We start from the raw sequence: 57,226 nt of genomic DNA, 5'->3' as shown, positions 1-57,226 counted from the left end.
TTAAAGCGCGAACGACCTTTATTGAGCGCTTTAGGTGAGGTGACTTCTACTGTGTTTTTATTTATCCAGGTTAAATTAGCCTGGCCAACACTCGATACATAACAAGCAAACTGACTCTTATGAAAATCCCCCATAGTAAACTCAATAGTGAGTTTGGGTGGGTTTTGCGCCGTTACACTGTCTTCATAAGTGAGCGCGGTTATATTAAATGCGCGAGAATTCAATTTAGTGATTAGCGTATCTAATTTACTATAAAAGCCCGAAGCCGGAAAACGCGGTAAGCGACTAAAGTTAGAATCTTTATTTACAGCGCCAGAATGCTGACCTATACCAATAAAACCAAGCTCGGTTACTAGGGCTTGTAACTTATTGTTAAACTCGCCATACGGATAAGCTAAATATTTATAATCATGGCCAATTTCTGTTTTTATACGCTGCTGTGAATGTAGGATGTCTTGTTTAATGCGGGCTTGCCATTGTGCATCGCTTTCGTTTGCAAGCATATGGTGTAAGTAATCGTGTTGGCCACTATGATTGGCAATAAGTGCGCCTTTTTTTGCTAGCTCTTGGAGTTTATCCCAGCCCATTACATAGCCTTTACCTTCGTCTATTAGCTTAGGATTGACAAAAATTGTGTACGGATAGCCAAACTTTTCTAAAATTGGCGCTGCTTGCTCGTAATTATTGTTGTAACCATCATCGAAAGTAATAGCGACGGTTTTATCTGGTAAAGTGTGTTTTTGCTGCAACGCAGTTATCAGCTCATCTAAAGGAATAACATTAAAGTTATGCTCTTTTAAATAACTTAAGTGCTCAGTAAAAGTGCTCGCGCTAACACTGGTTACCGCCGGAAGGGTTTCACTAACGTGATGATACTGTAAAATAACGGCTGCTTGAGCGCGCAGTGAAATACTAATAAGGATAAATAATACTAAATGAAACAATTTCTTATACATAATAAAGCACACCATAAAAGCTTGTTGTTGTTAGCGGGTCCGATGATATTATCAAATATTACCGTCCCACTGTTAGGAATTGTTGATACTGCAGTAATTGGCCACTTAGGGAGCGCTCATTATTTAGCCGGTATTGCGCTGGGATCTGCGGTTATATCAATATTATTTTGGCTCGCAGGCTTTTTAAGAATGAGCACCACAGGGTTAGTGGCACAAGCTTATGGGCAAAACGATTTAACCCAATTGGCGGCGTTATTAAAACGCAGCTTAGTGCTTTCTTGCTTTGTTGCCGTATTGCTTATCGCCTTATCGCCTTTAATAAAACACGCCATTGCATTTTTATCGGCGGCCAATAGCGACGTGCTTACGCAAGCGTATCAGTATTTTAGTATTCGTATTTTTAGTGCGCCTGCGGCCTTATGTAATTTAGTACTATTAGGTTGGATGCTAGGTATGCATTATGGCCGTGGGCCGTTTTATTTATTATTAGTGACTAATATTACCAATATAGTGCTCGACATATATTTTGTTGTATACCTAGATTGGGCAGTAGCAGGCGCTGCATGGGCGTCACTTATTGCCGATTACACCGCGTTAGTTTTTGCCGTGGTGTTAGTTATTAAATTAGCTAAAAAACGCGGCATAAAACTAAGCGTACCAGGTTGGTTTAGCATTACAAAAATAGCAAACCTACTAAGCTTAAACCGTGATATTTTTATTCGCTCATTTATTTTACAGCTCTGCTTTAGCTTTATGACCTTTTACGGCGCACGAATTGGCGAAACCACGCTAGCAGCAAATGCAGTATTACTTAACTTTTTAATGTTGGTAAGCTTTGCACTCGACGGCATTGCTTATGCCAGTGAGGCAAAAGTAGGGCATGCTAAAGGTCAACAAAGTGTAAAAAATATTGAGCTTTGGGTAAAAATAAGTGTGTTTTGGGGCGCGCTATTTGCTTTAGCATACAGTTTGTTTTTTGCTATATTTGGTCGCTATATTATTACGCTATTAACTAATGTGCCGGAAGTGATCACCACGGCTACGCTGTACTTGCCTTGGATTATAGCCTTGCCATTATTGGCAATGAGTTGCTTTTTATTTGATGGTGTATTTGTTGGACTTACCCGGGCAAAGGCAATGCGAAATAGTATGTTGCTCTCAGCAAGTGTTGGTTTTTTTGGTGTATTTGCAGTGTTTCATCAGTGGGAGAATAATGGTTTATGGTTAGCAATGAGCTGTTTTATGCTAATGCGAGGAGTAACATTAATAGTGAAATACCAAAAGTTAAAGGCAAATAATCAGTTATTAGATTAAGGTAATTTGGTGGCTTATTTCCATAGGTCGGGGTCGTGGTTTTTAGGCTCAATATTTTTAAGTACTTGTGAAAAGCGATTAGCAAAAATACCGCTGTAGCCCCAAGCAGCAAAAAACAAAGCTGGCACTAAAATAACAACGCCAATAATTTGCAAGCTGTAGTGACTGTAATAGCCTAAAAAAATAAATATCACGGCTAGCACAAACAGTGCTACGCCGCGAAAAAAACGCTTTAAGCTAAGCTTAGGGTTGCTCCCTAAGCTATATATAAGCGACTTTAGCATTAAAAATGCTTATTAATAGTAAGAATGATCGCCCGCTTGGTGCTCAGTAATATCGGCAACACCAGTGATCTCTTCAAACTTTTCGATCATCTCTTTTTCAATGCCTTCTTTTAATGTGACATCGATCATAGAACAACCATTACAACCACCGCCAAACTGTAATACAGCAATACCTGCAGCGGTAATTTCCACTAAGCTTACTTGGCCACCGTGGTTAGCAAGTTGTGGATTTACTTCGGTTTCTAGCATGTGTTGTACGCGTTCGTTTAGCGATGCATCACCGCTAATTTTACGCGCTTTAGCATTAGGTGCTTTTAGTGTTAACTGAGTACCCATTTTGTCGGTAACAAAATCAATTTCAGCGTCTTCTAAAAAGGGTGCACTTTCTGCATCTACAACGCCGTCAAAACCATTAAAGTTTAGGCGAATATCGCTGTCTTCTACAGCGTCTTCTGGACAATAAGAAACACCACATTCCGCTTGTGATGTACCAGGGTTTACAACAAAAACACGAATGTTGGTTTGTTGTGCTTGATCTGCTAATAGTTTAGCAAAATGCGCTTGTGCTGTTTCGGAAATTGAAATCATAAGACCGTCTATACTTGACTAAATTACTCGGATACTGCATATCATACCCCGCTCATCGTGTTGCGGCTAGTGTTGAGCGTAAAAAGTTGGCATCTATTTTAAGCAATGCTAGCGTGCAAACAACAAACATTTTATGAGTAAATTATATGCGTATAATAATAAAAATAACATTAATGATAATGGTGGCAATACTGAGTTTTTCAACTCAAGCTAAACCATTGTCTTACTACTTTGCAGAGGATGTTGAGTTTGATCCAAGTATACCCACTCCAGAGCAAGTGCTTGGTTATCAAGTAGGTGAGTGGCATGTAAGGCACGATCAGTTGGTGCGTTATATGGAAATACTAGCACAAAAAAGTGATCGAATTAATTTTGAAGTAATAGGGCGCACGCACGAACAGCGACCATTAGTGATGCTGACTATTACCGCCGCCAATAAATTAAAAAATATAGAGCAAATTCGCCAAGCCCATTTAGCGCGTTTAACGCCTAGCAACACGCAATCATCAGAGCAGCCTGGTGTTGTATGGATGGGGTACAGCGTACATGGCAATGAGTCGTCGGGCAGTAATTCTGCATTGCTGGTGGCGTATTACTTAGCCGCAGCGCAAGGTAATGAAATAAATGAGCTATTAAATAATACCGTTATTTTACTCGACCCTTCACTTAATCCCGATGGTTTAGCTCGTTTTGCTAATTGGGCTAATAGTAATCGTGGTATGAACTTATCGTCAGACCCCGTTACCCGGGAACACGTGGAAAGCTGGCCAAGTAGCCGTACTAATCATTACTGGTTTGACTTAAACCGCGACTGGTTATTACTACAACACCCAGAATCGCGTGCGCGTATTGCAAAGTTTCATCAGTGGAAACCAAATATTTTAACCGACTTTCATGAAATGGGGCCAAACAGCAGTTACTTTTTTCAGCCCGGTATTCCATCGCGCAAACACCCGATTACGCCTGATGAAAATGTCAGCTTAACTAAAGCAATTGCAAATTATCATGCTAAAACATTAGACGAAAATAATGCGCTATACTTCACCGAAGAAAGCTTTGATGACTTTTATTACGGTAAAGGCTCAACTTACCCAGACGTAAATGGTGGCGTAGGTATTTTATTTGAACAAGCCAGTTCGCGCGGGCATATTCAAGAAACCGTAAATGGGCCTCTCAGCTTTGCTTTTACTATTAAAAACCAGCTGCTTACTAGTTTATCAACATTTAAAGCTGCGATAGACAACCGCCAAGCCTTACTCGATTACCAAGCTAAGTTTTATAACCAGGCGATAGATTTAGCAGCCGATGAAAGCTTTCAAGGTTATGTAGTTGCAGGTGCAGCCGATAACACCCGAGTTAACGACTTTTTAAGCTTACTGCAACAGCACCAAATTAACGCTTACCCTTTAACAAAAGAGCTAAAAGCAGGTGGTGAAACTTATTCTAGCAATAGCTATTTTGTGCCTTTAGCACAGCCACAATACCGTTTAGTTAAAGCTATTTTTAGCGAACAAAAAAACTTTGCCGATAACACTTTTTACGATGTATCTGGCTGGACACTAGCGCATGCATTTAATTTACCCTTTGCTAAAGTAACCAGTAGTTGGGGATTAAAAGTTGCTGATAACGCATGGCAACAAGCCGCTACACCGCGCTTTGCACAACTTAATGAAGGGTATGCATTTGGCTTTTCGTGGGATGATACCTTGGCGCCAAAAATGCTCAATAGTTTACTGCAGCAAGGGGTAAAAGCCCGTGTTGCATTAAATTCATTAACGGCTAAGTCAGTAAACAGCGAAGAAGTAAATTTTGCAGCGGGGAGTATTATTATTCCTGCAGGGTTACAAACAAATAGTGATTGGATAGCACAGCTTAATCAGGCGCAAAATGAGTTTGGCATTGCTATTAAGCCAATAACGTCAGGATTAACCAGTAAAGGTGCCGATTTAGGGTCACGCTCAATGGCGGTGCTTAGCGCTCCCAAAGTGCTGCTGTTAGGCGGTAAAGGGGTAAGCCAATATGAAGCTGGAGAAGTGTGGTACTACCTAGACCGTTTTGTGGGTGTTGCTCCAACCATTATTGAGCTAGAGCGTTTGGGCTCAATTGAGCTAAGTAATTACAGCCATATTGTGCTGGCTCATGGTAACTACAGTGGTTTATCTGACGCTGATAAAGTGGCCATAAAAGGTTGGGTTAGAAAAGGCGGTGTTATTTGGGGTCACAAAGGCGGTGCTAAATTTTTAGCGGATCAGCAACTATTAAAAGCCAGCTACTTGTCTCGCAAAGAAGTAGCCAGTGCGTTTAAAACCGACGGTTTAAACTATGCTGATAAAGAGCATTTAGCTGGGCGTCAGCGTATTGCAGGCGCTATTTTTAATACCCATGTAGATTTAACTCACCCACTTACCTTTTCATTACCACGTAATACGCTACCTGTATTTAAAAATAGCACTTGGTTGCTGGAGACCTCAGAGGCACCGTTTGTTAATGTGCTTACCTATACTGAGCAGCCATTACTTGCGGGCTTTACCGATGCTGTAAATGTTACTCAAGTTGCCGGCGCAGCAGGCTTAATTGCGCACTCTTACGGGCGTGGAGCAGTAATTGGTATGACCGACGATCCGGTGTTTAGAGGTTATTGGTACGGTACAAGTAGGTTACTTAGTAACGCATTGTTTTTTGGCCACACGTTTCGGGTAAGTGGCGACTAACTATTAAAATTTTAAATAGGCGTTAAGCAAGTGGTAAAAGCCCACACTTGTTTAGCGCCTGCCTGTTTTAAAGCCTGGGTGGCTGCATTAAGTGTAGCGCCTGTGGTCATAATATCATCAACAATTGCCACCGTTTTACCACTCATATCTGCAGTACATATAAATGCGTCTTTTAAATTTTTAACCCGCTTAGCTTTAGTTAGCTTAGATTGTGCGTGCGTTTTTTTATTACGTAACAGCGAATCACTAAGTAAATTAAAAGATGATAAACACGGTTGCCATACTTGTGTTACTTGATTAAAACCGCGCTGAAAAAATCGACTTTTATGCAGTGGTAATATAATAAAGGTATCGGGCAGCGGGTAACCAGGAGTAAAAAAAGTACTCAATTGTTTAGTAATAACTTGTTGTAATGCATTTTTATAATGTATTTGATTATTAAACTTAAGTTGCTTCAGCCATTGCTCAAAAGGGGGCTGGTAAAACGCACAGGAAAATAACTTATCAAATTCGCAGTTAGGAAACATTTCAATAATATCAGGGCGATATAGCAAGTTTTTTTGCTCGCTTAAATCAAATAATGGTAAATCTTCTAAGCAATACTCACACAAGCCCAGCGCGGCTGGGACTGGGCCTTGGCAAAGTACGCAATGCGACTCAAACAGCCAATTTATAAATGCGTGCTTCATCGGATAAATATACTCATTACAATCGCCTAGTTAAACGCTATTATAAACTTCAGTTTGGTTAAGGTTTGGCAAATATGCAAAATGAATTAGTGTTACTACATGGTTGGGGTATGAACAAAGGTGTATGGCAATTAGTGCAGCCAGAGCTAGCATTTATTCATAATAACAACGTACGCAGTATTGATTTACCTGGCTACGGTAGTAGTAAAACATGCCCAAACCCTTATACCTTACACAGCGCTGCAGCACTTTTAAGTGAGCAGTTAAAACCACACTCTATTTTAATGGGTTGGTCTTTAGGTGGGTTATTTGCACTATATATTGCTAAACATTGGCCCGAAAAAGTAGCTAAAGTGATACTTGTTGCTGCTAGCCCCTTTTTTGCAGAGCAAGCGCCGTGGCCGGGTATAAAAGCACAGGTTTTAACGCAATTTAAAGAGCAGCTTGTTAATCATGGTGAAAAAACCATAGAGCGATTTTTAGCTATTCAGGCAATGGGCAGCGAATCGGCTCGTGATGACGTAAAACAACTTAAACAATTGCTAAATCAATATAAAGCCCCTGAAAATGAGGCTTTGACTGCGGGTTTAGATATTTTACAAAATGAAGATTTACGAGCGCTATTTACTCATTGCCCTGTGCCTATAAGCGCTATATTTGGTCGTTTAGATGCACTTGTTCCTTATAGAGCAATTGCCCAAATGGCAGCACTTAATACTGAGTTTGAGTATGAAGTATTAGATAAAGCGTCACATGCTCCTTTTATTTCTCATAAAAATGAATTTATATCTGCCGTTAAATCAATGCTTTAAAATAGAGCGACGAATAGCGCTGGTTAAAGCTTTATTTTGCGCATTAGTTGAGCGATAATTAAACAATATTTATTTTAATGGAGATTTAATATGCCAATAGGATCTGCATTTAATAGTGGCCTAGAAGGGTTTAACCGAGCTAGCCAAGGAATTGAAAGAGCCAGCGCAGAAATTAACCGTGCCAGTATTGAACAACAAGACGATGCGCAACTAGCACAGCAGCGCCAACTTACGGCTGCTCGCTCAGAAGAAGCGGTTACTGCGCCAGTAGCAAAACCTGCCCGTATTGATGAAGCTTTGGTAAACTTAAAAGTTGAAGAGTTTAACGCTAAAGCGAATACGCAATCGATTCAAACTGCCGATGATGTGCTCGGTACATTAATTGATATAAACGTTTAAATATTATGAATATTGTCACGCCATTCCCGTCTATTAATATAAACACCGCAAATGTTTATACCGAAACTGCACGGCGTGATAATCAGTTGCGAGAAGTTATTCCCCCGCCAGCATCAAGTACGGCTAGTAGCACCGAAAATAAAGCCCAAAGTGATGCCGAAAAAGCTAAATTACCGGGTAACAGTGACCCAGCTACTTACGACGCTAAAGGAAAGCTGATAGGTGAAAAGTCTGTTGAGGCACGTGACGAAAGTTCAGGCAATTCAGATAATGCTGAGCAAGAAAACGAGCAAGAAAAAAACCAAACAACAGAACAAGAAGCAGCAAAAGAAGAGCAGCAGTTAGCGCAACAAGCACTACAAATTAAAGAGCTTAAAGCGCGTGATACCGAAGTACGTGTGCACGAACAAGCGCATGCAGCAGTGGGTGGGCAACATGCGGGCTCGCCTAGTTATGAGTATCAGCGTGGCCCAGATGGCACTAATTACGCTGTGGGTGGCGAAGTGCAAATAGATGTGGGGGCTATAAATGGCGATCCACAAGCAACCATAGAAAAAATGCAAACAGTACGTGCAGCAGCACTTGCCCCTGCTCAGCCATCGGGCGCAGATAGAGCAATTGCTGCCGATGCCACGCAAAAAATAGCCACCGCACAGGCTGAACTTGCAAGCCCAAAAAGTAATGAAGACGAAAAAACAACAAGTAAAGCAGCCGCTTCACTTTCAAGTAATGATAGCAGTGAAGAAAAAACAGCAAAAAGTGCAGAGCAAACTCGCGATACACAAGTTGAAGCACGCGCTGGGCGCATTGCTAATTTTTATCAAATGGCGACATCGCCCGCAAGCAACAGCGGTTTTTCAGCGCAAATATAGTTAACCTGAACTCTGGTTAAGAGATTTACTAACGTATTGAATTTATAATTATATTTAACTTTATTTTCTCTAGCCAGAGATTTTCAGTGAAAATAAGGCGAGTTTACGCGTCAATAGCTGGCCTATTGCAAGTAAATTCAACGCAGTTAGCGCTGAAAATAGCTGCTTGAGATAGGTTTATTATCCGGAGATCAGGTTAGTTATGTAGCTTAAGCAATACTGAGCTTAAAGCTCTTATCAAAATACCCAAATAAAAAAACCGCTAACGCGGTTTTTTTATTTTTAGCTAGATTTATTCGGAGCTATATAAGTATTACTTTTTCAGTTTAGCGTTAGCAAATGCATCAGCAAACGCATTGCCCATTAGCGCATTACCATTATCACGCTTTGGCTTAGCAGCTCTTGGCTGTGAGTTGTTGTTAGCGCGTGGCTTTTGCGCAGCAGGAGCTGCTGGCTTATTACTGGTATCAATGTCGTCATCTAGGCGCATGGTAAAGCTAATGCGTTTACGTGCGGCATCAACTTCAACTACTTTAACTTTTACAATGTCACCGGCTTTAACAACTTCACGCGGATCAGAGATAAACTTATTAGTAATTGATGAAATATGTACTAAACCATCTTGATGTACACCTACATCAACAAAAGCACCAAAATTAGCAACGTTAGATACAACACCTTCTAAAATCATTCCTGGTTTTAGATCGCTTATTTTTTCTACGCCGGCTTTAAATTCAGCAGTTTTAAACTCAGGGCGAGGATCGCGCCCAGGCTTATCAAGCTCGCTAATAATATCGGTAACGGTAGGTAAACCAAATTTATCGTCAATGTAGTCGTTAGCGGCTAACTTATTTAAAAAGTCGCTGTTACCCATTAAGCTATTTACATCAATGCTATTGTGCTCACAAATACGCTTAACAACAGGGTAAGCCTCAGGGTGAACGGATGAGTTATCTAGCGGATCGCTGCCGTTGTTAATACGTAAAAACCCTGCGGCTTGTTCAAACGCTTTTGGCCCTAAACGCTCTACTTTTTTAAGCTCACTGCGTTTTGCAAACGAACCATTAGCATCGCGGTAGTTAACAATATTTTGCGCTAAGGTTTTGTTTAAACCAGAAACGCGGGTTAGTAATGGCACCGAGGCCATATTTAAATCTACGCCTACAGAGTTTACACAGTCTTCTACTACTGAGATCAGGCTTTGCCCTAATTGGCTTTGCGATACATCGTGCTGATATTGACCTACACCTATGGCTTTAGGCTCAATTTTAACCAGCTCAGCTAGAGGGTCTTGTAAACGACGGGCAATAGAAACCGCGCCTCTTAGAGAAACGTCTAAATTAGGAAATTCATTAGCAGCAAGTTCTGAGGCAGAATAGACCGATGCACCCGCTTCGCTAACCATAATTTTATTAAGTTTAAGCTCGGCATTAGCTTTCATTAGTTCAGCAATTAACTTATCAGACTCGCGAGACGCGGTGCCATTACCAATCGCAATAAGCTCAACCTTATGTTGACGACAAAGTAGCTCTAAGGTGCGTACAGATTTTTCCCAGTGATTTTGTGGTGCATGTGGGAAAATAGTTTGTGTGGTTAAAAGTTTGCCAGTGCTATCTACAATCGCAATTTTACAACCGGTACGTAGACCAGGATCGAGCCCTAGAGTAGTACGCGGGCCAGCTGGTGCGGCCATGAGTAGGTCTTTTAAGTTTTTAGCAAATACATCAATTGCACCGGTTTCGGCTTTTTCGCGCATAGCCGCTAAAAATTCATTTTCTAAGTGTAAGCCTAGTTTAATTTTCCACGCCCACTGCACCACAGTTAATAGCCAGCTGCTAGCTGCTTGGTTTTTAATATCTAAGCGATAATGATCAGCTATCATTTGAGCACAAAGTTGCGCTGAATTTTCTGAGCTTGGTTCAGGATTAATATTAAGCTGTAAAATGCCTTCATTACGGGCTCTAAGCATAGCAAGCGCACGGTGCGAAGGTACTTTTTTAAGAGCCTCTTGATGCTCAAAGTAGTCACGATATTTAGCGCCAGCTTGTTCTTGGCCTTTAATTAAGCTGCTTTCAATAACCCCATTTTGACTAATGTAGCTTCTGAACTTCGCGAGTAACTTGGCGTCTTCGGCAAAACGCTCCATTAAAATAAACTTAGCACCTTCAAGGGCTGATTTTGTATCAGCTATGCCTTTATCGGCACTTACAAACTGCTCAGCTTGCTGCTCTGGATCTAGGTTGGCATCATTAAATAGTGCATTGGCAAGCGGCTCTAATCCCGCCTCTATTGCTATTTGCCCTTTGGTACGACGCTTTGCTTTATAAGGCAGGTATAAATCTTCAAGCTCAGTTTTACTTTGTGCAGCATTAATATCGGCGCTTAGCGCTGCAGTTAGTTTTTTTTGTGACTCTATAGTTGATAAAATAAAGCTACGGCGCTCTTCAAGCTCTCGTAAATACGACAACCTTTGCTCTAACAACCGCAGTTGCGTGTCGTCTAGTCCGCCGGTTACTTCTTTTCTGTAACGGGCAATAAAAGGAACCGTTGCGCCTTCATCAAGTAACTTTGTTGCTGCAACAACTTGTTGCTGTTGTGCGTTTAACTCACTGGCTAAACGTGCAGAGATATCGCTCATGCAAAAACCTTATAAAACAAAAATAAGACCAGTTAAATTAACTTAACTGGCGGGTCAATTGCTTGAATAATATCACAGGGGAGGGTAATAAAAAGGTCTTAAAGCAAGCTATTTTGCTTGCTTTAAGATGTAACAATCAAAGCGATAACTTTAATTGTTGTAAAGCGCTTTAATGGGGGTGATCTACGCTCTCTAGTACTTCACTAAATGAGTTAGCAATAGGGGTTATGTGCACAGGTATTTGCAGTGTTTTGGCAATTTCGCGAGCTGAAATTAAGCCACATATTTCATTATTAGCAGTAGTCACTAATAAAAACATAGCGCCACGGTGCTCCATTGTTTGTAGTGCATCGCCAATACATGCGTAGCTTAAGCTTTGCATGCTTACACCGAGTAAATTAGTTAACGGGGTCATTAAGTGGTGTAAGTTAACTTCGCTGCGCGGCAAGCCTATACGCTGGGCTATTATCATTGTTTTTGAGCTTTGTAAGTCTGCACTCGAAACAATGCCTATTAGCTTATGCTGCTCGTCGGTGACTAAAATAAAGTTTGAAGGTTGCACACTAAGTTGTTTTAGCGCTTGCTCAATGGTTGTATCGAATGATGCACGCACTGGTATTTTATTCGTAAAGTTATTAATCATTTTAATAGCAGGAGAGGTTAAATCAATAAGCGGTTGTTCAACAGCAAACGTGTTAGCAATAACGCCATGAGAAATATCTTGAATACGAAGTTCTTTAAAGTTAGACATATTAGTCACCTTATTTAGTTATAAAATTTAATAGTTTGAAAAGTAAGTTATTAAATTAAATAGCTAGGTGGGCCTCGCTGATGCGCGCAGCTAAAAGGTTTGTCTAAAATAGTACTCTGGTAATAAGAGTAGGGTGCTTTAGGGAGTGGTTGCAGTACCCTAAGGCTAATAACATAGGCATGAGAATCAAAGTCTATGTCGGGATTTGTTTGATCAGGAGTGTCACAAGCAATAAAGTGGGGAGTAACTATACTTGAGTCTAGTTGTGTGTTTTTAGGGCTAGCATGCAAAGTCAAACTTACACTCATGAAGAGTGCAAACAATACGGCATTACTTAATATGCGCGATACTATGTTTGACATAAATACGACCTTAATTAACGAGTCTCAAATTAAAATTGTGTAACTTGAGTTAAATCAGTTATAGCTCATTGCATTAAGTTACACAATAAAAAGTTAATATGATCTGAATCAAAGCAGCTTAACTATTTTTTTGATAGCTAATGCTATTTACGTACCACTGTTTTTTGCCTTGAGGGGTGATAACGTCAAACTCGTCATCTACTTGTTTTTTTAACAACGCTCGCGCCATTGGTGAATCAATCGAAATATAGTCTTTACGCTCGTAAATTTCATCGGGACCGACAATTTTAAACTTTTTAGTCTCGCCTTGCTCATTTTCAATTTCAACCCAAGCACCAAAAAACACTTTGCCATCTTGCACAGGCGAATAATCAATAATTTTTAAGTCGGGTATGCGCTTACGTAAGTAGCGCACACGGCGGTCTATTTGCCGTAGAAGCCGTTTATTATATTGATAATCTGCATTTTCAGATCTATCTCCTAGGCTGGCCGCCCAGCTTACTATTTTGGTGATTTCAGGGCGTTTTACATTCCATAAATGGGTATGTTCTTGTTGTAATTGTAAGTAGCCTTCGCGGGTAATTAAGTTTGTTTTCACGCCATGTTCTTTTTTAATACTCATACAGAGCAAGGTATTAAAATAACCCAAACTTGTCGAGTGTATTATTAATAAAACACGCGCACAAATGAGTTTGAAATGTTCAGTAACAATCTAAGCGGCTAATAAATTGTTGCTTACAGGTTTTTTCATTTATATTAATGGGTAATAGATTATAAAAATAAGAAACACAATGGGACACGAAACGACAAAAGTATTGGTTGTAGATGATGACATGCGTTTACGCAGCTTACTGGAGCGCTATTTAGTAGAGCAAGGCTTTATTGTAAGAACAGCGGGTAATTCAGAGCAAATGGATCGGCTTATCGAACGTGAAAACTTTCATTTAATGGTGCTCGATTTAATGCTGCCGGGTGAAGATGGTTTGTCTATTTGTCGTCGTTTACGCCAAAAAGAAAACGACATTCCAATTGTTATGCTTACCGCTAAAGGTGATGAGGTTGACCGTATTATTGGCCTTGAATTGGGAGCAGACGACTACATTCCAAAACCATTTAATCCACGAGAGCTGTTAGCGCGAATAAAAGCTATTTTACGACGCCGTGCCAAAGAAGTGCCGGGCGCACCTGCTGCAGAAGAAAACTTGATTGAATTTGGGCGATTTTCGCTTAATTTAGCCACTCGCGAAATGAGCGAAGGCGATAAAACAATTTCCTTAACCAGTGGCGAGTTTGCAGTGCTTAAAGCGCTGGTCTTGCATCCACGTGAGCCGCTGAGCCGTGATAAATTGATGAACCTAGCGCGCGGGCGAGATTACAGCGCACTGGAGCGCAGTATTGATGTGCAAGTGTCGCGACTTCGCCGCATGATTGAGGTAGATGCCGCCAGCCCACGTTATATTCAAACCGTTTGGGGCTTAGGGTATGTATTTGTTCCCGATGGTGAAAAGTAATTTATATGGGACTATTTCCGCGTAGTGCATTTGGGCAAACCGTTTTTTTAGTGGCGGCTTTGCTGTTAATAAATCAAATAGTATCTTACGTAACGGTGAGCTTATACGTAGTAAAACCTACCATTGAGCAAGTTAATTTAATGCTGGCTAAGCAAATTAAAACCGTATTTATTGACTGGGAAGATGGTGTTGAAGTAACCAATGAAGTATCGGATAAGTTTTTTGAAATTACCGGTATTGAAGTCATGACTCAGCATGAAGCAATGCGCAGTGGTTTGGGGCAAAGTCGCGAATATTCGGTATTATCGCGTAGTATGTCTGAGCAGCTAAATGGTTCTGCGCGGGTGCGTATTAGCCAAACCGATCCACTCATATACTGGGTAGAAGCCCCGCAAGCATTAGGTTATTGGGTAAAAGTGCCGCTTAGTGGGTTTAAAGAAAATAACCTCGAGTTTTTAACCTTTTACTTATCAAGTATTGGTTTTTTAAGTGTATTAGGTGGTTGGTTATTTGCTAGGCACTTAAATAGGCCGCTAAAAGCATTGCAACAAGCGGCGGTTAAGGTAGGTAAAGGCGATTTTAGTACTAAGTTAGCCGAACAAGGATCGAGTGAAGTTATTGCTGTAACACGGGCATTTAATCAAATGTCGCGGGGTATTGCTGCGCTTGAAAATGATCGTCGGCTGTTAATGGCAGGGGTGTCTCATGATTTACGCACTCCACTAACCCGCATTCGTTTAGCCACCGAAATGATGGCAGATGAAGATGACTATTTGCGTGAAGGCATTATTTACGATATTGAAGACATGAACGGCATTATCGATCAGTTCATTGAATATTTACGCCATCACAAACGTGAAGAGCTAAGCTGTGAGGACATTAACGCGTTAGTGGCAGAGGTAGTGCACACTGAGCTTAAACACCAGCGAGTAATTACCTTTAAAGGTAATCCTAGTATTGGCAATATACCTATTAGTGCAGTGGCAATTAAGCGTGTAATAACCAATATGATTGAAAATGCGCTGCGTTACTCAGAAGGTGATATTGAAGTGCTCTGCTATTTTAATAGCAATAAAAAGTATGTTGTTATTGCGGTAAACGATAGTGGCCCGGGTATACCAGAGGGCGAACTGGAGTCGGTATTTGAGCCGTTTAAGCAAGGCGATACAGCACGTGGTAGCGAGGGCAGCGGTTTAGGGCTGGCTATTATTAAACGCATTATAGATATGCATGACGGTAAAGTTAAATTATCTAACCGGCCTGAGGGCGGGTTAAGTGCACAAATTTACTTACCAATTAAAGTATAATACCAACCCACTTTACTGCAGCGGGTTGGTATTAAGTTGTGCTGGCCAAAATTATAAATACGCAGTAAGCGATTAAAGTGCTTTAAAACGAATAGCCGTACCGCCACTGGTGGCCAGCTTAAGCGTTAATTTATCGCTTGCAGTAACAAGGCGTTTTTCGATAGTTAAATCGTACGGATTATTTTTCCATTCGGCATTCTTACCATCTTTATAAATATGTGCCTCAAACTGTTTGCCGTTATCTAAAAAGTCTAAACTAATCTCAATAGTACGCGCTTGCTCGTCAGTCACTGCGCCTAAATACCAGTCGTTGCCGGTATATTTGTCGCGCTTTCGCTCTTTTCGCGCAAATACAATAAAGTCACCTACTGCACCATCAAGGGCAATGCTTTGTTGCCAGTCGGTCGGTACGTCTTGAATAAATTGAAATGCATCGGGTTTAGCTAAATAATTTTTAGGTAGGTCGGCCGCCATTTGAATCGGACTATATAATACAACATACAATGCTAGTTGTTTAGCCAGCGTAGTTTGCGGGCGATTAGTATTAGCGCCTAAACCGTTAAAACTTAAATCGAAAATACCAGGAGTAAAATCCATAGGCCCAGCAAGCATGCGGGTAAATGCCAGCATAGCAATGTGCTCGGGTGGATTAGGAGGAGTACCCCATGCGTTAAACTCTTGTCCGCGTGCGCCTTCTCGAGTGATCCAGTTTGGATAAGTACGGCGCAGTCCGGTATCTTTAATCGGCTCGTGGGTGTTAATACTTATTTTATGTTTAGCAGCTAGCTTAACGTTATGTAAGTACTCGTTAACCATAAATTGGCCGTCGTGCCACTCATGGCGAGCTATACCGTTTTTGTCAATGCGCTTAATGTTTCCGCCATCGGCTACGTAACCGGTTTTAACTTGGCTAACGTTAGATTTTTCATACAATGCAAAGGCATCTGCCATTTGCTTGCGATAGTTACTGACGTTGCCGGATGTTTCGTGATGGCCAATGAGTTGCACGCCTGTTTGCTTAGAATATTTTGTTAGCGCTGCTATATCAAAATCATCGTAGGGCTGAGTAAAGCTAAACACATCACCATTAAAAAACCAGTCGCCATCCCAGCCTGTGTTCCAGCCTTCAACTAATACGCCATCAAAACCATATTTGGCGGCAAAGTCCATGTAGTATTTGGTATTTTTTGTAGTAGCGCCGTGCTTGTCGCCGCTGCCCCAAGTGTGTGTGTTTATATGCATACCCCACCAAATACCTATGTATTTACCAGGTTTTACCCACGACACGTCACCGAGTTTATTCGGCTCATTTAGATTTAAAATAATATCTGAGTTAACTAAATCAACGGCTTTTTCGCCAATTTGAATAGTGCGCCATGGGGTATTAAATGCGCCCTGTTTTTTAACGGCAACACCACTCGACCATGGCGTTAAATCGGCTTGAAAAACCCCAGGGCGGCGTTGATTAAGTACCATGGCGGCGTAATCAACAAGGGCGGCTTCATGAATACTAATATGCACACCATCTTGGTTTTTAAAGGTAAATGGCGTATGTACCAATGCGGCATCGTTTAATGGGCTGGTATTATATACATATTCGTAGCGATTCCAGCCGCGGGCAGGGATCCACCAAGCTGTCGCTGTGTGGCTGTTATTAACAGCAAACTCGGTAAGCTCTTTGGTTATTTCAATATTGTTAAGGCCTGCTTGTTTTGGTACTTCGTATCTAAAACCCACGCCACTATCAAACGCTTTAAAGCGCACGCTATAAGTACCACCTTGAGGTTGTGGCTTAGCAAAGGTTACAGTTACCTCGTTATGCTGATCTACAACCGTTTGTCGCTCGCCCCAAGGTTGTTGCCACTGAGTGTTGGTACTTTGTTGTTGAACTTTGGTTATTTTAAAGCTGTTACTAAACGGTGCATGTTGTTTAAATTCAAACCCGAGAGCAGAATTATTAATGACTGTTTTATTTTTAAAACTAATAGAATAACTAGGTGTACTCTGCTCGTCTGAGATGATTATTTTTATATTATCGTCAGGCGATTGTACGGTAGCTGTTTGAGCAACCGTGATACTTGAAAAAGCCATGAGTAGCAGTGCCAATGTGCGCATAATAGTTCCTTGGGTTAGCGACGTGTTTGGCTATCAAGCATAAAGCGAGAGGGTGGTGAATACGACAGGTTGCATACGTATTCAGGGTGATAAAAAGTGAGCAGTGAGGTTGCTTGTACGCTAAGCAATAAAAAAGGGCTCTGTTGAGCCCTTAATTTAGTATTGCTTAGATTGCGAGATTATTTTTTATCAAAAGCGCGTTGCATAAAGTTTGGCGTAGCTAATGCACCGTGATGAATGCCGTTGTTGTAGTATTCGCTGTTCTTTGCAATATCGGCTGCTGCATCTTCTCTAAAGCCATTAAAGGCTGCAGATTTACGCGCTAAAGTTACTGACCATAAACCACTTGGGTATATAGGTTGCGGGAATGGCAGTGTTTGTAAGTCGTTAAAACCTACCGTTAGCATAGCTTCGCGCATTTCAACTAATAACGGCATATGCATAAGCGGTGATTCGCTTTGTTGTACTAAAATGCCACCTGGGCGAAGTGCGTTTAAGCAGCTAGTGTAAAATGCATGATTAAATAAACCTTCACCTGGGCCTACTGGGTCGGTGCCATCAACAATAACAACATCGATTGATTCGCTTGCGGCTTCGCGCATGTATTTAATGCCGTCGTCAAACATAACTGTTGCACGAGGATCGTTGTTAGATTCACACAGCTCTGGGAAGTATTTTAACGACATTTGCGTTACTACTTCGTCTATATCTATTTGCGTAACGCTCTCTACACTAGGGTGCTTTAACACTTCGCGTAAGGTACCGCAGTCGCCGCCGCCAATAATAACTACATTTTTAGGTGCTGGGTGCGCTAAAAGTGCAGGGTGGCTGATCATCTCATGATAAAAAAAGTTTTCGCGGCTACTTACCATAGTGCAACCGTCGATGATCATTAAATTACCAAAGTCGGTGGTTTCGAACATTTCTACTTTTTGAAAAGGAGACTGTTTTTCATCTAACTTTTTGTTAATACGTAATGAAAATGCGCTGCCATCGCGGTCGCTAATTTCAGTAAACCACTTACTTTGATCTAAATTTGCCATAGTTACTATTACACTTTTTTAAGTTGAGGATGAAAAAGGGGGCAATTTTGCCAGTGCTTGACGTTTTGCTCAATGACATTTTAACTGATTTAACCAATAAAGTTAGTTAGGAATGAGGGAAAGTTCAATTTTTGTTAGCCTAGAGGATAGCGACGTATTAAAATGCGTCATTGTATTTAATTGATTAAAGAAGAGTTGCCATGACTTGGGGTTTAGAAACAGCACGTGCCACTTATAATGTTGCACATTGGAGTGAAGGCTATTTTGATATTAACGCACAAGGCGAGTTGGTGGCCTACCCAGATGGCGACCAAGCAAAGGCCGCAATTTCTTTAACGCAATTAACCGAACAATTTAAACAACAGGGTTTAACCTTACCAGTATTGGTGCGCTTTACCGATATATTACAAAACCGGGTAGATACGCTTACCAATGCCTTTACTCAAGCACGAGCAAATCGTGAGTATCAAGGCGAATATACCTGCGTTTATCCAATCAAAGTAAATCAGCAACGCTCTGTAGTGAGTAAACTTTTAGCTCACCCTAGCGGGCTGGTTGGCCTTGAAGCTGGCTCTAAACCAGAACTAATGGCTATTTTAGGGGTGGCAAAAGAGCCCATTACTATTGTGTGTAATGGCTATAAAGACAGTGAGTTTTTACGCTTAGCCTGTATTGGTCAGGCTATGGGTCACAAAGTTAAAATAGTGGTAGAGAAGCTCTCGGAGTTAACCACCTTACTGGAAGAAATTGATAATTTAGGCATTGAACCGGCTATTGGTATTCGTATTCGCCTAAACTCAGTGGGCAAAGGTAAATGGCAAAACACCGGTGGCGAAAAAGGTAAATTTGGTTTAACGGCAGGGCAAGTGCTTAGCGCTGTTGAAGTGTTAAAAAAACATAATAAATTGCACTTAATGCAAATGGTGCATTTTCATATTGGCTCTCAAATAGCCAATATTCGCGATATTCACCGCGCTTTGCGTGAATGTGCACGCCATTTTGCTGAACTTACTCAGTTAGGTGTACCACTTAATACCGTTGATGTAGGCGGTGGGTTAGGGGTTGATTACGAAGGTTCGGGTTCACGTAGTGCGTGTTCAATGAACTATACCGTTGCAGAATATGCCCGTAACGTAGTAAATGCGTTTTCTGAGGTGTGTGACCAACATCAATTAACTCATCCGGCCATTATTACTGAATCAGGGCGTGCGTTAACCGCGCACCACGCGGTATTAATTACCGATGTAATTGACGTTGAAAAAGCGCCTAATCACTTAAACCCAGAGGCGCCTGCGCAAAGCAGTACACTGGTATTAGATGAAATGTGGCAATGTTTACAGCGTTTAAGCCCGCGTATGGCGCTGGAAATTTATCACGACGCAATGCACTTATTTAGCGAAGCACACGATCAGTACGTACACGGTTTAGTGAGCATGCTAGAGTGGGCGAAAATAGAGCAACTTTACTTTACTATTTTACATCGGGTGCGCTCATCTTTGAGCAATAATGTGCGTGCGCATCGCGAAGTACTCGATGATTTAAACGAAAAATTAGCTGATAAATTATTTGTTAATTTTTCACTATTTCAATCGTTGCCAGATATATGGGGAATTGGCCAATTATTCCCAGTAATGCCTATTGAAAACCTCACTCAACCGCTTACCCAGCGCGCTATTATTCAAGATATAACGTGTGATTCTGATGGGCAAATTCGCGAATATGTAGAAGGTGCAGGTATAGAAACAAGCTTACCTATACCTGAATATACACAAGGGCAGCAGTATCATATTGCAATGTTTATGGTTGGCGCTTATCAAGAAATTTTAGGTGACTTACACAACCTATTTGGCGACACCGACTCAGTGCATGTGGAGTTAAACGATGATGGTTATGTACTTACTAACGCCATTAAAGGTGACAGCGTTAAGGATGTATTAAAGTGTGTTGACTATGATAGCGCCATTTTAGCAGACAACTTTGCAGAGCAAATTAATAAGCTCGATGTGTCTGAGCCATGTAAAGCAGGCTATTTAGCAGAGCTTAATGCGGGACTAGAAGGCTATACCTATTTTGAGGACTAACCTCAGCCATTATTAATTAAGTATAAAAAGCGCAGTAATTAGCTGCTGCGCGCTATTTAAAGGAATAGAAACAATGTCAGTTATCCGCAGTGTATTTAGTATTTTGTTGTACTTTATAAATACTCTTATTTGGTTTGTGCCAATTTTTATTTGTGGTGTTATTAAGCTTATACCAATTAAGCCGCTACAAAAGTTAATGAGTTGGGCCGCCAAACAATTTGCCACTATTTGGGTTACCTTTAACAGCTTAAATCAAAAATTATTTACGCCAACTAAAATTAACGTTACTGGGCTTGAAGATATAAAGCTAAAAGATTGGTATTTAGTTATAGCTAATCATCAAAGCTGGGTTGATATTTTAGTATTGCAACGCGTATTAAATCGCAAAATACCCTTTTTAAATTTCTTTTTGAAAAAAGAGCTTATTTACGTGCCTATATTAGGTTTGTGCTGGTGGGCGCTTGATTTTCCGTTCATGACTCGTACGAGTAAAAGTCAGCTTAAAAAGAACCCTAAATTACGCGGTAAAGATTTAGAAACCACGCGTAAGGCCTGCGAAAAATTTAAAGAAATGCCAGTAAGTGTGGTTAATTTTGTAGAAGGTACGCGCTATACGAAGCAAAAGCACGCTCGCCAAAACAGCCCTTTTCCACATTTGTTAAAACCCAAAGCAGGAGGCGTTGCCTTTGTAATGCAAGCTATGGGAGAGCAAATTACTAAAGTAGTTAATGTGACTATTCATTATCCTGAGGGCATTCCGACCTTTATGGATTTTGCCAGCGGTAAAGTAAAAAATATAAACGTACATGTTGAAGTAAGACCGGTCAGTGACGAGCTAATTGGTGACTACACTAACGATCCCGACTTTAGAGTGCGCTTTCAAAGTGAGCTTAATCGGTTATGGAAAGAAAAAAACCAAACATTAATAAACCTTGAACAAAAATAAATGCATAAAAATATGAGCCTACAGTTACGCTAAAAACACTTAGCTATTCACGGTCAATACAGATTAACTTAGGTAGTGTTTTTTAATGTCACTTTGCTTGGCTCTGTTAATTTTACAGCGGGTATTACCCGCTGTAGTTACTATAATTGGTTATGCTGCAATGGCGCTTTTTACTCTAGCTAGCACTGTAATTTTAAACCTAACTCCCGCAAGGAAATAAAAATACCATGACCGATACCCACTTACAGAAGTTAATAGCGCCTTGGTTTGAAAAAGTGCCCGACGCTTTTTTTCTAAGCACTATTACTGCCGTCGCCATTGGTATATTTTCATTATTATTTGTGTACTTATTTACTCGTCGCTTAATGTTTCCTGCGATCCAAAAAATTGTTACTAAAATCTCACCTGAACGCATTGGCTTACTTGCACCTATGCTAAACAAGCTCAATAAGCGCATAGCTTGCTTACTTTGCTGTGCATTGTTTCTAGCCACATTTGATAGTGTGTACCCGGTGAATGAGATTGCAGAGGAAATTTTAAAAACCTTAGGCCAAGCGCTGCTCATTATTTATGCGGGCTTTATTTTTAGTAGCATAGTGAGTATTGCGGGCGCTATTTATAATCAATTAGATTTTGCCCGCGAAGTACCCATTCAGGGATTAATTCAGGTTGTTAAATTAATTACCTTTATTGTCAGTGTTATTTTAATTGTTAGTATAGTGCTAGAAAAATCACCTACTTATATTCTCTCGGGTTTTGGTGCTATTGCCGCCGTCACTTTATTAGTATTTAAAGACACCATATTGGGGTTTGTCGCAAGCATTCAAATTGCAGCCAATAGACTCGTTACGTATGGCGACTGGATCCAGGTAGATAATTATGGGGCCGACGGAGAAGTAATTGATTTAGGGTTAAACACAGTAAGAGTGCGTAACTGGGATAATACTGTAACGACTATTCCTACTTACATGTTAGTAGCAGGTTCATTTAAAAACTGGCGTAGTATGCAAGAGTCTGCCGGGAGGCGCATGAAGCGCTCGCTTAATATTGATATGAATAGTATTTTTTTAGTTGAAGATGATTTTCGCCAGCAAATAGAAGCGGCTATACCTTTGGCCGACTACATTCGTACGTCTTCACTGCCTGATCCTGTGTCTAATTTAGGTTTGTTTCGCCGTTATGCCGAAGGTTACCTAAAGCAACATAAAAAAATCAATACTTCACTGACCTTGCTAGTACGTGAGTTACAGCCGACAAACCACGGCTTACCGATTGAGTTTTATTGCTTTAGTAGCGATAAACGTTGGATATCGTATGAGCATTTACAAGCCGAAATAATGGATCATTTATTGGCTGTGTTACCTATTTTTGGCCTGCGTCCGTATCAAAGTGTGAGTGGCCAATTTAGCCCACCCACAGCCGTGCCTACAAGCGAAAAACCTAAAATTAAAGTGCCCAATAATACTGAGCCAACCCCGTAGTAATAAAGAGTATTAACAGCCACCAAATAGGTGGCTTTTTTAATCTTAGCCAAGCGAATGCTGCAATAACTAGCGCAATGTGCCAAAAATTGTGCACCGCCGATGTCCAAATAGGTGAATACAGCGCCGCAGCTAAAAAACCCACTACAGAGGCATTAAGTGCGGCAATAACACTGGCAAAGCGAGGCTTGTTGGCTAAGTTTAACCAACTTTTTTGAAACGCAAGTATGAGTAAAAACCCGGGCATAAATATAAGTACAGTGGCTACGATAGCGCCAAATAAAGGTTGTTCGGTACTTAGTTGTGCACCTAAGTAAGTAGCAATGGTAAACATGGGTCCAGGCACAGCTTGCGCGCTTGCATAGGCGCTCAAAAACTGATCGCTGCTTAGTGCAGGTACGCTTGCTTGCAATACAGGTAATACTACATGGCCACCACCAAACACCATGGCACCTGCTTGATAAAAGGGGGCAAACAAAGCTAATTCAGTAGTCAAAGGAATGAAACTGAGCACTAGCAGCAGTGTAAATAACCCTAAAGCGAGCCAATTTATATTACTTTTTGACTTACTTTGCTGTGCGGGTTCCGGATTTAATTTTAATAATGGCCATATTGCACCCACAGCAGCCGCGGTAATTAAAATAGCTATTTGTGTGCCCAGCAGAGGAAAAAGTATTAAGGCTAACGTGCTTAGTACGGCTAATAGCTTTAGGGCTGCGCTAGTGCAAAAGCTCTTTGCCATACTTAATGTGGCATCGGCGACAATAACCACAGCAAACAGTTTTAACCCAGCAATAATGGCAAAATAAACAGCATCAAACTGATGCGCACTTATAGCCAATAGCAACATAATTAAAAATGATGGTAGGGTAAAACCAATAAAGGCAGCAATGCCACCAAGTACACCCGCGCGCTCTACCCCAATGGCAAAACTAACTTGACTAGAGCCAGGCCCAGGCAAGGCTTGGCTTAAGCTTATAAGCTGTGCATAACGGGTGTTAGTGAGCCAATTTAGGGTATCGACAAAATGGCGCTTAAAATAGCCTAAGTGAGCAGCAGGGCCGCCAAAACTCATGCAGCCAAGTAAAAAAAACTGTCTAAAAATAGCAATTAACATTACGCCCCAATCCTCGTTATAAATTATAAAATTATCATCCAGTAGTATGACATATTTATGAACTCAGCTATCGATAGTATTTTTGTTGTTATACAGCATAAAACGCTAATTATAATAGATTCTTCATGGCTTGTTCATTCATATATTTGCATAATAGCGCAAAATACTAAATGGATAGGGCATAACATGACTTTAACTAAATCACTTTTAAGCGTAACGGTAGTGGCTGTATTACTTAGCGGTTGTGAAATGAATAACACAGGTAAAGGAGCGGCAATTGGCGCTGCAGCTGGTGGTGTATTAGGTAAGGCTACTGGTAATCATAAAGATAAGCGTATCTTTATTGGTGCTGCAATTGGTGCATTAGCTGGTGCTGCAGTAGGCGATTACATGGACAAACAAGAAACCGCTTTTCGTGACGAATTAGCGGGTTCTGGTGTTGAAGTGGTACGTGAAGGCGATAACTTACGTTTAGTTATGCCGTCAAATATTACCTTTGCAACCGATCAGTCGTATATTTCGTCGGGCTTTCACAATACGCTAAGTGCGATTGCTAAAGTGATGAACAAATACGAAAAAACTTATTTAAGCGTAGAAGGGCATACCGATAGCACAGGTAAAGATAGCTATAATATGAGCCTTTCACAGCAACGCGCTCAAAGTGTTAAAAACTATTTAGTTAATCAGCAAATTATGGCTGAACGAATTAGCACTACAGGTTATGGTGAAACACGTCCAATTTCATCAAACGATAGCGCAAATGGCCGTGCACAAAATCGTCGTGTAGAAATTCAAATAGTGCCTAACACGCAATAAGCACATAAAAATCTAGTCTTTATTGAACTGTAGTTCACATAAGCGCTGGTACAACGGGGAGCTTTGCAGTAATTGCTGATGGCTCCCTGTTGCTATTATTTCTCCGTGTTCCATTACCACAATCATATCTGCATGTTTTACCGTTGCCAGACGATGCGCAATGATCAACGTTGTTCGGTTTTGCATTAAGTGCTCAAGTGCGGCTTGTACATGGTGCTCGCTTTGTGCATCGAGTGCGCTGGTGGCTTCATCGAGTAATAGTATTTCAGGGTCTTTTAAAATTGCTCGCGCGAGTACAATGCGTTGCTTTTGACCGCCCGATAGTCTCACGCCTTGTTCCCCTAAAAAGCTGTTATAGCCTTGTGGTAGCTGTTGAATAAACTCATCAGCATGGGCATGTTTAGCCGCCGCATAAACCTGCTCGTCGGTAGCATCTGGATTGCCGTAGCGAATGTTATGCATTACATCTGAGCTAAATAAAATAGGGTTTTGTGCCACCATGCCCATTTTATTACGCAGCGTATTGAGTGATAAATCTTTAATATTTACATCACGAAACTTAATAGCACCGCTAGCTGGATCGTAAAAGCGTTGTAGTAATTCAAATAAGGTGGTTTTCCCTGCACCAGAAGGACCCACAATTGCCACTGTTTGCCCTTGCTGTATGTTTAAACTCACATTATTAAGTGCGCTTACATCGGGACGAGATGGGTAATTAAAGCTAATGCTTTCAAGTGTAATGGCAGAGTGGTTAGTGCTACTTAGGAGCTTTTCGTCTTGTGGGGAAATAGGGTTTTCAATTTCGCTTTTTACAGCGAGTAATTCTAGTAGCCTTGCAGCAGCACCTGCTGCGCGCTGCAGCTCACCATAAACCTCTGCCACAGTTGCAACCGACATGGCCACCATAATAGCGTAAAACACAAAGGCACCTAGCTCACCTCCAGTCATAGTGCCGGCTAGTACATCGCTGCCGCCAACCCATAACATAGCGCTGATGGCACTAAAGGTTAAAAATATAACGGCGGCAATTAAAAACGAGCGTTGTTTTATACGGCTTTTAGCGACGTTAAAGGCTTTTTCGACCTCCAGAGCAAAAGCTTGCTGCTCTCGCTGTTCGTGGCTATAGCTTTGCACTACTTTAATATTTTGAATGATCTCACCGGCGTAAGTACTTATATCGGCAATAGCACTTTGGCTGCTACTGGCTAACTTTCTCACTTTGCGGCCAAATACCATCATGGGCACCAGTACTAAAGGTACACAAGCAACGACCACTAAGGTCAGTTTTAAATTGGTAAACAGCAGCATGGCTAAACCACCCACTAGCATTAATGCACTGCGTAGCGCCATTGAAAAAGAAGAGCCAATAATAGATTGCAGCAAAGTGGTGTCGGTGGTTAACCGCGACATTAACTCACCGCTGCGGTTTTCTTCAAAATAACTTGGGTGCAAAGTAACAATACGGTTAAACACCGCTTTACGAATATCGTTACTGACACGTTCACCAATCCACGACATTAAATAAAAACGACTAAAGGTGCCCACCGCTAATAAACTAATTAAGCCTATAAGTACCAGTACTGCTTGTTGCAACTGTGCTTGAGATCCTGCTATAAAACCATGGTCAATAACAAATTTAACGCCTTGGCCTAATGATAAATTAACCCCCGCCGTCACTAAAAGAGCAATAAGGGCGGCAATAACCATCAGTTTATACGGTTTAATAAACGCAAAAACAGGTAATAAACTACTAAACGCGGCTTTTTCTGCAGCAGGGGCTTGAGACATAGTGGGTTCTTTTTAATGATTGAGCTTTATATATGGCGTCTGTAAACTAAAATTCAATAGTGCTAAAAATAATCAGCAAGGATAAGTGATGACAAATAAAACGGATAATAAACAATGCAAAAAATAGTTGAATTTAAAAAGCGCGGCTTTTTTAGTCACGGCATAGATGTAGATGCATTGAACACGCGTATCTATCAATTAAACTAACAAGGCTGGCGAGTTATAAACGTTACCACGGCAACGGGCTTTCAAGGGCAGATAACGGCGTATGCGTTGTTAATAGAAAACAATGAATTAGAAGGGTAGTGAATGCTTTTATCGGTGTGGTTGAGTTTAGCAGTTGTGTGCATGATGGGCGCGATGTCGCCAGGGCCTAGTTTGGCGGTGGTATTAAAGCATACCTTAAGTGGTGGCATGAAAAATGGCATGCTGGCGGCATTGAGTCATGGCTTAGGCGTGGGATTGTATGCAGCGGCATCCTTACTTGGGTTAGGGGCGTTGATGCTGCAGTTTCCTACTGTTTATCAAATGTTGGTGTATTTAGGGGCTGCCTATTTAGCGTATTTAGGGATTAAAATTTTACTTGCTAAAGCGCACGGTAGTGAACTGCAAGTGCAGCACAGTGAGGTAAGTAGTAAAACAGCCTTGCAAGATGGTTTTGCTATTGCGTTTTTGAATCCTAAGTTGGCGATTTTCTTTTTAGCATTATTTTCGCAGTTTATTGACCCACAAAACCTAACCTTAAGCATAGGGATAATTATGTGCCTAACGGTGCTGGTTATTGATACCGGCTGGTACTTGCTGGTGGCATTACTTACCGAGATGTCTAAAAACCGCTTTGGTTTTAACCAGCAAAATGTCTGGCTTGATAAGCTGTTAGGGCTAGTGTTTATTGCGTTGGCTATTCGCGTGGTAGTGAGCTTGTAGTCATCGTTTTTACTCAGTGAGCATAACAAAAGCCGAACATTAACTGTGCGGCTTTTTTAATAATGCATACGCTAAAACTGATAGCTTACAGACAACATGGTGGTGGCAATATTATCGCTATCGACAATTGGTGAATCTTCAATATCAGCGTCTAGCTGAGTATATTTAACGAGGCCATTCAGGTGCCAATTTTTATTCAGTTGATAACGTAATGACAGCCCCGCATTATAATTCACGGTTGAACCGAGTTGGTAAGGCGCATAGCGGGTTGACTCGCCGGCGGCTACACCGTAATAATAATTCGATACATTACTGCTATTAATTACCACGCCTATAAACGGGGTAAGTATTAACTCTTTGCTGAAGATTATGCTGTAGTTGTAGTCACCATTAAACTTCAGGCCATCGCTGTGGCCTAGTATATCATGCGTTACACTTGCATTGAGGCGGCCAAAATTTGCGGCGTAACTCACTTTCGTTCCCGCGTATAATGACATCTTGCGCTCATTAAGTGCTTTTATGGCTGGATTGTCGGAGTCTGATGAGTCAAAAAATTGCCCCGGTGCTAACGTGGCAGACCAGCTAAAGCCGTGTTGTTGCAGTAATGTATAGTCGAGTGTGTAGCCACGTAGCGTTAGCTTTTCACCTTGGTAGTTGATCATAGGTAACGCCATCACTTTCGTGTCGGTATTGGCATAGGGCGAATCAACGGCGATCACGCCGCCAGCCACAGACCATGGCGAGTCAGCATAAGCAGCTGAGGTTGTAACAAGTAAGGTGCTGAGCAATATGGGTAATGGTTGTTGCATATTTTAGTAGCTATAAAGTTGCCTAGTAATTTAATAAGTAAGTTTAACGGCAATCGAAAGCCAGTGTTGTAAGTTACTGTATAAAAGTTTGTCGTAATGTAAAGATGGTAAGCGATTTGGTTACGTGTATGCCTGCGCTGATGCAATGCAGCAGCGATAGCTGCTTGGGTGTGGTTGCATTTAAGCCAAGCTCGGCGAGCGCGCGCTCACTGTTCACCGCCATTTTTTGAGCTAATTATATAAGGTCTAGCAAGACACCTTGATTGTAAGCATTTTTACACCATTGATATAGTAATGCTTTTCGCAAACTTGATTATCCCAGCCGCCACCACCAGAGCTGCCACCACCAGAGCTACCACCACCAGAGCTACCACCACCAGAGCTACCACCACCAGGGCTTGGCGAAGAAGTGTTTGATGGGAGTGTATGATCTAAAGCATCTTGAAGGCATTGATCTACAGTATTACTCGTTGTTTTTTGAAGCTGATTTAATGCAATTCCATCTAAATAAGTTAAAAAGGGATTCACTGATACGCTTAGTGCGCCAAACTCTCTTATCCACTTTATTGAGAAAACTACGTCGTACAGCCCTGTACTACCTGTAGGAATATCTTGGTTTTGATTAAAACGCACGCTTGTATTAAAGTTTTTACTTACTTTTTTCCAAGTGCCTTGATATGAAATTCCGCCCACACCAATTGAAAAACCTTCGCTACTATATTCCTTGGCATGAAAAAAGCGTTCTGGATCCTCAAAATCTGCTTTAGCTTTATTGTTTAACTTATGCTGTAGTTCGGATGCAGTTCGCCCTTCAAATACTGCTTTTACTGCATCTGTTATATGAGGGGGACAGCTGTTTTCAGTATTTGAATGAATCATATTGAGTGGGAGGTGCTGGCTTACTTGTAGTGGTGATACATTTAGCTCTGCCTGCATTTCTTTTATAAATTTAGAGAAATTTTTGTCAGTTGTTTTTAACCTAGATATTGCGGTTTCATCATTGTTGCTCAAAGACGTTGGTTCTGCATATTTATTGAGGAGAGGCATATTTGAGCCTTGATGATGATGCCCAACCATAAATGCAAAATGCCCATTACCAAGTACATCTGCAACTATAACCTTTTTAGGATTTGAGTAGCATGCCTGATTATCAATTGTGATAATTTCGTTTGGGTCTGATGAGTAGCATTGAGTTAATGGGGGGTTATCTTTTGCCAACTGATAGGCTTCATCGTAATTACAACCCTCGCACATAAATAAAGTAACGTTGTTATTATTTGCTTCTGCAGCATTTGCAAACACAAATAAAAAAGTCAGAAATATGATTATATATTTCATTTATTTCCCTTAAGTATTAATTTTTGTCCCTATTTTAGCTAATTTAAAATTAGCACACCAAATACCAACAGTCAACAATGGTAATAAACACTATTTTAACATCAAGAGAAATAAAGGTTGTAGCGTTAAGGTTGATTGATGGGGGGTTAATGTAGTAGTAAATCCTCTTTGCATTTTTATAAAAAAACAACTTGAAAAATATTATTAATAGGAAAAGCTGAAATAAAAGAAATAATGACGATTGGTAGATGCTTTTAAGTAAAATTTTTTAAACAAAGTTGAGGGCGATCATACCTGATCGCCTAGCTATTTTAACTCAAAACACCTCATGTACTTTTTCTGCTTTACAAGTAATAACTGTGACATTTTCGTAGCCAACCCGCGTAAGTGCTTCGGCGCCAAGAGTAGCGCGGGCTGCACTGGCGCAGTGTAAATAAATGGGCCGTGAGGCGTCTTTTTCTAGCTCCATTAACTTCATTTCGAGTAAGCCACGCGGAATGTTGATTGCTCCAGGCGCTGCTTTCGCGGCATGTTCAGCCGGTTCGCGTACATCAATGAGTAACCCTTTATTGCTTGCAAGCTCTTGCTTTGCTTGTTGGGCGTCAATACGGCGCTGGTTAGGGATAATTGTTTTTAATAAGTCGGGAATGGATGTAAGCATTTGTTATTCCTTAACGCCAAGTTTGCGTAATAGTGTGATCATTGGGCACCAGCAGGTAAAAGCTGATTGCATTAGATTTAGTGCTATAAATACAGTAAACCATATCCAGCGTGGGTCATGAAAGCTTTGTAATAAAACAGAGATAATAATCATGATGCCAGCAATTAAGCGCAGTGCATTATTAAGCTTCATTATAGTCGGTCATTTTAATGAGTATGTATAGCTACTATATTAGGTTTTTATACATTAGCAAGATCTAATGTTAGACATGGCTGTTCTAGCAACCTATACTTACTAACAAATTAAGTATAAGAGCACAGTATGAATATTGACTTTACTGCCATGGCTGCCAACGTAGAAAAAGCAGAGAAATTATTAAAAATCTTAGCCAATAAAAATCGCTTAATGATTTTATGCTCCTTACAAGACACCGAAATGAACGTGTCGCAGTTAAATGAAGCTGTACCTCTTGCACAATCGGCACTCTCTCAGCATTTAGCAGCACTGCGTAAAGCAAATATAGTGGCTACTCGACGCGAAAGCCAAACAATTTATTATCGTGTTATTGATAAAGATGCTGTAACACTGCTGGCAACTTTATATGGGTTGTTTTGTAAGGAATAACGCAATGAACGCTATAGATAGCGCTGTAAAAAGTAGTTTAAGTGGCCGCGTACCAATTATTATTTTTGTGTTGTCGGTATTGTGTGGGTTATTTGCTTTGCAACAAACTCCGCGAGAGGAAGAGCCACAAATAGTGGTGCCTATGCTCGACATTTATGTGTCGGCACCTAATGTAGAAGCTCCTGAAGTTGCAAGATTAGTCACCGAGCCATTAGAAAAGTTATTGGCGCAACTTAGTGGTGTAAAACATATATATTCAACTACGCAAAGTAGTCGTGCTGTGGTTACTTTGCGCTTTGAGGTAGGGCACGATCGCGAACAAGCCATACTCGATACCTACGCCAAGCTCTATAGCTATCAACATACTATGACTCCTATTATTAAAAGCTGGCAAATACGCCCAGTAGAAGTAAATGATGTGCCTATTGTTATGCTTGGGTTATATAGCAAGGATCCTAAGCTTTATAGTGATTATGAATTAACCCGCTTTGCAAACGAAATAGCCAATAATTTACAACGAATTGAACACACGAGCGAAGTAAAGGTAATTGCGGGGCGTAACCGCGCCATTACCGTTAATTTAAATGCCACCGCTTTGGCTGCCCACCAAACCACATTAAGTGATGTTTATTATGCGCTTAGTGTATCTAATCAACTCACCGAGGTAGGTAGCGTGGTAAATGCCCAGCAGCAAATAATTTTGCAAGCGGGCGATGTATTAAGAACTAAAACAGCGATAGAACAACTAGTCGTTAATGTTGTTAATGGTAAAAGTGTTTATTTAACCGATGTAGCCCAGGTTAGTGATGGCCCCGCTGAGGCGCAAAACTATCAATGGCTGGCGCAGTCAAATGAGCAACAGCATTACCCTATGGTAACGCTGAGTATTGCCAAACAAGCAGGCACTAATGCTGTAGCGGTGGCAAGCGATGTACATGCCATGATGGCAGAGCTAAAAACAAGGTTACTACCAGCAGAAATAACGTACTCAGTACTGCGAGATTACGGCCAAACCGCCGACGAAAAAGTAAATAATTTAGCCTCAAGCTTAGTGTTTGCAGTATTTACTGTGGTTATATTTGTGGGCGTATTTTTAGGTTGGCGCCCGGCAATAGTAGTTGGACTTGCTGTACCCATTTGTTATGGCATTACGCTCTCGCTTGATTTTGCCTTTGGTTACACAATTAACCGAGTGACCTTATTTGCGTTAATTTTATCTTTGGGGTTACTGGTTGACGATCCGATCACAGGTATAGATAACATCAGCCGTTTTATAAATAAAAAGGGTGATAAAAAACAGCAAATTGTGAATGCAATGAGCGAAATTCGCACCGCACTATTAATGTCGACCCTAACTATTATGGTGGCATTTATTCCACTGGCTTTTATTACTGGAATGATGGGGCCTTATATGGCGCCAATGGCATTTAACGTACCTGTGAGTGTTATGGTATCTACATTAGTGGCGTTTTTTGTAACCCCATGGCTTGCCATGAAATTACTAAAACCTAATAGTGAAGAGCCCGATCAAGCAAATAACAAAACGAGCCTTTACGAGCGCTTACTAACCCCCTTACTGGCCTCAAAACCACGTGCTAAATGGGTACTGTGGATCACGCTTGCGTTATTTATTATTAGCGCCATGTTACCTGTGATGCGATTAGTACCGCTGAAGTTATTACCGTTTGATAATAAAAATGAACTACAAGTACTTATTGATATGCCAGAGGGCACTAATTTAGAGCAAACAGCTGCTTTTACCCGACAAGTGCAAACGCTCACATGGCAATTAACCGAGGTAAGTGAAATAGCCACTTATGTAGGCCAGCCTTCAAGTATGGACTTTAATGGTATGGTACGCGGTTATTACCGACGAGAAGCACCGAACTTAGCTGAACTAAGAGTGCTACTACTAGATAAAACAGCGCGCGAGCATCAATCTCATGCGGTGGTAATGCGTTTGCGTAAACAGTTAGCACCATTAGTAAATAACGGCATAGTGATTAAAGTAGTTGAAGTGCCGCCAGGGCCGCCGGTGTTAAGTACTTTAGTGGCAGAGGTTTATCGAGATACATTTATTGATAGGCAAACGCATTATTTAGCCGCAGAGCAAGTTGCAACGCGCTTAAAACAAGAACCTCATGTGGTAGAGGTTGATACTTCAATGGTTGCAGCAGCCCCTTTGCAGCGTTTTATTACTGATAAAACGAAAGCGGCGCATAGTGCTATATCTACCGAAAATATCACGCAAACACTTAGCATAGCGTCACAAGGGCAAACGGTTGGGCAGCTTTATGTCAGCAACGAAACTCAGCCTGTGCCAATAAAACTGCAGCTATCTTATAGCGAACGCAATCAATTTGCACAATTGCTAGCATTACAACTAAGGGGCGACAGAGACATAGCTAAAAATGCGAGTAAATTTGGCTTAAGCAGTGCGCCGCGGCCTTTAGTTGCGCTTTCTGAGCTTGGAGAGTTTACTCAATTAAATGTAGCGCAAACTATTATGCGCAAAGATCAGCGCGAAGTTATTTATGTTATGGCAGAGCTAAATGGTAGAACTCCCGCAGCAATAATTGCCGATGTAACTGCTGATTTAAATATATCAACAGACGATTTTGTAAAAACGCCTTGGTTAGCGCGGCACTTTTTTAATAATGGTGGCACTGCACCTTGGCAATTACCGCCAGGTACGCAAGTAACATTTAGCGGTGAAGGAGAGTGGCGTATTACCATAGATGTATTTAGAGATATGGGGATTGCCTTTGCATTTGCACTTAGTGCCATTTTTATTATTTTACGCCTACAAACACGCACAGTAAGCTTGTCGCTTATTATTATGTCGGCAATACCACTCACTGTTATTGGCATTATGCCTGGTTTTTGGTTACTTAATCAGTTTGGTGAGCGCAGTATTGCATCAGCTCCCGAGCCGGTTTTATTTACCGCTACTGCGATGATAGGCATGATTGCCTTGGCGGGTATTGTGGTGCGTAATTCACTTATTTTAGTTGAGTTTATTAATCAAGCACGCGCCCAAGGTATGGCAATAAAAGCAGCGTTAATTGCAGCAGGAACAGTGCGCATGCGCCCCGTACTACTAACCGCAGGCACCACATTATTAGGTAACTTAGTGATTACACTAGATCCGGTATTTAGTGGCTTAGCAATTGCGATTATTTTTGGCATTGTGGCATCAACGTTGTTTTCGTTATTTGTAGTGCCGCTTGTTTATTACTTAGTATTTGCAAACACAGAAACCACTGCGGGAGAAACGCATGCAAGGTAAATCAAAACTAGTTGGCTCGTTACTCGCTTTATTAGTGGTAGTAGGCGCCGTATTGTATATGGCGGGCAGCTTTTCAAATAAGCAAGTTGCTGGTTTAAAAACGACCAACGCTAACAATTACCACGGTAAGCGGGAAACGGTTTTACTACAAAAAATATCCCGTAGTGAATGGGTACCAGGCAGTATTATTGCGAAACAAAATACCCAAATTTCATCGCGAGTTATGGCGCAAGTTGAGCGTTTAAGTGTACGCGCGGGCGATAAAGTAACCAAAGGTGATTTACTCATTACCTTACAACAAGATGACTTTAAAGCGCAATTAGCACAAAGTGAGGCGCAAATTAATGCTATTCAAGCCGCATTAACCCAAGCTACAAAGCAACTTAAGCGAATTGAAAGTGTGTATGCGCAAGGCTTAGTATCGTTAAGTGAGTTAGATAATGCGAAGGCAAATTTTGATAGTTTATCGGCCAATTTAATTGCCGCTAAGCAGCAGCAAACACAAGCCAAAGTTGCGCTGAGTTACACTCGTATTACAGCGCCTATTTCGGGGGTTGTAGTAGAGCGGTTAGTCGAACCTGGTGATACAGCTACGCCTGGGCAGGCTTTATTGGGATTATATAACCCGCAGCAGCTACAAGTTGAGTTTAGTGTGCGAGAAATGCAAGCGGTTAAATTGCAGTTAGGGCAAAGTTTAACCATAAAGCTGCCTGCGCTTAATTTAACCTTGCCAGCCACTGTGGCCGAAATAGTTCCGGTTGCCGATAGCGCCTCACGTAGTTTGTTAATTCGCTTAGACTTTGACTCTTCTGTAGGGGTAATGCCCGGCTTGTATGCGCAATTAGAGTTAGTATTACCCGATGAACAAGGAATATTGCTAGATAGTAGCTGGATACATGAGTTTGGCCAATTAACTATGCTGTATGTGATTAATAGTGACAATGAGCAAATAGAACGTCGGTTTGTACGCTTAGGTGAAATAATTGGCGCAAAGCAGCATATAGTTACTGGGCTTAACCCCGGCGATATTTTAGCGGTAGATTACTTACCTAAGTAAAGTGATAATTTAGGAGGTTGATTTTCATCAGTTGGTTATAGGTATTGTATTGTTGCTTACATAACTTGTTATTATTAGCCTTCTAAATATTGACTTCTTAGTCATTAGCTGCAATTGTTACTTATAAGTTAAATAAACAAATTTGATATTTATTGTACTATGCGTATAATCAGCAACCAATTTTATCAATCTCTAATGGATTAGATAAGGATCGATATATGCTTATTTTTGGAATGATTTTATTATCACTTTCTATTTTTATTTTTATTTTAGGCTTTAGAGTTTTTATCAAGCCTAAAAATGAATATATCCATAACCATAAAATTACAGGTAGTGTTAGCAATGCTCTACAAGGTGGTATTAATTATTCTTTAGCTAGTTCTCCTGAAGAAATATCTAAAGGTTTTACTGTAGATGTTAGAAACGGTGAATTAGTCTCTTGTAGTCAATTATCACGAGAAGCTATCAAATCTATTTAGATTTTTATATTCAATACATTAAATTAAGCCACATTTTGTGGCTTTTTTATTATCCTCAGGATTAATTCATGAAGTTTATTGGATGGATTCCCAACTTAAGAGGGCGTTTATCGTTTAATACGATAGGCTCTAGCACTAAGCCATATCCTTTTACAAAATTTACAGAAGCTAGTCATAATGTGGTTTCACAATCAAACCGGAAGTTAAATGATAGCGCGGTCCCTCGTAGTATTAGAAAGTTTTTTTTTGAGTTTAAATTTTCACCATTACGCTTATTATCAAAATTCAATAGTACAATTGAAAAACTGAGTTATCATTCAGGTGAATTTAAATTTTCTTTCTATTATCTCGATCCTAAAGAAACGGAATATCACAATCCAATTAAGGGTTATATAATTATAGAGCCCAATGCAAATTTACGCTCTCAAACTTGTGATATAGATATAACTAGTCATAAATTACTCCAAGATATGAATATTAATGGTCTGCAGCATATGCTTGATCGATCTCTAGTAGTCACAGAAGTGCAAATTGATAGGGATGGATTCTGTGAGTTAACAAGTCTATATGTTAGGAAAATAGAACGCAGTAAGCTTATGTGGACTTCTTCAGTTCAAGATGGATTTAATCAGTTTATTGAGGAAGCTATCCATCAAGCTTATTATTTTATAAAAGATGTTTGTCATCAGCATCAGCATCATGATTCAAAAACTGATAATTTATTACCTTTAGTGAAATTTAGAAACGGTAATATAAACCGAGCATATGAAGAACTCTCAATTAAAATTTTTAAGTCGTTATACCGTCTTGTACTTAAAAAACGAAGATCTGATAGAGTTAAAGACTATAATAGTATGAAAGGAATTCTTTGTTATTTGAAAAGCTTTAGGAGTATTGTTTCAAAAAGAAAAATATCAGTTGAAAACTTTCAAACTGAAGATGACTATTTCTTATCGGGTTCTATAGAAGCTAGAGGTAATTGTATTTCAGCTGATCGAGAGAGGAAGAAAAGCTTTATTGGAATGATTCCAAGTATTATTTCTCTATCTGTTTCTCTTTTGGCCTTACTATTTGCCTTTTCATCAATGGTCATTATTTATAGTAATAATATTACTATACGAGATGAAAAGTTAAGAGAAATATCAGAAAGTTCTTTGTCATCATATTACAATATAATACAAGTTGTTATGAGTTACCCATTAGAGTTTTTTTCAGGAATATTGGCTATATCTTTTGCTTTTTTCTTTGTCTGTAGTGATCTTTTCAAAGAGAGTCGTTTTTATAATGATTTTTGGCGGATAGTTTACGGTTTTGAAAGCCAAAAGACTGTAGGGCTATTAACTATGTTATGTGCAGTATTTTTAATGTATAAATCAACAGGAATGATTGAAAAGCAATTTCAAGTCTTTATCGTTGATATATTACAAAGTGGGCTTAATAGTATTAGTAAATATACATTGGGTATAACAGAGAGAATTTTTAAATAAATAAGTATTCTTTGGTAAGTTAGTTTATTTCTAATCATAATACTTTTTAAATTTCCAGTATCTAAAAAATTTGCCGTATTTACTACGGCTTTTTTGTGTTTCTAAATCGTATTAGCTCATTGGTTAGCCAGCTATTTGCGGTTAACTTAGCACCACTGCTTAAAATTACCGTGTAGGCTTTACCACTCCATGAACTTTTACTAGCGAGATTATTAATGAAGTCGTCGGCTGTTTTTGCATAACGTTTAGCTTTACGGTATTTCATGGCTAAATGCTCGGCGGCTTCTTTGCTAGTATGTTCATCGCCATTGCGGATAAAAGTGGCGTTGCTGTTGCTAATAAAGGTAATTAAATGCTGCACTTCTTGGTCGGGTTCTCGATCGGGTTCTCGATTGGGTTCTTGATTAGGTAATTGGTTGGGGTGTGCAGCTAGGCTTATTTGGCTAAAAAAGGTGAATAATATGGTCAGTAGCCAAGCAGAATAAATACGAGTTTTTTTCATGTTATACATCATCAACTTTTAAAGTGGCTAAAATAGGGTTGTGATCAGAGCTGTTATATTCGCTTACTAAAGTATCAGAAATAACAACACCACGAGCCCACACTTGATCCAGGGCTAAACCAAATGCTTTTGTACGCTTGTCATCTACGTATATAGCTTCTTTAAGGCCCAGTTTAGTCAGCGCGTCATTAACTAGCTTTTGGCGTGCATCGCTCCATGCGTTTAAATCGCCCGCAAAAAGAATTGGCCCTTTGTGTTGTTGCATTATTTTTATACTGGCTTGTAACTGTTGCGCGTAGGCTTTAGTACCAAATGTAAAGTTAATGCCGTGCAAATTAACGCTCAATAAGCGTTGTTGGTTAGCCATTGCATATTCAACAATGTTAGTTGCTTTTGGGCTTCGTAACCATGGCTCTTTATGAATAAAAGTACAATGTACAGTTGCAGGCCAGCGGCTAAGCGTCATTACACCAGATTGTACATTGCCACTTTTATAACCGGGCGAAAAACGCCAAAAAGGTTTAAGGCTAGTAAGGCGTGTATCTACAATAGCCTCTTGTAATAAAACAATATCAGCACTTTCATTAAGGTGAGTTAAATCTTTATATAGGCCTTGGTTTTGTGCCTTATAAATATTCCATGAGAGTAACCTAGCTTGTTGAGGAACAATAAACTTACGGCTGTATGTTTTTTGCCTACTTGCCTGTAGTTGCTGATTACAACGCAGAGGAGTATATGCGGTTTCGGTTATACCTTGCGCTTCATCTGATGGGTTTAGTTGTGCTAGCGCCAAGCTAGAGTTTATAGTTAAAAAAGAGCATGCAGCAATAATGCAACGTATTAGCTTTTTGTGCATTTAATACCTTATTTAAAATTAGCCGTGAGCAATATCAATAGTGTGTACTTTGGGTGGTTTAAGCGTTAAAAGTTCATTTTTTAAGTGGTGTTTAAGTAGGGTAATACTTTGTGCTTGAAGTTTAAAGAGAGTTTTAATCACTGTGTTAATTATGTACTAGGCTTACATCCTTGTAAGCAACTACAATGCTATTGTTACTCGTAACGCAGTGCATCTATAGGGTTGAGCCTGGCGGCTTTAATGGCTGGGGCTAAACCAAACACTATGCCAATTAATGAAGTAAAACCAAACGACAACATTACCGCCCATGCCGGAATATACGCATCTGGCATGCTAGGAACCATAAACGAAATAAGCCCCGCTGCGCCATAACCAATGGCAAGCCCAATCAACCCGCCAAATAGCGATAACACCACAGCCTCAACTAAAAACTGCAACATTATAAAGCCGGGTGTAGCGCCTAGCGCTTTAAGGGTGCCAATCACGCGGGTGCGCTCAGTTACCGACACTAACATAATATTCATTACACCTATGCCACCAACTAATAAGCTAATACCAACAATACCTGCGGTTATGGCAGTGGCACTACCGGTAAATTTATCTACTTGGGCGCGGGCTTTTTCAGCAGTTTCAAATTCAAAGTCATTGTCGTCGCCGTCTTTAAGTTTATGTAACTGGCGCAGTATACGAGTAATTTTTGCTAGTACCTGCTCTTCGTTAGCGTTGTCTTCAAGCCTAAACATAATTTGTACATTACTTTGCGTATTGCCTCCCTCTAACGCACTCATAGTGCTAATGGGAATATTAATATAATCGTCTTGATCAAAGCCCAAAAAGCTACCTTGTTTTTCGGCTACACCAATAATTCTAAACCATTCGCCACCTAGCTTTATGTATTCGCCTACCGGATTGTTGGGTAAGTTTAATTTTTCGATAATTGACGGCCCAATAAAAGCTACGCGGCGGCGTTTTTCGTCGTCTTCAGCGCGAATAAAACGGCCTAGATCGGGGTAGGTACGGTATGCTTTTTGATAGTCTTGCTCAGTACCCATAACCCGCGATGAATGACTTTTATTACCATACTCAGCTCCGCCCGAAAAACGCCAAGTAAACATTAGTGCGGTGAGTGTTTCTGCTTCTTTTACTCGTGCTTTTAAGGTTAAAAAATCGTCGTAGCTAAGTTTTGCATTTTTACCAACCATTTCTAGCTCAATACTGGTATACGCCTTAATAGTAGTTACATCGGGCGACATATCAGCGAACTGATCGTTTATTTGCTTGGTAAAGCCTTGCATTACAGCAACCACAGTTACTACTGCGGCCACGCCAATAATAATACCTAAACAGGTGAGGGCAGAGCGCATAGCATTTGCTTTAATTGCTGAAAATGCGGCTTTAGTGCCTTCCATAGTGGCCAGTGCAAGTTTAAACATGCTGCCTTGCTCCTTGGTTTTTAGTTACGTCACTCACTACTTTACCATCCACTAAGCGAATTACCCGCTGACAGTGGTCGGCAATTTCTTGCTCATGTGTAACCAAAATAATGGTATGCCCTTCGTTATGCAGCTCATCAAATAAGGCCATAATTTCGCGGGTGGTTTTACTGTCTAAGTTACCGGTTGGCTCATCACCTAATAATATATGCGGTTTAGTGACTAAAGCACGAGCAATAGCAACTCGTTGACGTTGCCCGCCCGACAGCTGGCTTGATAAGTGATTTACTTTGTCGGCTAAGCCCACGCGCTTTAGCGCCTCAAGGGCTTGCTGTTTGCGTTGTTTGCTAGGGGTAAAGCGGTAAACTAAAGGCTGCATTACATTTTCTAGCGCCGATGCGCGTGGTAATAAGTTAAAGCTTTGAAATATAAATCCGACGCTTTCGTTGCGTTGGTGCGCAAGCTCGGTTTCGGTCATACTTTTTACTAACTTATCTTTTAAATAATACTCGCCGCTGGTGGGGGTATCTAAGCAGCCTAACAAATTCATTAGGGTAGACTTGCCAGATCCTGAGGGGCCAATAATGGCCACATATTCATTGGGCATAATGCTAATGTTTACATCATCAAGTGCTTTAAATATCTCAGCGCCCATTTTGTATTGTTTATTAATATGCTCAAGCTTGATCACCGCAGTCATTAGTTGTTTTCCTTCGCAGCGGCTTTTACTTTTACTATGTCGCCTTCTTTTAAAGTACTAATAGGGCGAGCCGGGCCAATAACTATTTTGTCACCTTCATTGAGCCCCTCGGTAATTGCTTGTTCAATATCTGATGATATACCAACAGTTACGGTTACTTTACTAACGCTGTTGTCGTTATTTAGGCGCCAAACAAAGGTGCTGTCGTCTTGTTTTTGAATTGCTTCTATTGGTAACTTTAAACCATTTTCGGCAATGCTGGTGGCAATTTCTGCTCTACAGCTCATTCCGGCATATAGTTGGCGATCGGTAGCATCGAGTAATACTTTTACCTTAAATGATAACCCTTGTGAGCCAGGCTGATTTTTAGCCGAGGTACCAATGTTTATTACTGTGCCAGTAAAAGGATTATTAGGATAAGCAGCGGCATAAATATTTGCTTTTTGGTGGAGTTTAATACTGGCTATGTCGGTTTCATCAACCCGCAACTCAGCTAAAATAGCACTGGGGTCAGCAACCAGCATTAAATCAGAGCCTATTATATTGGTCGTTCCGGCAATAACCGTTTCGCCTTCTTTAATATTAACCGAAGCCAATAGGCCACTCATAGGCGCTTTAAAAACACTTTTATTTAACCGATCTTGGGCAATTTGCAACGACGCATGAGCTTGGTTAAACGACTCTTTACGAGATTCAATATCTATTTTAGCTAAGTCGCGGGCACTTGCTAGGTTTTCATAGGCTTCTTCATTGCCCAAACCGACATCGTAAAGCTCTTTTTGTCTTTTTAGTTGGCGCTCAAAGTTAACTAAGCGAATTTGGCTATGTTTAATTTCTATTTCGGTGGCACGTAGTAGCGCTTTATTGCGGGTTACTTCAGATTCAAATGCAGTGGTATCAAGGCGCATTAAAATATCGCCTTGTTTTACACTTTGGCCTTCTTCGACAAATACTTTATCTACTCGGCCGGTAACTTCAGAGCGCAGCTGAACTTGAGTATTAAATACTAAGTTACCAGACGCCATTATTGAGTCGGCAATATTGCCTAGTTCAACATGGGCGATATTTACCTCGGGCTGTTTTTTATCACCAGAAATTTGTTTTGATACAATTAACGCTATAAAAGCGGCAATAGCGAGTGTGATGATAATGGCTTTTTTCATTTTATCGGTCCGTGAGTGAAAATGTGCAGAGGCTAACTTGCCTCTGCATAATAATTAAAGTGCGGCTATAATTGCCCAAACACTAAAAATAATAATACTTGGTAAGGCTGCAAACAGCAGTGCTTTATTAGTTGAGAAATTAGTCCAGCATTTTAGCCCAACCATGCCCAGCGCAATGCTCCAAATAGTGAACAGGTTAATTGATTCTAGTAAGGTATAAAAAGTATGTGTGGCATCAAGCCCAACAATGAGCTGATTGATAGAAGCGTAACTAAACACCGCTTGTTGCGAAATTTGATCTGTGTTAGCCATTAATACTAAGGCGATAGTGCCAAGGCTTGAAATAACCGTAGGCATCATTGTCCATAATGAAAAGCCATACCAAGCACCGTAACTATGTTGTGAGTTAGGATCGAGTTTAGCTATCAGCATATAATAAAGTGCAACTAAAGCATTCATTATTACTATGCCAATAATACCGCCGATCATGCCAAACCACATTTGGTTTGGGGCATTTTGTTCAATCGCTTGACGAATCATTTTTTGCTCGCCAATAGTGGCATCAACACTTGAAACGGCTACTTGCTCATTAATTAAAAACTGTATATCAACACTATTATAAAAAACAAACATACTCGCGGCGGTGGCAACTGCTATACAAATAAGGGCCAACCATGACCAGCCTTTTGCTTGCTCTATACCATTAAACGCTTTACTTGGGCTGATATAAATATCGATTAGTGCGCTTAGCGCGTTAGGTGACTTCATTATTATTCCTTAATAACCTAATTTGGGGGGAATTACTGGCTATAGCATAAGGCAAAATGAGGATAAGGTGATTATTTTATTGTAACGGTTTGTTAACGTAGTTTGTTTAGTGGCCAGGTTATTTATGCTGCTAAAACTAAAAAAGAGCCTTTCGGCTCTTGGGTTGCAGCAATTACAGTGTAATTTTTAAAGTGTAAAGTCTACTGAATAAGCAACATAGGCTTTTACGTCAGAGCCATCTATATCGGTATCAGATAAACCAAAAGTGAAACCATCTTTAGATACTGCTATGCCATAATCAATAATATTGTCATCACCTATAAAATCACCAGAGTAGTGGCCTAAATGAAATGCTATTTCGGTGCCGTTATTGCCAACAGCAAAAGCATAATCTGCCTTTAGGTAAAGTGAGTCAGCAAAGTCTGTACCGTCACCACTTGCTGCAGAGGTTGCTAATACAGCAGCACCAAAGGTGAAGCCTTTTACACTTATACTGCCGTAAATCTCAGAAAAGTCAGCATCAGCCGTGGAAGCTGCATCTGGGTATGCATAATAAATGTAACCAACATCGTAGCTCACGCTTTCATTAATAGCGCCACCAAAGCCTGCATACAAGTCTAATTCATAGGTCATCTCATCGGCCCAAGAGGCATTTGATGCCCAAGCACCGGCATAAAAACCAGACTTGTTGGTGTAGTCAATGCCGCCTGAAATGGCTGCATCACCACTGGTTTGTTCTTGTCCGCGCCATAAATAGTTTGATGTTGCTGCCGCATTAGCGGTTACTTCAGCATAGGCTGCTGTTGATGCGACACTAACTAAAGAGAGTGCTGTTATTGTTATGACTTTTTGTAGTTTTAGCATGTTTTAGTTCCTGTTATATGATTGCATGCCAAAGCTTTAAGGCTTATAGCTTGGCAGCATTTTATTATTTAACAGAAAAGAAGATTGCACGGGGTATGCCAGCTTCACTTTATTGCAGTGAATATGGTTTTAGGTGTTTTAAAACAATAGCTTATAATTAGTAGAGGGAGAGGTGCAGAGATAAGATTTTAAGGGGTTTTACATTTGTGGTGCATAAATTAACCTAGCTGCACCAAATCGGCGCTGCTAGGTTAGTTATTAATAATTAACCAAAAATAGTACGCATTAAGCTAATTGTTTCGTTAACTCCACGACCTTTTTGTACTTCATTAATAATAGAATCACGTTTGCTACGAATATGCTCAGGAATATCGTCAGCTGCAAGTGCGCGGTCTACTAAAATTTCTGCAGATTCTTTACCTCTACGCTTAGTTTTACCTGTACCTGAAGTACTGCGCTTTGGCTTGCTTAGCAGCTTGATGTAATTAGAGCTATCGGCTGTTGTGGTGTCTGCATAGTAAAAAAAGCACGGAATAAGCGCTTTAATGCTTACCAGCTGCTCTTCTAATTCGTTGTCTGCTTTAGCCATTTTAAACCAAGACAGAGTTTGAATTTTCTGTACTATGTCTTGCCAGTAACGCTCAAAGTCAGTGTTTTTTAGCTTGCTAACACCCAGTGCGCCACATAAAGCATCTAATCTATTATTGCTAATAGGAGTAAATACGTCAGGACGACGCATCGCTAATAAGCGAGTTGCTGGAGCGAGCGTTGGCTTTTCGTTACCATCGCTAAAAGCTTTTAAGTAAGCAGCAACAAATTGCTGGTACTCATAATGAGTAATATTACCTTCCAACGGAATATTGCTAAGTGCATCATCAAACGCATCAGGCATATCAGCCAGTAGTTGATGAAACGCTTTAGCGCTTTTAGTTGATGCAAACCATTCAACATCAAAGTTGTAAGTGCTTGGATCAAGCGATGCCATGTGCTTACCACTAAACGCAAGTAAGTCTTCTGGGATCATATCTTTAAGTGATTGCGGGCGAATGCTTGCAATGTAGCTTGTTAAGCGAAGCTGCTCATCAAGTGCAATAAGATCTTTGTGCTGCTCAATAAATGTAGTTACTATAGGCCAAGGCGCTACACGTAACGTTTTAACTTGTAAAAAGCTAATAGCAGAAATAAGTTGGTCGTGCAGTTTTTTTAGTACTGGTAACTGTTGCGGCTCTAGCAAGTCGTAATTCATACGATCTTTGCTTGCGTTAAGCAGTTCATAGCACCAAAGTAAAAAATCATCTGGGTGGTTTTCTACTTTCACGGCCATTAGATTTAGGCTGAGTTCTGAGGATTGCTTCAGAATGTTTTGGTATATTTGGTTTTCTTGCTCGCCTAGCGACATTTGTGACGGTGAAATTAGCAGTTTTTTCATGCCTTGTAGAACCTCGAGTTAGATGCATTTTTTAGCTGGTCTATTTTAGCGCAAATCTTGCAATAACAACAGAGGCATATACAAGCCTTAAGAATACAACAGTTAAAGTGCTCATAATTATTAATTTATTAAAACAATAAAATAGTTAACTTAAGTGATGAAAACTCAATTAGTTTAGATTGTTTGAAAATCATACGGCAGTGTGTTTTTCATGTCTTACTTGTTGAAAAGTAATGATTTGTTGTTTTTTATAAAGCGATCATGTGTTGTTTGTTAATATTTAAATAGTGTTGATATTATTAGCGCGTAGATTCATCATTAAAAAATAAATTAGTTGAAAGTTATTTTTTTTAGTACTGACAATGATTTTAGTGATAACTCTCGCTATGATATGAGTATTATTTGCACATTTGAAAGGACGATCATGAAAACCTTATTTAAAATTATAGGTGTAATACTGCTGTTATGTATTGCACTTATCGTTGCAGCACCCTTTTTAATTCCTACTGATGCTATTTTTAATAAAGTCTCTGAGCAGGTAGAACAAACCACAGGACGTACATTAACTATTAAAGGCGATAAAACGCTGAGTGTATTTCCTGCATTAAAATTAGAACTTAATGATGTACATTTTGCCAACATGAAATCGGGCTCTCGCGCCGATATGGCAAGTATGCAGCAGCTTGCAGTACACATCCCTTGGCTATCGCTATTAGATGGTGAATTTAAACTCGATAAGTTTGTTATTAACGAGCCTGATATTTTATTAGAGACCGATAAAAACGGTAAAGCTAACTGGCAGCTATTTGATGCGGTAGCTGAGCAGCCTAAAGAGCAAACAGGATCTGCGGAAGCTATAAAATTACCTGAGAACTTTGACATTGAGCTAGGGGAGGTTGCCATTTATGGTGGTACCTTTACTTATTTAGATGGTAAAACCGGGGTTAAACAGCAAATAAGTGATTTAGAACTGGCTATTTTACTTCCATCACTGCGTAAAACATTAGAAGTAAAAGGCGCAATAACTTACATGCAAGAGCGCTTTGAGCTTGATGTAAAACTAGATACGCCAGCAAAAGCGATCGAAGGCACTACTTTTAATATTCAGCAGAGTTTAGATTCACGTTTAGTTGATTTAACCTTTGAGGGAACTATTGCTAAACAAGGCCAAGATATAAAAGGTCAGTTAGCGCTAAGTGGAGACTCGGTAAAAAATATAGCCAAATGGCAAGGTGTAGAGTTAAACGCCAAAGATAACGCCTTTAATGCTTTTAGTGTAAATGGCAAAATGCATTTAGCGGGTGAGCAATTTAAGCTTGAAGAGCTTATTGCCACATTAGATGCACTGCAAATAAAAGGTAAAAGTGAGCTTAATTTAGGTAAACGACTTGCTGTAATGGCAAACATTGACTTAGGTATGCTTGACTTAAACCCATACTTACCAGAAGCCGTAGCTAAAAAAGAGCAGCCAACTACAGACGAAACTAAACCAGCAGAGCCTATTGTATGGGACGACACTAAAATAGACTTAAGTGCCTTAAATACGCTTGATGCTAATGTAGTAATACGCTCAAGCGGTTTAAAAGCTAACGATATTAAACTCGGTGCAAACCAATTTACAGTAGCGTTAAAAAATAGTGTCGCTAAATTAAGCTTAGATAACTTTGCAGCCTATGAGGGAACAGGGAAAGGGGCAATTAATATTAATGCCCAGCAAATACCTTATAAAATAACCACTAATTTTGATTTGGCAGGTATTGATGCACAACCGTTATTAACCGATGCCGCAGGATTTGATAAATTAATGGGTAATGGCTCATTAAATTGGAACTTAACCACAAATGGGCAAAGCCAAAAAGAGTTTGTTAACGCACTTAATGGTGAGTTAGGGTTTGAGTTTGCTAATGGCGCAGTACAAGGCGCAAATATAGCTGAAATGATTCGCAAAGGTAAAGAGTTGCTTAAAGGTAATGTAGGGGCTGTATCAGAAGGACTAGATACTGGCTTTGATAAGTCACAGCAAACCGACTTCTCAGCATTAACGGGTAGCTTTAAGTTTACTAATGGGGTGGGCCATAATAACGACCTGTCGTTAATCAGCCCACTGATCCGTATTTCAGGCGAAGGTGATGTGGATTTACCTAATACTGTTATTAATTACCGACTAGTAACCGGTATAGTCGGTTCTATTGAGGGGCAGGGTACAACCGATGATAGTACCGGCTTTAAAATACCACTGCGTATTAAAGGGCCATTCCATGATGTAGGCATTAAGCTTGATTTTGGTAATGCGCTTAAAGAAGAAGCAAAAGAAAAGCTCAAAGAAAAAGCAAAAGACAAACTTAAAGATAAATTGAAAGGTTTGTTTGGCTAAAACCCTGATAAATAATCTACAAGGCACTAAGATAGTGCCTTGTTTGTTTTGTAACCATATGTAAAATAGCTAGATAGCCGTAATTACTCAATATTAATTAGCTTTCCCTCATAATTAATTAAAAAATAACCTACCGCTCCCCCCGTAATGCTGGTACAATTGCCCGCCCTTAAGAGACAACTAGCTTGTTTTTTGAGTGGATTTCAATCGAAATGTCTTGATTTTAAACGAATTTAAGACAAGTTGTAATTACTACACCGGAGGTCATTAACATGATCCAAATGCAAACTCAGCTGGAAGTTGCTGATAACAGCGGCGCTCGCAAAGTGCAGTGTATAAAAGTCCTTGGTGGTTCTCACCGTCGCTATGCAGCGATTGGCGACATCATTAAAGTTTCTGTAAAAGAAGCTATTCCTCGCGGTAAAGTGAAGAAAGGTGATGTTAAAAACGCGGTAGTTGTGCGCACCAAAAAAGGCGTTCGTCGTCCAGACGGTTCTTTGATCCGTTTCGATAGCAATGCAGCTGTTATCTTAAATGATAACTTGCAGCCTATTGGTACTCGTATCTTCGGCCCTGTGACTCGTGAACTTCGTAATGATAAGTTCATGAAAATCGTTTCACTAGCCCCAGAAGTACTGTAAGGAGTCTATCATGGCAGCAAAAATCCGTCGTGATGACGAAGTAATCGTTCTAGCAGGTAAAGACAAAGGTAAGCGCGGAAAAGTGCTTTCAGTTGTTACTGAATCTGGAAGATTATTTGTCGAAGGCATAAACTTGATCAAAAAGCACCAAAAGCCGGTTCCACAATTGAACCAGCCTGGCGGTATTGTTGAGAAAGAAGCGTCTATCGACGTATCAAACGTTGCGATCTACAACTCGGAAACGAGTAAAGCAGATCGTGTAGGTTTCAAGATTGAAGATGGTAAGAAATTACGTATCTTTAAATCTACTGGTAAAACTATTTAATAGTTGGAGTAGAATGATGGCGAAACTGCATGAAGTATATAAAGACAAAGTAGTAGCTGAACTTCAAGAGAAGTTTGGTTTCAGCTCTGTCATGCAAGTCCCTCTGATCGAAAAGATCACATTGAATATGGGCGTGGGCGAAGCCCTAGCTGACAAGAAAATTCTAGATAACGCTGTTGCGGATCTAGCTGCAATCTCTGGTCAGAAACCTCTAATCACTAAAGCACGCAAATCTGTTGCTGGCTTCAAAGTGCGTGAAGGTTACCCGATAGGTTGTAAAGTAACCCTACGTGGCGAACGTATGTGGGACTTTTTTGAGCGTTTGGTATCAATCGCTATCCCACGTATTCGCGACTTCCGTGGCGTAAGTGCTAAGTCTTTTGATGGACGTGGCAACTACAGCATGGGCGTACGTGAACAAATCATCTTCCCAGAAATCGATTACGATAAAGTAGACCGTGTACGCGGTATGGATATTACTATCACTACTTCTGCGAAATCTGATGAGGAAGGCCGTGCGTTGTTAGAAGCGTTTAACTTCCCATTCAAGAAATAAGGGTAGGGTTATGGCAAAGAATTCTATGAAAGCGCGCGAAGCAAAGCGCACAAAACTAGTTGCTCAGTTCGCTGAAAAGCGCACAGCACTAAAAGCTATCATCAGTGATGTTAATACATCTGAAGATGATCGTTGGGACGCGGTACTTAAGCTACAAGCTTTACCACGTGATTCTAGCCCTGTACGTCAGCGTAATCGTTGTAACATTACGGGCCGCCCACATGGTTTCCTTCGCAAATTCGGCATGAGCCGTATTAAAGTTCGCGAAGCAGCTATGCGCGGTGAAATTCCTGGCCTTAAAAAAGCTAGCTGGTAAAAGAATCACGGGAGTAAGACTATGAGCTTGCAAGATCCTATCGCGGATTTGTTTACACGAATCCGTAACGGTCAGTCAGCGAAGAAAGTATCTGTAACGATGCCTAATTCAAAACTGAAAGTAGCAGTAGCTAAAGTATTAAAAAATGAAGGTTACATCGCTGATTTCGCAATCAATGGCGACGTAAAACCTGAGCTTTCTATCGAATTGAAGTACTTCGAAGGCAAAGCTGTTATTGAAAATATCCAGCGTGTTAGCCGCCCTGGTTTACGTATCTATAAGAGACGTGACGAATTACCAAAGGTAATGGGTGGTCTAGGTATCGCTATCGTATCAACTTCTAAAGGCCTAATGACAGACCGCGCAGCACGTAGTGCAGGCGTTGGTGGTGAAATCATTGGTTTTGTAGCTTAATCGGAGGGGAACTATGTCTCGCATAGCAAAGGCACCAATTAGTGTTCCTGCCGGTGTAGAAGTTACATTAAAAGGCCAGGAAATCACAGTTAAAGGCAAAAACGGTGAATTAACTCGTACTATCAACAACGCTGTTGAAGTAAAAGTTGAAGAAAACGTTATTACAACTTTACCTCGTGAAGGCGTAACAGATGCATGGGCTCAAGCAGGTACTGCTCGCGCTCTAATCAACAATATGATTGTTGGTACGCATGAAGGTTACGAGAAGAAACTTCAGTTAGTAGGCGTTGGTTACCGTGCAGCAGCTAAGGGTAAAACATTAGATTTAACTCTTGGTTTCTCGCACCCAGTTCATTTCGCAGTTCCTGAAGGAATTACGATTGAAACTCCAAGCCAAACAGAAGTTCTAGTTAAGGGCGTAGATAAGCAGTTAGTTGGTCAAACAGCTGCTAACATTCGTGCATACCGTAAACCTGAGCCATATAAAGGCAAGGGTGTTCGTTATTCAGATGAGAATGTGCGCCGTAAAGAGGCTAAGAAGAAGTAAGGTAAGACGATGGATAAAAAAACAGCTCGTCTACGTCGTGCTAAACGCACTCGTAGAAATTATATTGAACAAGGCACAACGCGTCTTGTTATCCACCGCACGCCACGTCACATATACGCTCAAGTAGTTACTGCTGAGGGTACTGTACTGGCTGCTGCTTCTACTGTTGAAAAAGCTATTTGCGAAACAGTTAAAGGCACCGGCAACGTTGCAGCTGCGCAAGCAGTTGGTAAAGCGGTTGCTGAACGTGCGGCTGACAAAGGCATCGAAAAGATTGCTTTTGATCGTAGTGGCTTTAAATATCACGGCCGTGTGAAGGCGCTAGCTGATGCTGCGCGTGAAGCCGGTTTGCAATTCTAGGAGTAGACAATGGCTAACGTAGAAGCAAAGCAACAACAGCCTGATCTAGCTGAAAAGCTAATCGCGGTGAACCGTGTGTCTAAAGTAGTTAAAGGTGGTCGTATCTTTAGCTTTACAGCACTAACAGTAGTTGGTGATGGCGCAGGTAAAGTAGGTTTTGGTTATGGTAAAGCACGTGAAGTTCCAGCTGCTATTCAAAAAGCAATGGAAAAAGCACGTCGCAATATGATCAATGTAGACCTAAATGGCAACACATTACAGCATCCTGTTAAAGGACGTCATGCTGGCTCACAAGTGTTTATGAAACCAGCCTCTGAAGGTACTGGTATCATCGCTGGTGGTGCAATGCGTGCGGTACTAGAAGTGACTGGTGTGCAGAACGTACTTTCTAAATGTTACGGTTCTACTAACCCAATCAACGTAGTGCGTGCAACAATCTCTGCTCTTGAGAATATGAATTCTCCTCAGTCGATTGCTGCTAAACGTGGTCTTCGCATAGACGAGATACTGGGGTAACCATGGCAAATCAAACTGTAAAAGTAACACAAGTAAAAAGCTCTATCGGTCGTTTACCGAAACATAAAGCTACATTACGCGGTCTTGGTTTACGTCGTATCAACCACACTGTTGAGTTAGAAGACACAGCATGTGTACGTGGTATGATAAACCAGGTTTCTTACATGGTTAAGGTAGAGGGTTAATTTCATGCATTTGAATACACTTTCACCTGCTGCAGGTTCAAAAACTGCTCCAAAACGTGTTGGTCGTGGTATCGGTTCTGGTCTTGGTAAGACTGGTGGCCGTGGTCACAAAGGTCAAAAATCACGTTCTGGCGGTAAAGTACGCGTTGGTTTCGAAGGCGGTCAAATGCCTATGCAACGTCGTCTACCTAAGTTCGGTTTCACTTCTCGCAAATCATTAGTATCTGCAGAAATAAACCTATACGAAATCGCTAAAGTAGAAGGCGATGTGGTAGACCTAAGCGCGTTACAAGCAGCTGGTCTAGTTAAAAAGAACGTTTTGTTCGTTAAAGTTGTTAAATCTGGCGAAGTTTCACGCGCTGTTACCGTTAAGGGCCTTAGAGCCACTAAAGGTGCACGCGAAGCTATCGAAGCTGCCGGAGGCAAGGTAGAAGACTAAGGAAGTACTAATGGCTAAACCAGGTCAAGATATGCAAAGTGCACAAGGTGGACTTTCGGAATTGAAGCGCCGATTACTCTTCGTATTAGGTGCTATCATTATATACCGTCTAGGTTCATTTGTGCCGATCCCTGGGATTGACGCCGCTGTACTTGCCGATTTCTTCGAGCAACAAAAGGGCACCATTGTTGAGATGTTCAACATGTTTAGCGGTGGTGCGCTTGAGCGAGCTTCAGTGTTAGCACTGGGTATTATGCCGTATATCTCGGCTTCGATTATTACGCAACTATTAACGCATATGTATCCTCCGTTTATAGAGCTTAAGAAAGAAGGTGAGCAAGGGCGTAAAAAAATTAGCCAGTACACACGCTATGGCACGCTTGTGCTTGCTACTATCCAATCAATCGGTATTGCCACAAGCTTACCGGGCATGATGGAAGGGTTAGTTGTTAACCCTGGTATGGGTTTCTATTTCACCGCAGTGGTGAGTTTAGTGACTGGTACTATGTTCCTTATGTGGTTGGGCGAACAAATAACAGAACGTGGTATTGGTAACGGTATCTCTGTTTTAATATTTGTTGGTATTGTAGCTAACCTGCCGTCTGCTATTGGTTCGACAGCTGAAATGGCGCGCCAAGGTGATTTGAATGTTTTTGTACTGTTGATGGTTGCGGTAATCGTATTCGCTGTTACTTATCTTGTAGTGTTTTTTGAACGTGGCCAACGACGTATTGTTGTTAACTACGCTAAACGCCAACAAGGTCGTCAAGTATTTGCTGCCCAAAGCACGCATTTACCACTAAAAGTAAATATGGCGGGTGTTATTCCACCAATTTTCGCTAGCAGTATAATTCTGTTCCCTGGTACAATTGCCAGCTGGTTCGGCCAGGGTGAAGGTCCGGTCGCTGATGTGTTACAAGCTATAGCTACAACGTTGACCCCAGGTCAGCCATTGTATGCAATGGTTTTAGCAGCAGCTATCATCTTCTTCTGCTTTTTCTACACAGCGTTGGTGTTTAACCCACGTGAAACAGCAGATAACCTGAAGAAATCTGGCGCATTTATCCCAGGTATTCGTCCAGGTGAGCAGACATCTAAATACATTGATAAAGTGATGACACGCCTGACATTGGCAGGTGCTTTGTATATAACCTTTATCTGTCTGGTGCCTGAATTCATGACAATGGCATGGCAAACGCCATTCTACTTCGGCGGTACATCAATTTTGATTATCGTAGTTGTTATCATGGACTTTATGGCACAAGTACAGACTCACCTGATGTCTCATCAGTATGATTCTGTGCTGAAAAAAGCGAACCTTAAAGGCTATGGTCGATAAGGTCAGTTTACGGAGTTGAGCAATGAAAGTACGTGCTTCCGTTAAGAAAATATGCCGTAACTGTAAAGTTATTAAACGTGCTGGTGTAGTACGCGTAATTTGCAGTGAGCCTAAGCATAAGCAAAGGCAAGGTTAAGTAAACAGCGTGCAGGCTGAGTTTTCTCGGCCTGTGTTTTTAGTAGTGATTTGGTCTTCGTTTGAGTATCCTTACGGGCTCTTCAAACAGATGATTACCAAATTCGAATATAGGAGATGTGTTAGTGGCCCGTATTGCTGGCATTAACGTCCCTGATCATAAACATGCAGTTATTGGTTTAACAGCTATTTATGGCATAGGTAAGACTCGCTCTAAGGCTATCTTAGCAGCGACTGGTATCGCCGAGACCACAAAAATCGGTGAACTTTCAGACGAAACTCTTGACGTATTGCGTGATGCAGTTGGCAAGTACACCGTTGAAGGTGATCTTCGTCGTGAAGTTACTTTAAATATCAAGCGCCTAATGGACCTTGGTTGTTATCGTGGCCTACGTCACCGTCGCTCTTTACCACTACGTGGTCAAAGAACTAAGACTAACGCGCGTACCCGTAAGGGTCCTCGTAAGCCTATTAAGCGATAAGGGGATAGTATTATGGCTAAGACACCAATTCGTCGTAAAAAGGTTAAAAAACAAGTTGCTGATGGTATGGCTCATGTTCATGCTTCTTTCAACAACACTATTGTAACGATTACCGATCGTCAAGGTAATGCACTATCATGGGCTACTGCCGGTGGTTCAGGTTTCCGTGGTTCACGTAAATCTACTCCATTTGCTGCTCAGGTTGCTGCAGAGCGTGCAGGTACTGCTGCTCAAGAATACGGTTTAAAAAATCTAGAAGTTTTCATCAAAGGTCCAGGTCCAGGTCGTGAATCTGCTGTACGTGCTTTGAATGCTGCTGGCTACCGTATTACCAACATTACTGACGTGACGCCAATACCACATAATGGTTGTCGTCCACCGAAGAAACGTCGCGTTTAACAATAGGTTAGGAGAAATAACATGGCAAGATATTTGGGCCCTAAGCTCAAGCTGAGTCGTCGTGAAGGCACTGACCTGTTCCTTAAGAGCGGCGTAAGAGCTATCGACTCTAAGTGTAAACTTGAGACTGCACCTGGTCAGCATGGCGCTCGTAAAGGTCGCTTATCTGATTACGGTTTACAATTACGTGAAAAGCAAAAAGTACGTCGTATCTACGGTGTATTAGAAAAGCAATTCCGTAACTACTACAAAGAAGCTGCTCGCCTTAAAGGTAATACAGGTGAAAACTTGTTACAGCTATTAGAGCAACGTTTAGACAATGTTGTATATCGCATGGGTTTTGCTAGCACACGTGCAGAAGCACGTCAGTTAGTAAGCCATAAAGCGATTTTAGTTAATGGTCGTGTTGTGAATGTTCCTTCGTACGTAATTGCTCCAGAAGATACTGTTGTAATCCGTGAGAAGTCTAAAACACAAGCACGTATCATCGCTGCTCTAGAGTTGGCTGAGCAACGTGAAAAGCCGACTTGGGTTGAAGTTGACGGTAAGAAATTGGAAGGCAGCTTTAAGCGTCTACCTGAGCGTTCAGATCTGTCTGCGGACATTAATGAACAACTAATCGTCGAACTTTACTCTAAGTAAAGTTAAGAGTTAAGAGAGGATAAAATGCAGGGTTCTGTTACAGAATTTCTAAAACCAAGGTTAGTCGATATCGACGCTATCAACCCAACACGTTCTAAAATAGTTTTAGAACCACTTGAGCGTGGCTTCGGTCACACTTTGGGTAATGCCTTACGCCGTATACTGCTTTCATCTATGCCTGGATGTGCAGTAACTGAAGTTGAAATCGACGGTGTATTGCATGAGTACAGCGCGAAAGAAGGCGTTCAAGAAGACATCATTGAAATACTATTAAACCTAAAAGGTTTAGCAGTAACGTTAGAAGGCAAAGATGAAGTTTTTCTGACCCTGGCTAAATCTGGTGTAGGCCCTGTGACTGCGTCAGATATTCAGCACGATGGCGATGTAACAATTGCTAACCCAGATCATGTTATTTGTAATTTAACAACAAATAACAGCGAGATCAGCATGCGTATTCGTGTTGAACGTGGTCGTGGTTATGTGCCGGCATCTAGTCGTTTATCCTCTGATGACGATGAGCGTCCAATTGGTAGATTGTTGCTTGATGCATCATTTAGCCCAGTTGAACGTATTGCGTACTCGGTTGAATCAGCTCGAGTTGAGCAACGTACAGATTTAGACAAGTTAATCATTGATATGGAAACAAACGGCACTTTAGATCCAGAAGAAGCGATCCGCCGTGCGTCTACTATCTTAGCTGAGCAATTAGATGCATTCGTAGATTTACGTGATGTAACTGAGCCAGAAGAGAAAGAAGAGAAGCCAGAATTCGATCCTATTCTACTTCGTCCAGTTGATGATCTTGAACTAACAGTACGCTCAGCAAATTGTTTGAAAGCCGAGCAAATTCAATATATCGGTGATTTAGTTCAGCGCACTGAAGTTGAGCTTCTTAAAACGCCTAATTTAGGTAAGAAGTCTCTAACTGAAATTAAAGACGTGCTAGCTTCACGTGGACTTTCTCTAGGCATGCGCCTAGAAAATTGGCCACCTGCAAGTTTAGCTGAATAATCTAAATCACTATATTAGTTTAGTTAGAAGGATAGGGTCATGCGCCATCGTAAGAGTGGTCGTCAATTAAACCGTAACAGTAGCCATCGTAAAGCGATGTTTAGCAATATGGCAGGTTCTTTGGTGAAACATGAAATCATCAAAACTACTTTGCCTAAAGCGAAAGAGTTACGTCGTGTAATTGAACCTTTAATCACACTGGCTAAGACTGACAGTGTAGCAAATCGCCGTTTAGCGTTTGCTCGCACGCGTGATAATGAAGTTGTTGGTAAGTTATTCAGTGAAATCGGTCCACGTAACGCGGATCGTCCAGGTGGTTACACTCGTATTCTTAAGTGTGGCTTCCGTACTGGTGATAATGCACCAATGGCTTATATTGAACTAGTTGGTCGCCCAGCGACTAGCGAAGCAGTTCAAGAAGACGCACAGTCTGCAGAGTAAGTCTTAAAGAAACCTAAAAGCCGAGCCTATGCTCGGCTTTTTCTTGCCTAAAATTTGTTAATCTATATGAATCAGTGATTACCTTCTATTATGATCGTTTACGAGTACTGACTCATAGATTCTAAATTGATAAGTTGTTTTAAGACCTGCTTTAATACCCCTACCTAGTTACTCTTTACTTATTACTCATTCAAAATAGCCTATCTGATCATGGTTAAGGATTATCTTCATTATATATTGTTCGTTTAGAGCTATTATATAATACAACTCCAAAACTTAGATTATCCAGTAGAGCGGCCCACTACGAAGTTTATATTTATAAATCTGATTATAAGACATAACGTGTACTCATTTACCTATTTACCTATTTACCTATATACCTATATTAAGAATCTCATATCAAGGTTGAGTATTACGGCCTAAGTAAACTTACTTCTTAATATTATTAAATTATGATTAAACATAGCTCGATCAATTCAATTTTCGCCTTTTGATTACTTTAAATGATTTTAAGTAATACGAGTCTTCTCATATTGGTTAGTTATTTAGCATAGATGATCCAAATATGTCTTTATTCATTAGTAGTTGTCATAACTTTAATTTCAAATAGCGCTATAAATTTCTTAACGATAGTAGTTTAGTTGTGTTTTTAAGCGTTTAGCTCAAATACTCAGCGAACAGCAGTTTATTTCAAGTTTTCTTTAAAAAACAGTTGATCTGTTTTCGGATTTCCCTATAATGCGACCCCACTGAGAAGGGAAACGCCGAAGCATAGCAAGGCAGCAACTACTCAGAGAGTTAAATAAAACTTCGGTTTTAAATCTTCCAAAAAGAAAGTTTAAAACTAAGTGTTGACTCGAAAAATAAAGGATGTATTATACGCATCCCTTGAGACGCTAAAGCGACTCAAAACGTTCTTTAACAATATAAAGCAATCATCTGTGTGGGCACTCGTACAGATTGAGTTCTAACAGCCAACCTACTTAGGTAGCGAGGCAAACAAATTAGAGTCTCAATTGAAAACTGAGTGACCAACAGAAGTAACTTATTTATAAGTTACTTCGGCACAGTCAATTCAATATCGAAAGATATTAAAATAAATTCAGAATTCATTGAGCTGTCGAAAGACATAAAACT

General features: G+C 40.6%; 59 protein-coding genes (1 of these 59 cut by a window edge). 35 read left to right on the top strand and 24 right to left on the bottom strand.

The window, feature by feature from the left end; translation table 11 throughout:
- Window positions 1-956: the 5' portion of a polysaccharide deacetylase family protein gene (locus J5X91_RS11045; RefSeq protein WP_011329491.1), read on the bottom strand. The gene continues 70 nt to the left of window position 1, outside the view; only the first 956 of its 1,026 coding nucleotides appear in the window; it begins with the start codon at window positions 954-956; the stop codon falls past the left edge of the window.
- 42 nt (window positions 957-998) lie between these two features.
- On the opposite strand from J5X91_RS11045, the gene J5X91_RS11040 reads away from it, so the two are divergent.
- Entirely contained in the window at window positions 999-2,270 is a 1,272-nt protein-coding gene (locus J5X91_RS11040) for an MATE family efflux transporter (RefSeq protein ID WP_244363839.1), read from the top strand.
- Between the two features lie 14 nt (window positions 2,271-2,284).
- Here the strand turns inward: J5X91_RS11040 and J5X91_RS11035 are convergent, their stop codons facing one another.
- A complete protein-coding gene (locus J5X91_RS11035) occupies window positions 2,285-2,554 on the bottom strand; it encodes a hypothetical protein (RefSeq protein WP_011329489.1) in 270 nt (89 codons plus the stop codon).
- A gap of 12 nt (window positions 2,555-2,566) precedes the next feature.
- A complete protein-coding gene (nfuA, locus tag J5X91_RS11030) occupies window positions 2,567-3,142 on the bottom strand; it encodes a Fe-S biogenesis protein NfuA (protein WP_011329488.1) in 576 nt (191 codons plus the stop codon).
- 179 nt (window positions 3,143-3,321) lie between these two features.
- On the opposite strand from nfuA, the gene J5X91_RS11025 reads away from it, so the two are divergent.
- Window positions 3,322-5,853: a M14 metallopeptidase family protein gene (locus tag J5X91_RS11025; RefSeq protein WP_208834857.1), complete on the top strand. Its 2,532-nt coding sequence runs from the start codon at window positions 3,322-3,324 to the stop codon at window positions 5,851-5,853.
- Between the two features lie 11 nt (window positions 5,854-5,864).
- Here J5X91_RS11025 and J5X91_RS11020 read toward each other — a convergent pair whose 3' ends face one another.
- The gene (locus J5X91_RS11020) at window positions 5,865-6,542 is read right to left on the bottom strand and encodes a ComF family protein (protein WP_208834849.1); all 678 of its coding nucleotides are present in this window, start codon (window positions 6,540-6,542) and stop codon (window positions 5,865-5,867) included.
- Window positions 6,543-6,616: 74 nt separating this feature from the next.
- On the opposite strand from J5X91_RS11020, the gene bioH reads away from it, so the two are divergent.
- The 3 genes from bioH (at window position 6,617) to J5X91_RS11005 (ending at window position 8,625) form a co-directional block, all read left to right on the top strand.
- Window positions 6,617-7,354: a pimeloyl-ACP methyl ester esterase BioH gene (gene bioH / locus J5X91_RS11015; RefSeq protein WP_011329485.1), complete on the top strand. Its 738-nt coding sequence runs from the start codon at window positions 6,617-6,619 to the stop codon at window positions 7,352-7,354.
- Between the two features lie 90 nt (window positions 7,355-7,444).
- Window positions 7,445-7,753, top strand: a complete 309-nt coding sequence (locus tag J5X91_RS11010) for a hypothetical protein (RefSeq protein ID WP_011329484.1) — start codon at window positions 7,445-7,447, stop codon at window positions 7,751-7,753.
- Between the two features lie 5 nt (window positions 7,754-7,758).
- Window positions 7,759-8,625 (top strand): putative metalloprotease CJM1_0395 family protein, encoded by an 867-nt coding sequence (locus J5X91_RS11005; RefSeq protein WP_208834848.1) that lies wholly within the window; start codon window positions 7,759-7,761, stop codon window positions 8,623-8,625.
- Between the two features lie 313 nt (window positions 8,626-8,938).
- Here the strand turns inward: J5X91_RS11005 and J5X91_RS11000 are convergent, their stop codons facing one another.
- The 4 genes from J5X91_RS11000 to greB all read right to left on the bottom strand — a co-directional run bounded on the left by J5X91_RS11000 (window position 8,939) and on the right by greB (window position 12,974).
- Entirely contained in the window at window positions 8,939-11,263 is a 2,325-nt protein-coding gene (locus J5X91_RS11000; protein WP_011329482.1) for a Tex family protein, read from the bottom strand.
- A 169-nt stretch (window positions 11,264-11,432) separates the two neighbouring features.
- Complete coding sequence (locus J5X91_RS10995; RefSeq protein WP_086998923.1) at window positions 11,433-12,014, bottom strand: CBS domain-containing protein; 582 nt, start codon at window positions 12,012-12,014, stop codon at window positions 11,433-11,435.
- Between the two features lie 50 nt (window positions 12,015-12,064).
- Window positions 12,065-12,376, bottom strand: coding sequence for a hypothetical protein (locus J5X91_RS10990; protein ID WP_011329480.1), 312 nt, complete (start codon window positions 12,374-12,376; stop codon window positions 12,065-12,067).
- 118 nt (window positions 12,377-12,494) lie between these two features.
- Window positions 12,495-12,974 carry a transcription elongation factor GreB gene (greB, locus tag J5X91_RS10985; protein WP_011329479.1) on the bottom strand — a complete coding sequence of 160 codons (480 nt, stop codon included), beginning with the start codon at window positions 12,972-12,974 and terminating at the stop codon, window positions 12,495-12,497.
- 193 nt (window positions 12,975-13,167) lie between these two features.
- On the opposite strand from greB, the gene ompR reads away from it, so the two are divergent.
- Window positions 13,168-13,887 carry a two-component system response regulator OmpR gene (gene ompR, locus J5X91_RS10980; protein ID WP_058374346.1) on the top strand — a complete coding sequence of 240 codons (720 nt, stop codon included), beginning with the start codon at window positions 13,168-13,170 and terminating at the stop codon, window positions 13,885-13,887.
- 5 nt (window positions 13,888-13,892) lie between these two features.
- On the top strand, window positions 13,893-15,194 hold the full coding sequence (gene envZ, locus J5X91_RS10975; RefSeq protein ID WP_086998926.1) for a two-component system sensor histidine kinase EnvZ: 1,302 nt from the start codon (window positions 13,893-13,895) through the stop codon (window positions 15,192-15,194).
- Window positions 15,195-15,266: 72 nt separating this feature from the next.
- On the opposite strand, the gene J5X91_RS10970 is transcribed toward envZ, so the two are convergent.
- Together J5X91_RS10970 and speE are read right to left on the bottom strand one after the other, a co-directional pair.
- Window positions 15,267-17,309, bottom strand: a complete 2,043-nt coding sequence (locus J5X91_RS10970) for a glycoside hydrolase family 97 protein (RefSeq protein ID WP_208834847.1) — start codon at window positions 17,307-17,309, stop codon at window positions 15,267-15,269.
- Between the two features lie 179 nt (window positions 17,310-17,488).
- Window positions 17,489-18,352 (bottom strand): polyamine aminopropyltransferase, encoded by an 864-nt coding sequence (gene speE / locus J5X91_RS10965; RefSeq protein WP_208834846.1) that lies wholly within the window; start codon window positions 18,350-18,352, stop codon window positions 17,489-17,491.
- 200 nt (window positions 18,353-18,552) lie between these two features.
- Here speE and speA point away from each other — a divergent pair, with 200 nt between their 5' ends.
- From speA to J5X91_RS10950, 3 genes are all read left to right on the top strand, one after another.
- Window positions 18,553-20,433, top strand: a complete 1,881-nt coding sequence (gene speA, locus J5X91_RS10960; RefSeq protein ID WP_179807481.1) for a biosynthetic arginine decarboxylase — start codon at window positions 18,553-18,555, stop codon at window positions 20,431-20,433.
- 73 nt (window positions 20,434-20,506) lie between these two features.
- Window positions 20,507-21,379 carry an acyltransferase gene (locus tag J5X91_RS10955; protein WP_011329473.1) on the top strand — a complete coding sequence of 291 codons (873 nt, stop codon included), beginning with the start codon at window positions 20,507-20,509 and terminating at the stop codon, window positions 21,377-21,379.
- Between the two features lie 227 nt (window positions 21,380-21,606).
- Entirely contained in the window at window positions 21,607-22,860 is a 1,254-nt protein-coding gene (locus J5X91_RS10950; protein ID WP_011329472.1) for a mechanosensitive ion channel family protein, read from the top strand.
- On the opposite strand, the gene chrA is transcribed toward J5X91_RS10950, so the two are convergent.
- Entirely contained in the window at window positions 22,826-23,977 is a 1,152-nt protein-coding gene (chrA, locus tag J5X91_RS10945) for a chromate efflux transporter (protein ID WP_208834845.1), read from the bottom strand. The genes J5X91_RS10950 and chrA overlap by 35 nt on opposite strands.
- 186 nt (window positions 23,978-24,163) lie before the next feature.
- On the opposite strand from chrA, the gene J5X91_RS10940 reads away from it, so the two are divergent.
- A complete protein-coding gene (locus J5X91_RS10940; RefSeq protein ID WP_011329470.1) occupies window positions 24,164-24,793 on the top strand; it encodes an OmpA family protein in 630 nt (209 codons plus the stop codon).
- 12 nt (window positions 24,794-24,805) lie between these two features.
- Here the strand turns inward: J5X91_RS10940 and J5X91_RS10935 are convergent, their stop codons facing one another.
- Complete coding sequence (locus tag J5X91_RS10935) at window positions 24,806-26,581, bottom strand: ABC transporter transmembrane domain-containing protein (RefSeq protein WP_011329469.1); 1,776 nt, start codon at window positions 26,579-26,581, stop codon at window positions 24,806-24,808.
- A gap of 309 nt (window positions 26,582-26,890) precedes the next feature.
- On the opposite strand from J5X91_RS10935, the gene J5X91_RS10925 reads away from it, so the two are divergent.
- Window positions 26,891-27,508 carry a LysE family translocator gene (locus J5X91_RS10925; protein WP_179807485.1) on the top strand — a complete coding sequence of 206 codons (618 nt, stop codon included), beginning with the start codon at window positions 26,891-26,893 and terminating at the stop codon, window positions 27,506-27,508.
- A gap of 71 nt (window positions 27,509-27,579) precedes the next feature.
- Here J5X91_RS10925 and J5X91_RS10920 read toward each other — a convergent pair whose 3' ends face one another.
- The 4 genes from J5X91_RS10920 to J5X91_RS10905 form a co-directional block, all read right to left on the bottom strand.
- Window positions 27,580-28,317 carry a MipA/OmpV family protein gene (locus tag J5X91_RS10920; protein WP_179807486.1) on the bottom strand — a complete coding sequence of 246 codons (738 nt, stop codon included), beginning with the start codon at window positions 28,315-28,317 and terminating at the stop codon, window positions 27,580-27,582.
- 246 nt (window positions 28,318-28,563) lie between these two features.
- Window positions 28,564-29,655: a hypothetical protein gene (locus tag J5X91_RS10915; protein ID WP_208834844.1), complete on the bottom strand. Its 1,092-nt coding sequence runs from the start codon at window positions 29,653-29,655 to the stop codon at window positions 28,564-28,566.
- 316 nt (window positions 29,656-29,971) lie between these two features.
- Window positions 29,972-30,316, bottom strand: a complete 345-nt coding sequence (locus tag J5X91_RS10910; RefSeq protein WP_192531955.1) for a rhodanese-like domain-containing protein — start codon at window positions 30,314-30,316, stop codon at window positions 29,972-29,974.
- Between the two features lie 3 nt (window positions 30,317-30,319).
- Window positions 30,320-30,508, bottom strand: a complete 189-nt coding sequence (locus tag J5X91_RS10905; RefSeq protein WP_086998941.1) for a DUF2892 domain-containing protein — start codon at window positions 30,506-30,508, stop codon at window positions 30,320-30,322.
- Between the two features lie 129 nt (window positions 30,509-30,637).
- Between J5X91_RS10905 and J5X91_RS10900 the strand changes: the two genes are divergently transcribed.
- From J5X91_RS10900 to J5X91_RS10880, 5 genes are all read left to right on the top strand, one after another.
- The gene (locus J5X91_RS10900) at window positions 30,638-30,940 is read left to right on the top strand and encodes a metalloregulator ArsR/SmtB family transcription factor (protein WP_011329463.1); all 303 of its coding nucleotides are present in this window, start codon (window positions 30,638-30,640) and stop codon (window positions 30,938-30,940) included.
- Between the two features lie 4 nt (window positions 30,941-30,944).
- Window positions 30,945-34,229: an efflux RND transporter permease subunit gene (locus tag J5X91_RS10895; RefSeq protein WP_208834843.1), complete on the top strand. Its 3,285-nt coding sequence runs from the start codon at window positions 30,945-30,947 to the stop codon at window positions 34,227-34,229.
- Entirely contained in the window at window positions 34,219-35,286 is a 1,068-nt protein-coding gene (locus J5X91_RS10890) for a sporulation protein YqfD (RefSeq protein ID WP_208834842.1), read from the top strand. Before J5X91_RS10895 ends, J5X91_RS10890 begins: the two co-directional genes overlap by 11 nt.
- 218 nt (window positions 35,287-35,504) lie before the next feature.
- Complete coding sequence (locus tag J5X91_RS10885; protein ID WP_208834841.1) at window positions 35,505-35,765, top strand: hypothetical protein; 261 nt, start codon at window positions 35,505-35,507, stop codon at window positions 35,763-35,765.
- Between the two features lie 68 nt (window positions 35,766-35,833).
- Entirely contained in the window at window positions 35,834-37,252 is a 1,419-nt protein-coding gene (locus J5X91_RS10880) for a hypothetical protein (RefSeq protein ID WP_208834840.1), read from the top strand.
- 82 nt (window positions 37,253-37,334) lie between these two features.
- On the opposite strand, the gene J5X91_RS10875 is transcribed toward J5X91_RS10880, so the two are convergent.
- The 8 genes from J5X91_RS10875 to J5X91_RS10840 form a co-directional block, all read right to left on the bottom strand.
- Window positions 37,335-37,754 carry a YfeK family protein gene (locus J5X91_RS10875; RefSeq protein ID WP_157863184.1) on the bottom strand — a complete coding sequence of 140 codons (420 nt, stop codon included), beginning with the start codon at window positions 37,752-37,754 and terminating at the stop codon, window positions 37,335-37,337.
- Between the two features lies 1 nt (window position 37,755).
- Window positions 37,756-38,610 (bottom strand): endonuclease/exonuclease/phosphatase family protein, encoded by an 855-nt coding sequence (locus tag J5X91_RS10870; protein WP_011329459.1) that lies wholly within the window; start codon window positions 38,608-38,610, stop codon window positions 37,756-37,758.
- A gap of 194 nt (window positions 38,611-38,804) precedes the next feature.
- Window positions 38,805-40,043: an ABC transporter permease gene (locus tag J5X91_RS10865; protein ID WP_182678963.1), complete on the bottom strand. Its 1,239-nt coding sequence runs from the start codon at window positions 40,041-40,043 to the stop codon at window positions 38,805-38,807.
- Window positions 40,036-40,743, bottom strand: a complete 708-nt coding sequence (locus J5X91_RS10860; RefSeq protein WP_011329456.1) for an ABC transporter ATP-binding protein — start codon at window positions 40,741-40,743, stop codon at window positions 40,036-40,038. The genes J5X91_RS10865 and J5X91_RS10860 overlap by 8 nt, the downstream gene beginning before the upstream one ends.
- Entirely contained in the window at window positions 40,743-41,906 is a 1,164-nt protein-coding gene (locus tag J5X91_RS10855) for an efflux RND transporter periplasmic adaptor subunit (protein ID WP_208834839.1), read from the bottom strand. The genes J5X91_RS10860 and J5X91_RS10855 overlap by 1 nt, the downstream gene beginning before the upstream one ends.
- Window positions 41,907-41,960: 54 nt before the next feature.
- Window positions 41,961-42,674, bottom strand: coding sequence for a YIP1 family protein (locus J5X91_RS10850; RefSeq protein ID WP_011329454.1), 714 nt, complete (start codon window positions 42,672-42,674; stop codon window positions 41,961-41,963).
- A gap of 186 nt (window positions 42,675-42,860) precedes the next feature.
- Window positions 42,861-43,538, bottom strand: a complete 678-nt coding sequence (locus J5X91_RS10845) for a TorF family putative porin (RefSeq protein ID WP_197182280.1) — start codon at window positions 43,536-43,538, stop codon at window positions 42,861-42,863.
- 265 nt (window positions 43,539-43,803) lie between these two features.
- Window positions 43,804-44,967 (bottom strand): hypothetical protein, encoded by a 1,164-nt coding sequence (locus J5X91_RS10840; protein WP_208834838.1) that lies wholly within the window; start codon window positions 44,965-44,967, stop codon window positions 43,804-43,806.
- Between the two features lie 424 nt (window positions 44,968-45,391).
- Between J5X91_RS10840 and J5X91_RS10835 the strand changes: the two genes are divergently transcribed.
- The 18 genes from J5X91_RS10835 (at window position 45,392) to rplQ (ending at window position 56,089) form a co-directional block, all read left to right on the top strand.
- Window positions 45,392-47,341: an AsmA family protein gene (locus tag J5X91_RS10835; protein WP_208834837.1), complete on the top strand. Its 1,950-nt coding sequence runs from the start codon at window positions 45,392-45,394 to the stop codon at window positions 47,339-47,341.
- 272 nt (window positions 47,342-47,613) lie between these two features.
- Entirely contained in the window at window positions 47,614-47,982 is a 369-nt protein-coding gene (gene rplN / locus J5X91_RS10830; RefSeq protein WP_011329449.1) for a 50S ribosomal protein L14, read from the top strand.
- A 10-nt stretch (window positions 47,983-47,992) separates the two neighbouring features.
- On the top strand, window positions 47,993-48,307 hold the full coding sequence (gene rplX, locus J5X91_RS10825; protein ID WP_011329448.1) for a 50S ribosomal protein L24: 315 nt from the start codon (window positions 47,993-47,995) through the stop codon (window positions 48,305-48,307).
- Window positions 48,308-48,323: 16 nt separating this feature from the next.
- Window positions 48,324-48,863, top strand: coding sequence for a 50S ribosomal protein L5 (rplE, locus tag J5X91_RS10820; protein ID WP_011329447.1), 540 nt, complete (start codon window positions 48,324-48,326; stop codon window positions 48,861-48,863).
- Between the two features lie 10 nt (window positions 48,864-48,873).
- Window positions 48,874-49,179 (top strand): 30S ribosomal protein S14, encoded by a 306-nt coding sequence (rpsN, locus tag J5X91_RS10815; RefSeq protein ID WP_011329446.1) that lies wholly within the window; start codon window positions 48,874-48,876, stop codon window positions 49,177-49,179.
- Window positions 49,180-49,200: 21 nt separating this feature from the next.
- Window positions 49,201-49,593: a 30S ribosomal protein S8 gene (gene rpsH / locus J5X91_RS10810; protein ID WP_011329445.1), complete on the top strand. Its 393-nt coding sequence runs from the start codon at window positions 49,201-49,203 to the stop codon at window positions 49,591-49,593.
- 13 nt (window positions 49,594-49,606) lie between these two features.
- Window positions 49,607-50,140 (top strand): 50S ribosomal protein L6, encoded by a 534-nt coding sequence (gene rplF / locus J5X91_RS10805; RefSeq protein WP_011329444.1) that lies wholly within the window; start codon window positions 49,607-49,609, stop codon window positions 50,138-50,140.
- 9 nt (window positions 50,141-50,149) lie between these two features.
- Window positions 50,150-50,500 (top strand): 50S ribosomal protein L18, encoded by a 351-nt coding sequence (gene rplR, locus J5X91_RS10800; protein ID WP_011329443.1) that lies wholly within the window; start codon window positions 50,150-50,152, stop codon window positions 50,498-50,500.
- Window positions 50,501-50,509: 9 nt separating this feature from the next.
- Complete coding sequence (gene rpsE / locus J5X91_RS10795) at window positions 50,510-51,016, top strand: 30S ribosomal protein S5 (protein ID WP_011329442.1); 507 nt, start codon at window positions 50,510-50,512, stop codon at window positions 51,014-51,016.
- A 2-nt stretch (window positions 51,017-51,018) separates the two neighbouring features.
- Window positions 51,019-51,201, top strand: coding sequence for a 50S ribosomal protein L30 (gene rpmD / locus J5X91_RS10790; RefSeq protein ID WP_011329441.1), 183 nt, complete (start codon window positions 51,019-51,021; stop codon window positions 51,199-51,201).
- A 4-nt stretch (window positions 51,202-51,205) separates the two neighbouring features.
- Complete coding sequence (rplO, locus tag J5X91_RS10785) at window positions 51,206-51,640, top strand: 50S ribosomal protein L15 (protein WP_011329440.1); 435 nt, start codon at window positions 51,206-51,208, stop codon at window positions 51,638-51,640.
- Window positions 51,641-51,650: 10 nt separating this feature from the next.
- Window positions 51,651-52,979 (top strand): preprotein translocase subunit SecY, encoded by a 1,329-nt coding sequence (gene secY, locus J5X91_RS10780; RefSeq protein WP_011329439.1) that lies wholly within the window; start codon window positions 51,651-51,653, stop codon window positions 52,977-52,979.
- Window positions 52,980-53,001: 22 nt separating this feature from the next.
- Window positions 53,002-53,115 carry a 50S ribosomal protein L36 gene (gene rpmJ, locus J5X91_RS10775; RefSeq protein WP_002959476.1) on the top strand — a complete coding sequence of 38 codons (114 nt, stop codon included), beginning with the start codon at window positions 53,002-53,004 and terminating at the stop codon, window positions 53,113-53,115.
- A gap of 124 nt (window positions 53,116-53,239) precedes the next feature.
- Complete coding sequence (gene rpsM / locus J5X91_RS10770; protein ID WP_006794252.1) at window positions 53,240-53,596, top strand: 30S ribosomal protein S13; 357 nt, start codon at window positions 53,240-53,242, stop codon at window positions 53,594-53,596.
- A 12-nt stretch (window positions 53,597-53,608) separates the two neighbouring features.
- Window positions 53,609-53,995, top strand: a complete 387-nt coding sequence (rpsK, locus tag J5X91_RS10765) for a 30S ribosomal protein S11 (RefSeq protein WP_002959471.1) — start codon at window positions 53,609-53,611, stop codon at window positions 53,993-53,995.
- Between the two features lie 21 nt (window positions 53,996-54,016).
- Complete coding sequence (gene rpsD / locus J5X91_RS10760) at window positions 54,017-54,637, top strand: 30S ribosomal protein S4 (protein ID WP_011329438.1); 621 nt, start codon at window positions 54,017-54,019, stop codon at window positions 54,635-54,637.
- Window positions 54,638-54,661: 24 nt separating this feature from the next.
- On the top strand, window positions 54,662-55,648 hold the full coding sequence (gene rpoA, locus J5X91_RS10755; RefSeq protein ID WP_011329437.1) for a DNA-directed RNA polymerase subunit alpha: 987 nt from the start codon (window positions 54,662-54,664) through the stop codon (window positions 55,646-55,648).
- A 39-nt stretch (window positions 55,649-55,687) separates the two neighbouring features.
- Window positions 55,688-56,089: a 50S ribosomal protein L17 gene (gene rplQ / locus J5X91_RS10750; protein WP_002959450.1), complete on the top strand. Its 402-nt coding sequence runs from the start codon at window positions 55,688-55,690 to the stop codon at window positions 56,087-56,089.
- The last annotated feature ends 1,137 nt before the right edge of the window (window positions 56,090-57,226 follow it).

This window comes from Pseudoalteromonas sp. K222D (assembly GCF_017653575.1).
Classification (GTDB): Bacteria; Pseudomonadota; Gammaproteobacteria; order Enterobacterales; family Alteromonadaceae; genus Pseudoalteromonas; species Pseudoalteromonas nigrifaciens.
This window is presented reverse-complemented; position numbering and strand designations above follow the sequence as displayed.

Bases quoted from the DNA above. Each gene is read 5' to 3' on its own strand.
- J5X91_RS10940 (WP_011329470.1), top strand. From the start codon at position 24,164: ATGACTTTAACTAAATCACTTTTAAGCGTAACGGTAGTGGCTGTATTA.
- J5X91_RS11025 (WP_208834857.1), top strand. From the start codon at position 3,322: ATGGTGGCAATACTGAGTTTTTCAACTCAAGCTAAACCATTGTCTTAC.
- rplE (WP_011329447.1), top strand. From the start codon at position 48,324: ATGGCGAAACTGCATGAAGTATATAAAGACAAAGTAGTAGCTGAACTT.
- rpmJ (WP_002959476.1), top strand. From the start codon at position 53,002: ATGAAAGTACGTGCTTCCGTTAAGAAAATATGCCGTAACTGTAAAGTT.
- J5X91_RS10915 (WP_208834844.1), bottom strand. From the start codon at position 29,655: ATGAAATATATAATCATATTTCTGACTTTTTTATTTGTGTTTGCAAAT.
- rplO (WP_011329440.1), top strand. From the start codon at position 51,206: ATGCATTTGAATACACTTTCACCTGCTGCAGGTTCAAAAACTGCTCCA.
- J5X91_RS10890 (WP_208834842.1), top strand. From the start codon at position 34,219: ATGCAAGGTAAATCAAAACTAGTTGGCTCGTTACTCGCTTTATTAGTG.
- J5X91_RS11035 (WP_011329489.1), bottom strand. From the start codon at position 2,554: ATGCTAAAGTCGCTTATATATAGCTTAGGGAGCAACCCTAAGCTTAGC.
- J5X91_RS10970 (WP_208834847.1), bottom strand. From the start codon at position 17,309: ATGCGCACATTGGCACTGCTACTCATGGCTTTTTCAAGTATCACGGTT.
- rpsN (WP_011329446.1), top strand. From the start codon at position 48,874: ATGGCAAAGAATTCTATGAAAGCGCGCGAAGCAAAGCGCACAAAACTA.
- J5X91_RS10845 (WP_197182280.1), bottom strand. From the start codon at position 43,538: ATGCTAAAACTACAAAAAGTCATAACAATAACAGCACTCTCTTTAGTT.
- J5X91_RS11010 (WP_011329484.1), top strand. From the start codon at position 7,445: ATGCCAATAGGATCTGCATTTAATAGTGGCCTAGAAGGGTTTAACCGA.
- secY (WP_011329439.1), top strand. From the start codon at position 51,651: ATGGCTAAACCAGGTCAAGATATGCAAAGTGCACAAGGTGGACTTTCG.
- rplX (WP_011329448.1), top strand. From the start codon at position 47,993: ATGGCAGCAAAAATCCGTCGTGATGACGAAGTAATCGTTCTAGCAGGT.
- J5X91_RS10950 (WP_011329472.1), top strand. From the start codon at position 21,607: ATGACCGATACCCACTTACAGAAGTTAATAGCGCCTTGGTTTGAAAAA.
- rplQ (WP_002959450.1), top strand. From the start codon at position 55,688: ATGCGCCATCGTAAGAGTGGTCGTCAATTAAACCGTAACAGTAGCCAT.
- J5X91_RS10865 (WP_182678963.1), bottom strand. From the start codon at position 40,043: ATGTTTAAACTTGCACTGGCCACTATGGAAGGCACTAAAGCCGCATTT.
- J5X91_RS11020 (WP_208834849.1), bottom strand. From the start codon at position 6,542: ATGAAGCACGCATTTATAAATTGGCTGTTTGAGTCGCATTGCGTACTT.
- J5X91_RS10885 (WP_208834841.1), top strand. From the start codon at position 35,505: ATGCTTATTTTTGGAATGATTTTATTATCACTTTCTATTTTTATTTTT.
- J5X91_RS10910 (WP_192531955.1), bottom strand. From the start codon at position 30,316: ATGCTTACATCCATTCCCGACTTATTAAAAACAATTATCCCTAACCAG.
- J5X91_RS11000 (WP_011329482.1), bottom strand. From the start codon at position 11,263: ATGAGCGATATCTCTGCACGTTTAGCCAGTGAGTTAAACGCACAACAG.
- J5X91_RS10835 (WP_208834837.1), top strand. From the start codon at position 45,392: ATGAAAACCTTATTTAAAATTATAGGTGTAATACTGCTGTTATGTATT.
- J5X91_RS10870 (WP_011329459.1), bottom strand. From the start codon at position 38,610: ATGCACAAAAAGCTAATACGTTGCATTATTGCTGCATGCTCTTTTTTA.
- J5X91_RS10955 (WP_011329473.1), top strand. From the start codon at position 20,507: ATGTCAGTTATCCGCAGTGTATTTAGTATTTTGTTGTACTTTATAAAT.
- J5X91_RS10995 (WP_086998923.1), bottom strand. From the start codon at position 12,014: ATGTCTAACTTTAAAGAACTTCGTATTCAAGATATTTCTCATGGCGTT.
- speA (WP_179807481.1), top strand. From the start codon at position 18,553: ATGACTTGGGGTTTAGAAACAGCACGTGCCACTTATAATGTTGCACAT.
- nfuA (WP_011329488.1), bottom strand. From the start codon at position 3,142: ATGATTTCAATTTCCGAAACAGCACAAGCGCATTTTGCTAAACTATTA.
- J5X91_RS10880 (WP_208834840.1), top strand. From the start codon at position 35,834: ATGAAGTTTATTGGATGGATTCCCAACTTAAGAGGGCGTTTATCGTTT.
- envZ (WP_086998926.1), top strand. From the start codon at position 13,893: ATGGGACTATTTCCGCGTAGTGCATTTGGGCAAACCGTTTTTTTAGTG.
- rpsE (WP_011329442.1), top strand. From the start codon at position 50,510: ATGGCTAACGTAGAAGCAAAGCAACAACAGCCTGATCTAGCTGAAAAG.
- J5X91_RS10850 (WP_011329454.1), bottom strand. From the start codon at position 42,674: ATGAAGTCACCTAACGCGCTAAGCGCACTAATCGATATTTATATCAGC.
- J5X91_RS10840 (WP_208834838.1), bottom strand. From the start codon at position 44,967: ATGAAAAAACTGCTAATTTCACCGTCACAAATGTCGCTAGGCGAGCAA.
- J5X91_RS11005 (WP_208834848.1), top strand. From the start codon at position 7,759: ATGAATATTGTCACGCCATTCCCGTCTATTAATATAAACACCGCAAAT.
- J5X91_RS10935 (WP_011329469.1), bottom strand. From the start codon at position 26,581: ATGTCTCAAGCCCCTGCTGCAGAAAAAGCCGCGTTTAGTAGTTTATTA.
- rpmD (WP_011329441.1), top strand. From the start codon at position 51,019: ATGGCAAATCAAACTGTAAAAGTAACACAAGTAAAAAGCTCTATCGGT.
- J5X91_RS10920 (WP_179807486.1), bottom strand. From the start codon at position 28,317: ATGCAACAACCATTACCCATATTGCTCAGCACCTTACTTGTTACAACC.
- speE (WP_208834846.1), bottom strand. From the start codon at position 18,352: ATGGCAAATTTAGATCAAAGTAAGTGGTTTACTGAAATTAGCGACCGC.
- rpoA (WP_011329437.1), top strand. From the start codon at position 54,662: ATGCAGGGTTCTGTTACAGAATTTCTAAAACCAAGGTTAGTCGATATC.
- J5X91_RS10900 (WP_011329463.1), top strand. From the start codon at position 30,638: ATGAATATTGACTTTACTGCCATGGCTGCCAACGTAGAAAAAGCAGAG.
- J5X91_RS10905 (WP_086998941.1), bottom strand. From the start codon at position 30,508: ATGAAGCTTAATAATGCACTGCGCTTAATTGCTGGCATCATGATTATT.
- chrA (WP_208834845.1), bottom strand. From the start codon at position 23,977: ATGTTAATTGCTATTTTTAGACAGTTTTTTTTACTTGGCTGCATGAGT.
- J5X91_RS10855 (WP_208834839.1), bottom strand. From the start codon at position 41,906: ATGAAAAAAGCCATTATCATCACACTCGCTATTGCCGCTTTTATAGCG.
- J5X91_RS10860 (WP_011329456.1), bottom strand. From the start codon at position 40,743: ATGACTGCGGTGATCAAGCTTGAGCATATTAATAAACAATACAAAATG.
- J5X91_RS10990 (WP_011329480.1), bottom strand. From the start codon at position 12,376: ATGTCAAACATAGTATCGCGCATATTAAGTAATGCCGTATTGTTTGCA.
- J5X91_RS10875 (WP_157863184.1), bottom strand. From the start codon at position 37,754: ATGAAAAAAACTCGTATTTATTCTGCTTGGCTACTGACCATATTATTC.
- rplN (WP_011329449.1), top strand. From the start codon at position 47,614: ATGATCCAAATGCAAACTCAGCTGGAAGTTGCTGATAACAGCGGCGCT.
- rpsK (WP_002959471.1), top strand. From the start codon at position 53,609: ATGGCTAAGACACCAATTCGTCGTAAAAAGGTTAAAAAACAAGTTGCT.
- rplR (WP_011329443.1), top strand. From the start codon at position 50,150: ATGGATAAAAAAACAGCTCGTCTACGTCGTGCTAAACGCACTCGTAGA.
- J5X91_RS10925 (WP_179807485.1), top strand. From the start codon at position 26,891: ATGCTTTTATCGGTGTGGTTGAGTTTAGCAGTTGTGTGCATGATGGGC.
- rpsH (WP_011329445.1), top strand. From the start codon at position 49,201: ATGAGCTTGCAAGATCCTATCGCGGATTTGTTTACACGAATCCGTAAC.
- ompR (WP_058374346.1), top strand. From the start codon at position 13,168: ATGGGACACGAAACGACAAAAGTATTGGTTGTAGATGATGACATGCGT.
- bioH (WP_011329485.1), top strand. From the start codon at position 6,617: ATGCAAAATGAATTAGTGTTACTACATGGTTGGGGTATGAACAAAGGT.
- J5X91_RS11040 (WP_244363839.1), top strand. From the start codon at position 999: ATGATATTATCAAATATTACCGTCCCACTGTTAGGAATTGTTGATACT.
- J5X91_RS10895 (WP_208834843.1), top strand. From the start codon at position 30,945: ATGAACGCTATAGATAGCGCTGTAAAAAGTAGTTTAAGTGGCCGCGTA.
- rpsD (WP_011329438.1), top strand. From the start codon at position 54,017: ATGGCAAGATATTTGGGCCCTAAGCTCAAGCTGAGTCGTCGTGAAGGC.
- rplF (WP_011329444.1), top strand. From the start codon at position 49,607: ATGTCTCGCATAGCAAAGGCACCAATTAGTGTTCCTGCCGGTGTAGAA.